This is a genomic window from Spirosoma gilvum (genome assembly GCF_054776815.1).
Genome location: NZ_BAAHBH010000008.1, coordinates 57,672 through 115,342 on the forward strand (window position 1 = coordinate 57,672; position 57,671 = coordinate 115,342).

Below are 57,671 nucleotides of genomic sequence, written 5' to 3' on the forward strand. Positions count from 1 at the left end.
CTCAAACAACGCCGGATTGTATTGCGCCGGATTGACTAGTGTAGCTACTTGTGGTGTCAGTTCAGCCACATCGAAAGGCCGCGGGGAGCCGCCATCGACTTTGTATTCGACGTGGGTATTGGTGGTCCCGAAATCGACCGAGAATTCGAACTGTTTACTGCCGCCACTGTACTGCTGCCAGCGCGGAATCAGAATGCCGTTCATTTCCTTCCCATCACCCCGAATATGCGCCTGCAGGTAGTCAAATTCTTCGCGCAGCACGTAATATACACTTGACCCATCGGTGTTTTGCTGACGAACCGTGCGCTGGTGTTTCGACTCAACCGCTACTTCGGCATTGCTCCGTTCGTTAAAATACGTCAGTTCGTACTGGTTCTGACTGTCGAAACCTGATTCGATCAACTGAACCCGGTAGTCGGCGGGCACGGTGACGGCTCCCGAGCGAACAAACGGATAAATGTTGACTGTGAATGAGTTTTCGATAATGATCCCCTCGTTGGTGGCTTCGTTAGGAGCGCTAACGCCACTGGCAGTGGAATTGTACAGGCGCTCGAAGGTAATGAACTGATTGCCGGGCTGGCTGGGGGCCGTAACCGGAATGTCGAGTGTCACATTGATGCCACCACCCTGAGGGGTCATTTTGATCCTGACGCGGCCGGTCAGCAAATCTTCGACATTGAAGAAATCGAAGAAGTCCTTTTTCAGCGGTAGCAAAAAGCCCTTGTCGGTGGCAGGTGTTTGCAGGTTTCCATCGAAGAAACGGCCCCGGTCGGTGGGGAAAGGCAGGCGGATCAGGTAAGGTTCCAGCAGATCGCTGACGGTAAGCCAGGGGTAATTGCCTGGTTGTCCAGGTAGGGGCCGCTGGTTCTCGCGCCAGGATTCTCGCGCATAGTAGGGCACTACCGTATTCGAGTTCCACAGCGTTTGCGGTACATACGTAAACTGCCGGAAAAAGCGGTTCTGCAGCGCCATTGGTCGCGGCAGGTTCGGATTCAGCCGGGCGTATTTATCCGACCGGATAATGAAATCGCTAACCTGACTAATGGCCCTTGAATCGGATTTTTTCTTGCGAAGTGCAAATCCGAGTACTTCGACAATATCGCCCGGCCCGGTGGTCAGTTCATCAAAATCCTGCTCAAATTTCTCCCGCGTCAGCAACGGCTGCCCATTGTGCGATTCGATGTGTTCGTAGAATAAACCGGGATTATGTTGCTGCAACAGCGCCCGGCTCCGGTTGAGGTAGTCATCCACCTCGCGGAAACGATCGCGGAAGTTGGGCATGAACTGCTTGATGGCGTACCAGAACTTCTGATACTCAATGTCGCGCTGGTACAACGGACAAACCGAGGCATCGAACAGTCGATCATTGCCCATCGATACATCCACCCAACTCAAATCGTTTCCCGAGCTGAAAAATAGGGTTTTGGGTGAGGTTCCCCCAACAACCCGACCCCGGTAACTCAGGATAAACAGCCGGTGGATGTCGCCAAAATTATATTCGGCTGCATCCTGGTCCAGAAACAGCTTCAGCGCATCGCCCAGTCGCTTGTGTCCCTGGTTGATGGATTGCCGAAGTCGTTCCAGATCAGTACGAATATCGAAGGGCGTAATGGTAATGTAGGTTTTGAGTTTGTCGTAATTGAAGAACAACTCACCCACATCGAGGGCATCCGATACGATACGCTGATCGTTGACCGTACCGATCAGGTCAGGCCGGAGGGCCAGGTTCAGGAAGGCCGACCGAACCAGGTCCATGCGGGCGAAAGGACTCGGAATAGACGTCGGTTGTTTTATGGTCTGCCCGCCCTGTGGGTCACGAATGGCCGCAATCTGGTCGGTGCCGAAGGGCTTGCTCACGTACCAATGCAGACCCGGTACGGGGTTATGTAAGCTGAATGTGGTTGGCATAATTTTTTCTGTTTTCCGTTTACTGTCTTCTGTTCACAGTTGGCTGACGCATGAGATTATTAACGCGTCAGCCAACTGTGAACAGAAGACAGTAAACGGAAAACTATTAATAGTCCATTACTTTCGGAAGTTTTTCGCGGACGAACTGGTCGGTCGCTTCCGAAAACAACTGTATGAATTTATCGGCTTCGCTGCCATAGGCTTTCCCTTCGGCGGTTTTGTTGAGCGCCTGGTCGAAGTCGTCGACAATGTCCAGTTTCACGTCGGATTCCCCGCCGAATAGTCCCCGCTTCTTTGGCTCAAAGCCGCGTACGGTATGGCCGAGGTTTGCCGCATCGAGCAAAAACGGCTCAAACGACCGTTTGTTCTCGCGCATCTCGGAAAGCCATTGCCGGAAAGCCGCGTCGAAATTTTTGACACTGTTAAAAAACGACGAGTTCAGGAACGACGACGAAATGGTTGGATTGGCTTTCGACCACTGTACTGTACCGGCTGCCTGCCGAAGCCGCTGGCTCAGGTAGGTGCTGAACAAAGCCATTTTCGACAAGGGCAAATTAATCTGTTGTTTGGTCGGTGCTGCCAGATGCCCCAACTGAATGCTAATGCTATCCTGTTCAATACCAAATTCTTTGAAAACCGGATTCACAGGTCGACCGTTGCTGACGGCCAGGCTACTATCATCGGTGTTCATGAAATCGACAATGGCCAGTGCCGACGCCATTTCAACAAAATGGGCTTCGTTTTTCTGCCCGCCCGCACCCGGATCATAAGTGTAGGCTTTCGTCTGGTCATCGCCAATGTAGTAGAGCGTATTGACCGACGGGTTCACGCCCTTCTGGTAGTAGTTCAGAGCCGCTTTGGTTTTAGCAATGAACGAGGCCGGGTCAATCAGTTTGTTCTCATTGGTAGTCAGGCTGAAATACGGCATCACCGTAACGGCGCCGATTTTGGCATCGCGCAGGAAGGCTGGATTTGGAATCTGCCCAATAGCCTGCGCTCCCCGGATGTTTTTCAGCAGGATTGGAAAACCGGCCGCGCCCGTTCCACCAAAGATGGAACTGACGATAAAGATCCGGTCGTTGGCGCCAAAGTTTTCAGCAAAAGCCTGGAACACATCTGAGTAGCGAAACTGGTTCAGAACCGTACTGCCGATGTTGGGATTGCCAACGAAACCAATGTCCATTTTGGTTTCCAGATTTTCTTCTGAAAACAGCAGACTGGCAAAAGCTTTGGCGGGCGCATCGAGCCCTTCGTAATTGATGTAGTCCCGGAATTTTTCCTGCTGAACGCCCTGAAGTTCAAAAACATAGGTGTCGGCAATGGTCGCGTTGCCACCGATGGAGCGATTCAGTGTTTTAATTTCGGTACTGAAAAAGCCCGATGTTGGCTTGGTTTGCAGGTTCGCCCGGATGTTGCCGTACTCGCGCAGCAGGTCTTTGGTCCGCAGCAGGTCGTCGTTGGTAGCGTGGGGGTCCAGCACAATCGGAATGACCTCGTCGGTATTGTTGAGCTTCACGCCAGAGGCCAGCAGAAACGTAAGCGCTTTAAGCACCCGCGAACCCGTTCCGCCAATAGCAAAGACAAATAGTTTAGCCATATTTTTAATGTTAGGCTCCTTTTTGTCATTCCGACGTCAGGAGGAATCTCAAAGTTGTGTAATAGTCAAGCTTGAGATTCCTCCTGACGTCGGAATGACAAAAAAAGAGCTATTTAGAAGGCCACAACATGGGCCGGTGTTTGGCATTTTTACTGAAATTTTTCATCACCATCGAAATGATGAAGAAGATAACGGCCGTCAGCAGGGCCATTTCGAAGGCGTAACTTAGGAAGACACTGATGCCCTGATCGAAGAGGGTACCCTGGTTAGGATCGGCTTCGTCGCGGGGTATTTCCTGTCCTTCTTTCTGATAGCAGGTAACCAGCGAAATAATGAATAGCAGCAGTGAGCTGACACCCATCATCAATAGCCAGTTGCCCATGCCACTGAAACTTACTCTGTTGAATGGCCAGATGTAGAAGGCGAAGGCGACCACAAAGGCAATGCCGATGGCCGTCAAGGTGAGGGGCGATAGCAGTTCTTCCTGATACAGGTCTTCCAGCAACGCACTGTTGACAAACAGATTGTAAAAGTTATAGAGGGATTCTTCCATAAGTTTAATGATTGAGTGATTGAGCGAATGAGTGATTGAGTGAATAAAACGTGCGTCAGCTATTCACTCAATCACTCATTCGCTCAATCACTCAAGGTTAATTGTTAACGTAAAATAGTCGGTTTGGTTATTTGGGTTGTAGGCGCGTTCGACACCTTGTAATAGGTTTTGGATGCCAAAGGTCGAACTGGCGTCGGGCGAGGCATCGTTGGTTGTGTTGGTGTTTTCGATCCAGCGGGGAGGGAATTCCCGGCGCAGGCGAATGGTAACGGTTCGTTTGCCACGGGCTGGTTTATCGGTCGTTAGGAGCAATTTGTGGGTAGTGCCATTGGCTCCGGCGTAGGTTTGTACCGACGTGACCCGGAAGTTGTCTTTGCCTGATACGTCATATTGGCTGGCATTGGTTAGCAATGAAGTGGGTACACGCAAGGCTGATAAATCGACCGCTACCGGGATCGTTAAACTTTTGTCGGCTACGTCGGGCTGAATATCGGTGAGGGCATGAACAGCTTTGTCATGATTGCGCACTTCTTCGTTCGACCGTTTGAAGCGACCTTTCCGGGCAGGATCATTGACCAGAACGCTGTAGAAGGGCGTAACAGCCTTTGTATCACGGCCAAAGAACCACGATTCCTGATAACCGGGCAATTCGTTGAACTGGCGAATAGTCTGGTAGGTTTGATCCTGATACAGCCGTTGCATGGCCTCGTTGCGACCGATCAGGCAGAGGTAATAGGGCCGTTCGCCCGTGTACTTTTTCTTGGCGTTGTTCCAGCTATAATATGTGCCATCGAAGTCGGCTTTGAGTTTGATCACCAGCATCGAATGCGTATTGGCGTACGGGTTGAATACCGTAGTCAGCAGCGAACTGGCGGCATCGAGGGTTTTCTGGGCGCTCATGCCCGTCAGACTGGGGTCGGAGTAGATCAGGTCGGAAACCAGGATGCTCAGGTCGTCGCCAGAGGTGTTCTGGAGAATGTCGCTGAAAATCTTTTCGAAGTCCGTACTGGTTGTTTTGCCCTTCGTTTTGGCAACGGTAAAAATGTCTCTCTCCTTAAAAAACTGCGACAGCGACAGGCCCAGGTCGTTAACTTCGGTATTGACCACGAATAGTTTCCCCTGATTGGGGTTGACCGCATCGAACTCTGTTAGTACATCGTTGAGCGTGCGTTTGAACATCCCGTTACCACCTGGCGCATCGTAGGGAAACATGCTGCCGCTGGCTTCCAGATAAAGCTTGAGCCGTAGTGGTTTGCCGGCTACCGTACCACCTGATAGGTTCAGGGTAGGGGTTTTACCATCTTTCGCCAGTTTACGGTACGCGCGATTTCGTTTGATATACGCCACCAGTGCCGACTCATCCAGTTTCCCGTCGGGCGTAATCAGGATACTGGTTTTTTTATCTTTACTCAACGCTTTACTCTCCTGGCCAATGTAGACCCGTAGGGCATCAGCTTCTTCAACATCGACGGTATTATCTTCCAGCGCATCGCTGATCTGGCTATCGAGTTGATCGGCCGAGCTGGAGCAACCTGCCAATCCACCAAGCGAAGCAACAGCAAACAGCAATGCGCAAAAACGGGTGTAAATCATGAACAGTTGTTTAATGGTTAGCTACGAATAGGGGAGCCGCTATTTGCCCAAAGTTCACCCACATTCTCTTTCCCTGAGCGAGCTACCTTTAAAATTTCTTAAAATTCTATACAACGTAACGAAGAGACCATCCATTTTATGTCAATCGGTACAGTTAAACGATGAACGGACGTTTACCTTTGTGGCTGCTGTAGCGTGGACGGATAGTCCGCGTAGCCGAAGGCTAAGTTGTAGAGACCATGTTTAGCCTTCGGCTACGCGGACTATCCGTCCACGCTACAACAAGCTATGAATTAACTCTTGTCATGACGTTTCGCCATTTTGTTTTTGCCCTTTTGCTGGCTCTCCCGTTTTTTCTGCAAAACTGTGCGCAGGTTGCCCAACCGCCTGGTGGTAAGAAAGATACGCTGGCGCCTAAGCTGGTGAGTAGTATTCCGTCGGCCCGACAATTGAATTACGATGGCAAGACGGTGGAACTTGAATTTGATGAGTACGTCAACAGCGAGAATCTTCAGCAAAAAATTACGATTACCCCGCAGGATAGCAATACCTACGTCGTAAAATCACTGCCCAAAGGCATACGACTCAATTTTAACAAACCCTTTCTAAAGAACACAACCTACACCATCGACTTCGCTGATGGGATCAAAGACATTACCGAACGGAACATAGCGAAGGATACCAAAGTGGTATTTAGCACCGGCTCCGTGATCGATTCGCTGTATCTGAGGGGGAATGTGGTTGATGATGAGAGCCGCCAGCCCTTGTTGAGTTTTGTTGTTGGCTTGTTTGCGTCAACCGATACCCTGCCCATCAACCGGAAGCGCCCTCAATATTTTGCCCGGACCGACAGCAATGGCAACTACCGCATCGAAAACGTAAAGTCGGGACTCTATAAAGTGTATGGGTTCGATGATAAGGATTTGAATCTGGTCAACAACACGCCGGGGGAGCGGGTCGCTTTTCGGGATAGCGTATTGAACCTGAACCGAAACTATACGGACGTCAATCTGGTGGCGTTTCGGGGCTATGGCAAACCGCGTATCAGCCGACGCGAGCGCACCGACGAAACCCTTGGCCTGGAACTGAGTAGCGGTATTGCCAGCTACAAACTACGCTTTGGTCGGCCTGTATCCACATCGGCCGTATCCACGTCGGCCATTTCTACGACCGCTACTTCGACATCAGCCACTTCAACTACGGCTACATCTACCACAGTGGCTAGTTCATCATCAAGCGACTCGTTGGTCTCGTTTCTGGAAAGCCCAAAGATGATTCGGTTGTTTAGGCCGGCCAACCGGGCTGCCGACGATACCATTCACGTAACGATCATGGCTGAAGACTCGGTCGGTAATGTGACAGAACTGCGCGAGCGCATCTATTTTTCTCCCCTGAAAACCAGGGCTAAAAATCGGGCTGGTCTGGCTGTGCAGGTGTCGCCACCATCGGGCGAACCGATCGACAATAATCTGGAGTTTACGCTGACCTTCAATAAGCCGATTCTACGCTTTACTACGAATCAAATTATCATTGGTCCCGATAGCACTAAACCGTTTCAACTGACTCCGGCTGATTTAGTCTGGAGCAATAATTTTTCGCGGCTGGTCATCGCCCGAAAAACGAACCTGCGCGATAGTGTGCTGTTCAGGCTGCAAAAAGGCGCGTTTATCAGTGTACAGGGTGATACACTGGCCCGATATTCGGCCCGGTACACCATTGCTGAAGAGGATAGTTATGGACTCATTGCTGGGCGTGTCAGTCCCGCAACGGTAGGGTCGGCTGGTACTAATATCATTATTGAACTCCTGGACGACAAGTACAAAGTGATTCGATCGGTTTATGGAACACCTGCTTACAGCTTTGGACGACTAAAACCGGGTTTATATCGTGTCCGGCTGATTATTGACAGCAATGGCAACCGAAAGCGCGACATCGGCAATGTGCAAAAAAGCATCCAGCCCGAACGCATTGTCTACGCACCCGGCACTGAAGAAAATGGAACCATCCGCGTCAAACAGAACTTCGAACTAACCGATATTGATTTTTGACCGGCTTATTTATTGCTTTTTCAAACTTTGTTATGACCGATATTGAAAAGCGTAAGATAGAGCTATCAGAAAACGGTTTTTCGGTCGTTGATAGCATCTATTCAGAAGATGAAGTACAAACTATTTTGACGGCTATCAACAGTATTGACACGTCAAGAGATAATTTTAGGAAATCGAACGACTTATTTGCTATCCGACAGTTTTTAAAAGAAATACCTACAGTTTTTGATTTAATTTTTACGGATAGACTAAAATCTATTATTCGACAAGTTATTGGTGATGATTTTTTTGTAGTTAAAAGTATTTATTTCGATAAGCCTGAAACGTCAAATTGGTATGTGCCCTATCACCAGGATTTGACCATATCGGTCGACAAAAGGGTTGAACAGATAGGCTACGGACCCTGGACAATCAAACAAAACCAATTTGCTGTACAGCCCCCACTAGACATTCTAAAAAATATTACAACAATCAGAATTCACCTTGATGATACAGATGAAAATAATGGAGCGTTAAGAGTTGTACCGAAATCACATTTAAAGGGAATTTATAGACCAACAACTATAGATTGGACAGAAGAGACTGAAAGGACTTGTTGTGTACGACAAGGTGGAATTATGTTAATGAAGCCGTTGATTTTACACAGTTCTAGCAGAACATTCAACAATAAGAGAAGGCGGGTAATCCACATCGAATTTTCGAATGAAGAGCTACCTGCTGTTATTCAATGGGCAGAGCGAATAAACTTAAACTAACTCGTCGCTCGATTGTTCGTTCTGCCAACTTCCGGCTAAAGAGAAAAAGCTGTCTTCTGCCTTTGCCAATTCTTCCAGACTTTGCGATTCTTCCCGATAAGTGACCTGAAGACGTTTGGCCAGTTCAACGAAAAGTTGGTAATCGGCTTGACTTTTGGGCTCCAGAATGAGTGTCATAATACAATTGACGAGTGGTTTATAGCTAAACTTAACAAATTTATTTTCCTGCTGAGTTCTTCATTCTCGACTTTATCTTGGGAATAACCGTAAAATGGGACAGGCGCTGAACCTATCCCATCTACTCATGTATACACGCATGACGGTTATCCTTTCTTAACGGCATCAAATTTACCTTCGCCATTGAAGAAAACGTAGTAAAGCGTTTCGCCCGCTTTAATCACGACGGTATAACTGGTCGGCTTGCCATCTAACAACACCACAACGCCTTTCATAAATGTCCAATTTGGATACGTTTTAGTTAGATAGTCAGTGATGGCAGCGGGCAAATCCTTATCGGTGGAGATGGCCTTTTCTTCTACTTTTGGGGTAGACTTATTGCTTAGTACTTTTCCATCGGCGTCGAACGTAATTTCGTAACGTTTTCCTTCTTTGCTGACCACAACCACATAGGTTTTCTGGCCATTCACAGTGATCATTACCCCTTTCTCGAAAGTGTAACCTGTCAGAAAGGTAATGGCAGCCGGTGGTAATTCATTAATCGATTTTAGTTCGGTGGTAGTGGGCGGAGTCGTGGAACTGGATCGGATGAGCTTGCCATCGTTGTCGAAAAGCAATTCATAGATGGTCGATCCTTTTGTAGCGATCACCAGATACGTTTTTTTATTGTCTTTATCCACCGAGGCTACGCCTTTTGCAAAGGTCAATTCATTGTCACGTAGGTATTGAGCGGCAGCCGCTGGCAAGTCCTCCGCTTTGGTGATGGGGAAGGTCTTTGTCGTTTCTGAAGCTCCGGTTGAGGAGGTTACGGGTTGTTTAAACTCCAGAAACAAGGTGCCATTGGCGTCGAAAATGAGCGTCACTTCTTCTTTTTCGCCCCGTAATAGTACTTTGTAGGCTTTCTGATTATTGTACTCCCCTTCGCCGACGGCCACAATCTTATACGTTGGGTAGGTCTTTTCGATATAGGTTTTGGCAGCAGCCGGTAGTGTTGCTGAGGAAACGCCTGTCGTATTATTCGTACTACCGACAGCGTAAGACTCCAGAATGGCACCGGTTATCTTGACTTTTACCTGATGCTGTATTGTCTGAATAGTAAAATCAGACTCCCAGATATTTCCTTTGTCGATTTCGGTAAACTGTATGTTGCTGGCTGTTGGATAGGTGCTCTTCACTGCCTGAACAACGACAGCCGGAACACCCGAAAACTCGCTGGAAGCATTGGACTGAACCTCCTGATGCTGACAGGCTTCTAACCCGAATAAGCTCAGTAAAAGCAGAAAGAAGCTAATCTTTTTCATCGAATGGTAGGTTATAGTTGGTTTATAAATTATCTGGAGATGATCCAGGCTACTCGCTTTCAGGTAGTTAAGCTATGTTGAAAATAGAATAAACGCAAGAGATAATTTGATTTTTGTCGGTCAGGCTCCTTACAGACGAATGATTCATGTACAGCTGTACAAGTATTTTATTAACACGACTTCATTTCCATAATCACCGATAATTTGCCGGATGCCCCGTACCTTTGCACCCAGAATAAGCGTACTGTAGAAACCTGCCCATACTATGTCAGTAAAGCCCAAAAAAGAACTTGGTCAGCACTTTTTGAAAGACCTTAGCATTGCGCAACGCATTGCCGAACTACTAACCGGGCATGGTGGCTACCAGAAAGTGCTTGAAATTGGGCCGGGGATGGGCGTACTGACGCAGTTTTTGGTGAACGATACTCGTTTTGAAACCTACGTTATCGAGATTGATCGCGAATCGGTCGATTATTTGAAACAGCATTTCCCTGCTCTGGAAGGCCGGATTCTCCCGTCCGATTTTCTGACGATTCGACCCGATTTACTCCCTACAAAACAACCGGACAGTACGGAGCCTTTTGCCGTAATTGGTAACTTTCCGTACAATATTTCGACCCAGATTCTCTTTAAAGTACTGGACATGCGCGATCGTGTGCCTGAAGTAGTGGGTATGTTTCAGCGGGAAGTAGCGCAGCGGGTAGCGTCGGGGCCGGGCAACAAAGATTACGGTATTTTGAGTGTGTTGCTTCAGGCCTGGTACGACATTAAATATGAATTTACCGTTGATCCAGAGGTATTTAATCCGCCCCCCAGAGTGTATTCAGGCGTTATTTCGCTCCGTCGGAATGATAAAACCGAATTGGGTTGTGATGAAAAGAAATTTGTACAGGTGGTCAAACACGGGTTCAATCAACGCCGGAAAACCCTCCGAAATGCGCTAAAACCTCTGGGCCTGACCGAAGCCGCCCTGTCCAGCCCTTACCTCGAAAAACGTGCCGAGCAACTCAGCGTGGCACAGTTTGTGGAACTAACGAATTTAATGAGCGAAAGAGCGAAAGAGTGAAAGGCCGGGCTGGCGCTCCAGCGAAAAGCTTTCCTTGTAATATCACTCTTTCGCTCTTTCACTCTTTCGCTCTTTTAAGTCGTGACTTTCGAACTCACCAAAGAATACCTGGAACGAATTCAGTCGGCCATCGATGCCGGGGATGATACCCTGTTGCGGGCGGAGATGGAAGAGCTGTTTCCGGCTGATATTTCGGGGATTCTGGATGAGTTGGAACCTGGATCAGCGCATTACCTGCTGAGTTTGCTAGATAAATCGGTTGGGGCCGAAATCCTGGCTAATCTTGATCCAACGGAACGTACCAATCTGCTAAAGCTATTTACCTCCGAGGAACTGGCACCGTTTATTAACCAGATGGATTCGGACGATGCCGTTGACTTGCTCAATGAACAACCGATTCAGGTGCGGGAGGAAGTCATGGGGTTGCTGGAAGACCGCGAACAGGCTCGGTTCATCCTGGACCTGCTGCACTACGAAGATGGCGTGGCAGGCAGTCTGATGCAGAAGGAGCTGATCAAGATCAACGTTAATCTGACGGTGAATGCCTGCATCGAGGAAATTCGCAAACAAGCCGAAGACGTCGAAAACGTGTATGCCGTTTATGTGGTCGACGATGTAGGCAAGCTGCTTGGTTTGGTATCACTGAAGAAGATTGTGCTGGCCCGTAAGAATGCAAAAATTGCCGACATCTACGATGAAGATGTGGTGTTTGTCGAAACCTACCGGCCCGTTGATGAAGTGGCCGAAGTAATGCAGAAATATGACCTGGATGCGGTGCCGGTCGTCAATGTACAGCAACGGCTACTTGGCCGGATTACAATCGATGACGTCGTGGACGTGATTACCGAACAGGCCGAAGAGGATATTCAGGTGATTTCGGGTTTGTCGGGTGAGGTTGAAGAGGACGACAACGTCTGGCAACGGTCGAAAGTACAATTACCCTGGCTGGTGGCTGGGGCTGTGGGGAGTTTGCTGGCGGCAACGGTCATTAACGGATTTCAAAGCGAACTTGGCAAAGTAGCTGCTTTAGCTGCGTTTATCCCAATTATTGGATCGACCGGTGGAAATGTAGGTATTCAAACATCCTCGCTCATTCTGCAAAGTCTGACGGATTCAACGGGTTTGAGTATGACCATGGCCAAGCGATTGTTGCGTACACTGCTGGTCGCGATCATCAATGGATTGGTGGTTGGCCTGATCGCCGGGACGTATACATTCATTATTGGCGAACCCCGGCTGTTTTTTGTGGTCGCCACATCGTTGCTGGCGGTGGTTCTGCTGGCATCGTTTATGGGTACCGTTACTCCTTTGTTACTCAATCGAATAGGCGTTAATCCGGCGGTAGCGTCCGGGCCGTTCATCACCACGGCCAACGACCTGATTGGTATCGGTGTCTATTTCCTCATCGCCCAGTGGTTATTGGCTGAAGTCTAATGGTGGCTAATTGAAATCTGCCTCAGTTAAGCCAGACTGTCGGACAATTGATCGGAATGTACCGTTTGGCATTTCTTTTCTTCCTGTCGGTACAATAACTGTACGCGTAGGATTGCCCAATTTTCGATACTTTGCGTGACTACCCTTTCTGCGAAACAAATAAAAAACCATTCCGAACCAGAATGGCTACAATATGAGCTGACGAATACAACTTAGGCATACCTAATGTGGGCGTCAACGATCTCAGGGTCAATTACTGAAGGCAGTTCGCCAAAAGGTTGATCCTCAAAATATAAGGACAAAGCTTCGTCTAAATTGTGTAAGGCTTCTTCCCGTGTCTCGCCGAAACTTGATACGTCTACCACCAGGCACTGAGCAACGAAATAGCTTCCTTCTTGCCAGACAATACTTTTTAATGTAGTTTCCTGCATTTAATTAAGATTCGTTTCTGTAAAGATACAAAAAACCTTTATAGGATATATTTAACGTGCAGGGGCTAATATTATGACAATTCGATTTGCGACTCCGGTAGATGCGCCTGCTATTCTGGCCATCTATGCGCCGTATATTACCGATACAACCATTACGTTTGAATACGATGTGCCGTCGATCGATGAGTTTGCCGGCCGTATTCGAACTATCCAGCAACAACTGCCGTATCTGATAGCGGAGGTCGATGGGCGAGTGCTGGGGTATGCCTATGCCTCAAAACATCGCGACCGAACGGCCTATCAATGGTCGGTCGAGACGTCGGTATATATACATCCTGATGGGCACCGGCAAGGCATTGCCCGCCAGTTATATACTAAGCTATTTGATTATTTGCGCCAGCAAGGGTATTACAACGCCTATGCGGGGATAACCTTACCGAATCCGAAGAGTGAAGCATTCCACCAGTCGTTGGGGTTCGAGCCGGTTGGGGTTTATCGAAATATTGGGTACAAAATGGAGGCCTGGCATAGTGTTGCCTGGTTTCAGCTAACCTTACAACCCTATCAAGTAAACCCGCCTGTTCCGGTAGCGATAGGAGATATAGAACGCTGATTCTTATGATCGTTATGATTTACACGGATCTTAACAAATCATAAGAATCATAATTATCTGCCGGTCCGCCGGTATGGTTCTATCAGTTATTGCCTGATGCCTTTCAGGTATTTGTCCAGGAACTCTTTTACTGCCTTATAAGCCGTGATTTCGTTTTCCTTTTTCACAAAACCATGCCCTTCGTTGGGGAACGTGACGTACTCAACAGGAACGCCATTTTTCTTAACATTGGCGACAATTTCGTCCGATTCAATTTTCAGGACACGAGGGTCATTGGCTCCCTGAATCACGAGCAGCGGTTTTTTGATTCGCTCGGTGTGGAATAACGGCGATTTGTTGTACAGGGCAACCGAATCCGTTTTGGGGTGCCCAATTTCTTTAAACATCGCGTCGCGCTGAGGTCCCCACCATTCGGGCATGCTGTTCAACGTCCGAATCCAGTTGGCCACACCAAAAATATCGACCCCCACGGCAAATTCATCGGGAGTGAAAGTAAGCCCGGCTAGGGTCATATACCCGCCGTACGAACCACCCATGATGCCGATTTTAGCGGAGTCAACATAGCCGGTTGATGTCAGAAATTTCTTCGATTCCACGCAGTCTTTCAGGTCTGCATCGCCATGTTTTCGATCATCAGCCGCGTAGAACGTTTTGCCGTAGCCCGAACTGCCCCGATTGTTGACCGCCAGCACCACGTACCCATTGTTGACCAGGTACTGTATCAGCGGTGAATAGGTCAGCCGTGTTTGACCGCCCGGTCCGCCGTGAATCGATAGGATGGCTGGAAGTTTATTACCTGATTGCACCTCTTTGGGTTTGTACAACAAGGCTGGAATTTCCATCCCATCGAACGATTTGTAGCGAATTACTTCTCCCGAAACCAAATCATCCGCATTGATTTCAGGATTGAGCCCTTTGACCAGAGGGGTAGCCTTGCCCGACTTTAAATCGTAGGAATAGAGCGTTGCTGGTGAATTAGAGCTGTTGACAAAGAAAATCATTCGATCTTCGCTATCCGTAATGCTTACTCCTGTAATGTCGCCACTGGGTAAGGCAGCTAATTTAACCGGCTGGTTCGTACGGTTATCGATGATTTTGAGTTCGGTTCGGGCGTCATTGTTGACAGACAAAACCCGGTAGCGACCCCGATACGAGAGATAATCGCTCGAAATATCCCAGTTGGCTTTGTCCAATACCGTTTTTTGTCCCGTTGCCAGATCGTAGGCATTCACATACGAGAACTCAGCATTTTCGTTGGTCGAAATCAGCAGCTTTTTACCGTCGGGTGTAAAGCCAGCAGCACCATTGCTTACGTCGCCGGTATGTTTGGTAAGAAGTTTGGTTTCTTTGGTTTGCGAGTCGTACAAATAGGCGTCGCTATTCGTTGTAGTGATGGTTTTGGTAAGGGACAGGTAGCGTTTGTCAGGCGATACGTCGCCGGGGAAGAAGCCCCCCGGATTTTCGAAGAGGAGTTTAGGGGTTAGTGTCGCAATATCCATTTCGTACACGTCGAACGCAGCCGCATTTCGCTGATTCGATTCGTAGAAGAAACTCTTGCGGTCGTGGCTGAGGCCGTTAAATTGAAATTTGGCTTTTTCGGCTGGGGTAAGATCTTTTATCGTGCCATCCTTTTCGCGTAAGTAGATGTGCGTTAGTTCGTTTCCGCCCTGGTCACTGCTGTACAGGATTCTGCCGTCGGGTAAGTAGCCGATGGCAAAAATGGCGTTCGTTTTTGAGAAGGTTAGTTGTTTAGGCTGATCACCGCCATTAAATGGCATTTCGTAGAGATTGAACACGCCATCCTGATTGCTGCTGTACAATACCCGTTGTTCGTCGGGCGAAATATCCGACCCACCGAAGCGAATCGTTTTCATGAACTGCTCAATTGTGTATTTACGAACGGCGGTAGGTTTAGGAGCCGGAGTTGCTCGTAGCTCAGGCAGACCTACACAAAGGCTGATTAGCAAAAAGAGGTGCCTGTAAGATAGTGTTTTCATGGGAAAAATGGTTGATGAGAAATGAATGGGCAGGTTCGCCAGGTACGTGACATATATCCTCAAATTTGGCAATAATAGTCTAACGAAAGTAATTGAAAGAGAAGTTTTTAGGAATTGGATGCTTTCCAGAATTCTGTCCGAGGAGTATCTCAATGTTAAGCATTTGTTAACATTGAGATACGTGATATAATATGATTGTAACGTTGCCTACTTTTGTGCGTAATTCTACTTAGAGAATTACCGTAACAAGTCATAGTTGTGAATCGAGTAAAACTTAGTACTGCACTGACGGTCAGCCTGTTCTTGGCTTTCGCCGGACGCACGCTGGCGCAAACGTCACTTACTCCATCGACTCCAACCGGAACCTGGCTGATTGGCACCTTAGTGCTGCCGGGTGGCGAAAAAAAATGGGGTGGTTTTGCCGAAGTACAGGCCCGGAGCAATGGCGTTTTTCAGCAATTCTTCTACAATGAACTGAAAGGAGGCATCAGTTACGATGTAGATAAAAATTTCTCGCTGATGGTAGCAGGAGGACGATATGCCACCTACGATTATCAGGATTTATCGGCTGGTCCGCTCAATACCGAGAAACGTTTATGGCAGCAATTGACCGTCAATCAGTACCTGTCGAGGTTGAAATTTGAGCATCGGTACCGCATAGAACAGCGCTGGTTTACCTACCGTGATGGTAGTACACCCTTTCGAAATCGAATCCGATACCGATTCAATACGTTCATTCCGATCAATAAGCACACCATTACGGATAAAACGCTCTTCCTGTCGATCTACGACGAGATATTCCTGAACCCGGTTGGGCCTGTATTTGAGCGGAACCGATTTTATGTAGGCGCAGGCTATCAGTTCGATTCGCACTGGATTGTGCAGGTTGGGGCTGTCAACCAAACCAATTATAACCCGGCTACCTTCGAAAGCGGTGTGTTTTCTCCACAAACAGCTACGGGTAAAAACAATCTCGTTATTGGGCTGATCTATCGACTAAAACGCCATAGCAATTCAGAAAAACTGCCTACCCAGCCTGATTAGGCGCTATTCGTAGGTTGATTGTTGCGCCCGAGTGATACAAAACTCGTGAATACCGTCCGTTGCCTGATAAGCAATCCGTAGTCCGTAGCTGTCGCAGATTTGCCGGACAATGGACAGACCCAGCCCTACCGAATCGGAGCCGGTACTTTCTTTTTTGAATCGTTCGAAAAGCCGTTTGGGATCGGTAACCAAGGCTCCACCCGTATTGCGCAGACATAGCTGATCGGTGCTGGAAAGTAACTCAATTCGACCGTCGGGCTGGTTATGTTTGATGGCGTTGTTGACCAGATTCGTTACCAGACTATCGGCCAGTGCGGTCGGTAAATTGACGTCGAACGGCGCTACGGGGCCAATCTGTATCGATAACCGTTTGAACGACAGTACTTCCTCCATGTCGGTCAGTTTTTCGATCAGTAAGCTGGCTATATCAATTACCTGACTGTCGTTGAACTGCCGATTTTCGATTTTCGCCAGGAGCAGTAACCCCTGATTCAGTCGGGAAATCCGACGGGACGCCTGGTAAATGGTTTCGATCCAGTGCGTTTGCACTTCAGAAAGTTGCTCTGTTTGAATCAACTGCTCGACTTTGGCATTGATCAGGGCGAGAGGTGTCTGAATTTCGTGCGATGCATTTTCGGTGAATTCCTTTAGACTGCGATAGTCCTGTTGCATTTTGGCCGCCATTTTCTGGAGCACGTCGTTCAGTTCCGTAAACTCCGTAATTTCGGTTTGGCCTAATTCCAGCGTTGGATTATTCGTAAGATCGAAGCGTTTGATCCGGGACAGGCTATCGTAAAAAGGGTGCCAGAGCTGCCCCGACAATCGTCGCTGGAACCAGAACATGCCCAACAACAGTAAGCCCAGAAAAACGACCATCGTGGCCGTAATGACCTCGATAAGTCGATAGGTCTGAATCAGCGACTTACGGATCGAAACCCGGTGCATAACCCCATGAATTGGTTCATAAAACGTCAGCTGGCGAAACGGTGTCAGTTCATGATCGTACCGGTTAAGAATCAGTGTATCCCTGAAGGACTCGCCAACCGATTGACGTTTGCTGACGGGTACTACTTCGATCTTATTCTCCACAAAATAGGGGCTGCTCGACCAGTTGTTATGCGCCCGCACATAGGTCTCAAAGTCGCGCCGTTCGACTCGCAACCGGCTTTCTACTTCGTCGTAAATCAACAACCGGATAATCTGATAAAAAGCCAGGGCCGTCAGCAGGTAAATGACCAGCGAGAAAGTTAGATAGATCCGGTTGGTTTTGGCGAGCAGTTTCAAGGCTGACTGAATTTATAGCCGATACCGTAGATTGACTGAACATAGTCGGCAGCGCCTTTTTCCAGCAGTTTCCGGCGCAGGTTTTTGATGTGCGAATACACCATATCGAACGAATCGGCTGAGTCGATGTTGTCGCCCCAAAGGTGTTCAGCAATGGAAGCTTTGGTCAGTGCCACATCGACGTTCGAGAGAAAATACAGCAATAAGTCATACTCTTTTCGTGACAGTGTCGTGAGTTGGCCGTTTACAAACACTTTCCGCGTTTGGGGCACAACGACAAGCTCCTGAAACCGAATTTCGGTATGCCCGCCAAACTGCCGTCGGCGCATCAACGATTTTACACGGGCGTTGAGTTCAGACAGATGGAAGGGCTTGGTCAGGTAGTCGTCGGAGCCAATTTCGAGCCCTTTGAGCTTATCTTCTAGCGTATTACGAGCCGATATGATGATGACGCCCGTAGTAGCCATAAGCCGTTTCAGCATTTCGATTAGCTGAAAGCCATTGCCATCGGGGAGGGTCAGGTCAACAATCACACAGTCGTAGGTGTAAAGATGGATCTTTTCTTCGGCGTCGTGGAATGTGGCTACGGTTTCGCAGATATACCCATCTTTTACCATGTAATCGGTAATACTCTCAGCCAGCCCCTGTTCATCTTCAATCACCAGTACTTTCATCCCATTGTCGACTCGTTGCTGATACGAAAGTACATGGCAATGTTGGAAAGATTCTGGAAGATTGGTTTAAACAGGAGACGCAGCGTATACAGAGTATATTGTAACGCGGGTGGAAACCCGCGATTATCAACCGGATAGCGCGGGTGGAAACCCGCGTTACAATATACTCTGTGTTTCATTCTAAATCTGCGTATCGGCGAAGCACACCATCGCTTTGTGCAGGAAGGCAGCGTATTCGGGATTTTCCTTACCGTTCTGGCTGGTAAATCGTGGATCGTCGATGTACAGTTGCGCGAGCCCTTTATAGGCTTTAGCCATATCTTTCGACTGGCAGGCTTCTTCACCCCAAAAGCCACGGATGTTGGCGTAATGCCGGGCTATCTGTTGCTGTACTGCTGGGCTGGTCGGGTCCTGATTGACCATGCTGGCCAGTTTCTGCGCAATATTTTGCTGGTCGGCTTTTAACTGCTCAAACCCTGCTTTACCCATTCCCTGTAATTTGGCCTCACTGTCTTCAACGGCTTTGGCGCCGTACTTCTCAATGGCTTCCTGTCGGTATTCCTTACCTTTCGGGAAGCCTTCGTATAACTCTTCGTTGGTTAGCATGACTCGTTCTCCTTTTAAGGTTGAAATTGTTTTATCAATCGTCACCAATAGCTTTGATAGTCGATATTGCCGGGCCTGCAGAGCCAGCTTATGACTTTCGAGTGCTTTCAGCGTGTCAAATTCGGGGTCTTCCAGAATATGGAGAATCTCCTCGAGTGAGAAATCCAGTTCCTTGTAAAAGAGAATCTGCTGCAGTCGGACCAACTCCTTGTCGCCATACAGCCGGTACTTAGCCTCGGTACGTACTGATGGTTTTAACAGACCCAGCCGGTCGTAATGATGAAGTGTGCGCACACTCACGCCCGCCAGTTTTGCCAGCTTATTGACCGAATACTGTCGCATAAAAACACCTGCTTTGATTGACGCAGGCAAATGTAGACTATGACGTAAGGGGAGAGTCAAGGAAAATTTTGACTTTTTTTACAATTACACTTGTCAGGTCTCTTTAGCGTCTTACCTGATCGTATTTATCGTTGTGAGCAAGCGAAGGGCTGCTGGGATTTATCGCTGTTTTCGGGCGTTTTATCCCTCAAATTCGACGGTTAATCAATTTATGGTAGGAGTAGATGGACCGATCAATCATTTTTGTACCCTCCCTTCCAACAGTAAACAACAACTACCATGAAATTCAAACACTGCTTACTACTCAGTCTGATTCTGTCGTCATTAATGATTGGCTCCCTCATGGCTCGTAGCATCAAAGCCCAGCATAAAGCGACCGCAGCCCTGCATCAATCGCATAAATAAGCCTGTATTGACAAAGAACCAATAGTAATAGTACGACCCCGACAGGATCGAATGTTTATAGCCAGGCGGTTTTTCTATAGACATTCGACCCGTCGGGCCGTACTGGTTATGGTCAATGCTCTACTTAGCCAAAGCGGGTCGGGGAAGACGGTTAACGAGCCAAAGGCAGAATAGTGCGTTGAAGATCAAGGTGAATGGGATCACCGAAATATTCTTGAAGAACAGAATGATCGCCCATTCCGACGATTGATCGGAAATAAGCTGACGAGCTTTTAGGGTGATGTACAGACAGGTTTCGTAGGCAATGTGGTCGATCAGCTTGTTGAACAGAAAGGCAATGACCGAAAACACGACCAGATTAACCAGTAAGGCGCCCCATTTCGTTCGAAGTTTTTGAAGAGCCAACCGCCAATTCTGCTTCCGGCCCTGTTTGTTGGTGATGATCTGGACTAGCCGCGTTGCCCCAGCCCGGATATTGGTAAGCCCCAATGCGTACAGAAAAATCAGAATTCGGGCCGACTCCACAACAACTTCCAGTAAGCCATGCGACAAGGGGCTAATAGGTCCAAACGCTTTCAACTGAATGGCTCGTCCAACAGCCGCAATCAGCCCCAGGCTAAATATAAATCCAAAGTTTTTTTTACAGAACTGAATTGTTTCGATGGTCCAGTCGAGAGCTTTGAGGAGGTTTGGAGGAATAGTCATCAGGCAAATCGGTTATGGACGTTGTTCTCGCCCTGTTCATTATTATTTACCTATAAAAGAATTGATGGTCAGTAAATTACTGATGGATAAGGATGAATGGCACTGGGCTTCTCATTAAATAAACTGCGAGGACGCGATGGCGCAAAAAAGTAGTCGATTTATACTTTTTTGCGCCATCGCGCCCTCGCAGTTTACTAGCAAAAAATTAGGCTAGCGTAGCGTCGACGCTGATGGTGGTGTTGAACAGCTTCGAGATGGGGCAGTTATGCTCAGCATGATCAACCAATTCGTCGAACTTTGCTTTGTCCAGACCCGGTACTGCGGCCGTAAGTGTCAGTTTTGAGCTGGAAATACCACTGTCTTCGAGCGTGATGGCACATTTAACATCCAGCGAATCGGCGGCAAAACCGGCCTGCTGAATATTGAAGGCCAGTTGCATGGCGAAACAACCTGCATGGGCAGCCGCTACCAGTTCTTCGGGGTTGGTGCCGACTCCATCGGCAAACCGGGTGTTGAACGAATATTGAGTTTTGTTCAGAACGGTACTAGCGGTGGTTAGGTCTCCTTTTCCGTCTTTTCCGGTTCCAGTCCAGTGAGCAGAGGCATTGCGTACGATTTTCATGAGCGTAAGTTTTAGATTGTTTCGTGATTTGTTTTTTGATGCCTCAAAGGTAGCCGGGCACTTTTTGTCAATTTTTCACCTATGTTAAAAAGAGAAGAGAATACAGAACACGGATTTTTATGATGATTATGAAAGCTGTATAAACTTTTCAAATTTCGTTAAAGCTGGGTCGCTTTTTTGTCATGCTTCGTTCCTCAGCATGACAAAAGCACACACTTTCGATTTTTCTTTAAAAGTTTAAACAGGTTCATGATTTATTAAGATCCGCGTACATCATAAGAGTCATAATAATCGGCGTTCTATTGAAACTAGCTAATGGCCCATGTCTGTCACGAAACACACTTCCTTACACCAGCATTTACAGCAATTCGCCAAACTCTCCGAAGACGATCTGCAGCTAGGCGATCCGTTCTGGACTGTCAGAACCATAGCCAGACACGAGTATTTTAATTTTCAGAACTCGGTATGTCGGCAGGTAGGGTTTATTCTGAAAGGAATTTTTCGGGTCTACTACATCGATCCTCGAACGGAACAGGAACATAACCTCTATTTTATTCCCGAGTACGCCTTTCTGACTTCGCTAAAAAGCCTGCTGACAAAAACGACCTGCCCATATCTGATTGAAGCGCTGGAAGATGCCGAGTTGCTGGTGATCGACTATGACCATCTGCAGCAGTTGTATGCACAATCGCACGGATGGGAGCGTTTCGGGCGTTTGCTGGCCGAGCAGTATTTTATGTTCAACCAGGCCCGTTCGGAAAGTTTGCTGACCCAATCGGCCGAAGAACGATATATGGATTTATTGACGAATTACCCAAGTATTCTGAATCGGGTATCGCTGGGGCATATTTCTTCCTATCTGGGTATTAAAGGCCCGTCACTCAGCCGCATCCGGGCTCAGGTAGCGCATAAATAGAATGCTGACAAATTGTGCTTTTTCGGTTAAGAAATGAGAAAAGTCTAAAAATAAATCGGCCTGGATCTGCCGTAGCAAACCAGGCCGTATTTCTATATACAGAACTAAACTTGTGCCAATGGCTTTTTGCCGAAATTCACTGGCTTATTCCTCGTCTTTGTCGGCTTCGGCATGACCATGAATATAGCCACCGGGCAATTCTTCCTGATCTTCTAAAGGCGTATTTCCGGGTTCGTGCTGCCCTTCCTGACGCTGGCCAGACTCGTTATTATCGTTCATGTTTCCTCCCTGTTCTGCTTCGCCCCCTGGCGAATACCATCTAACCGTTTTCATATTTGTTTGATTTGTTTAGGACTATATCCTGTAAACCGTTTAAAGCGGATGAAGTTTGTAACTGATAGAATTTAGTCGATTCGCAAACGCAACATTGACAACCTGAACCAAGCTACGACGGCTTAATTGTTAAAATTCAATATAGTAACTGTTTAATTTATAATGAATTGATATGGATCCTGTTTAAACTTTTGTTCTAATCGCTTTTTTGTCATCTCGAGGAACGAGGGATCTTCGGACGAAGATTATTCAATCGGCTCACCCGGAGATCCCTCGTTCCTCGGGATGACAAAGCACGAGCAATTAGTGCTCAATTATAGAAAGTTTAAACAGGTTCGAATAATTGGTTATCAGTAGTTGAGTTGAACGGGTTATTTTCCAAACGATAAGAGAATGCCAATATCCAGCGAAAAGTATTTATTGTCAGGTTGAGGAATGGTTTGGTTGGTAACAGAAAGATTATCTAAAAAAGGTGGGTGTATGTGCTGAATATTATAACTCAACCCTGCATTAAGTCCAATGTGTCTGGTTACGAAATAGGCTAAACCAAGCGTAGGCGCTAAGACCGTTGAATAGCCTGTCGCTTTTGATTCGCCATTAAGGAATAATCTGGAATAGCTATCCGTATGATTATAGCTGTAAGCTACGCCTAGGTAGGGTTTTAAGGGCGCTTTGCCAAAATAGTAATTGATGAAAGGTGAAAGGCCATAGCTCAATTGATACATTTTAAAGTCGGGTGATTTCAGGTATGTCGTATAGTAACTAACCGGCACCCCCGTGCCAACCACCAGATTGTCAATTGGGAAATAACCAGCGGTTGGGGTAATACTGCCCGAAAATACTTTTTGAGAATATTGCCCTTCATTCTGGTACTTAAAATTACCGGCCTGCGTACCGATTAGCCAGCTTCCTTTCGAAGTCTGGGCCTCAGCCAAGGAGCAAATAGCAAGTAGGATGAACGTAAAGTGGATCGTTTTCATAAGAGTAATCTAGTTGTCTTCGGTAAATTTGAACAATTAGTTTGCCACTTCTTGTATTGTTTGTTTAGTCAAAATAGAATGGGTTTTCATTTGATGGTTTGTCCATTTTTGGACAACTCCCGTACGCAATTGGACAGATTTAACCACCCTAAATTGACTTCCAATTCGCGATAGACAAAGTATTACTTACCTTAGTTAATCTAAGTTGTATGTCACAAGTTTGTTTCGAGGGCATAAGCCAGCAAAAACAACACGATTTTAATTAGAAACCCCGCTTCGGTAATGGCATGAATCTTCTTGGGAAATCGCATCGTAATCTGGCTAAATGCCTGCTCAATTCGCTGACGAAGTTGCTTTTTGTAAGCAGCTTCCCAAGCTTGATCGGGGCGTTGGCTATTACGCTTTCGTTGTATTTTCAAATTAATCCCCTCACTGTCAGCATACAAATCCTCCTGCTCGTAATCGGTGTAGCCCGAGTCCCCATAGACTTCGCTGCCCGCTGGCAACCTCAAATGCATCATCTGAAGCGCCGTCACATCCACATACGAACCCGGCAGAATAAAAAACTGAACCGGTTGCTTGTCACGGGTGGTGATGAGTTGAACACGAAAGCCAAAAAAGAATCGACGCTTCGACGCAATCTTTCCTCGATACTCCTCGCCTTTAACCAACCGCGAGCGGCCAATGCGGATGTTGTCACAAACAGCAACAGGAAACGAATCAATCAGATATTCTCCGCTCAAATTGAGTGTTTTGAAAAACTCAGCCAGATAGTAGAACAAGGCACTCAGAGTGGTCGCCAGGCGATGAAGGCGACGATTAAATGCCGACTTTTCAAGCATAACAACACCCTGTTTATCAGCCATGTATAGCATAGCCGAAGCTTGATTTCCACCAAAGAAACGGGCCGATATGAGGGCGGTTGTCAACACAATACTGTCGCTAACTTTAGGGGTTGTCTGGGGTTTTACACTCCCCTGATTTTTGCCCACTTCGATGAAATAATCATCCGCACCGGCGGCCCGGCAAAAAGCAATAAATTGCCACTACTTTCTCAGACATAGCTGGTTAGATTTACCTCTGTTTTCGCACTTCAAAGGTAATCTGGCTTATGCTATGTCTGTTTGTTTTTAGGGGTTCGCCTATCAAATCAATCCCCTTTCATGCAACTTAGATTAGTTACGTTTAGAAACTGATTGTGGCCTTAAGATTTTATTTTCATATAATACGCTTTAAAATGGGCCATTTGTAAAACAGAATTTAACTCGAATTTTAGTACTTTAACGTGAACTATGAGATTTAGGCGTTGATTATTAGCTAATTAAAGTGCCATAGGCACGAAATGTTGGTAGAAAAATTGGCCTTCAGAGCTAACTGGCGTGCCGTAGGTACGCAAAATTGGTTCAGGTCGCATACCTACGGCACGCCAGTTGCTCTGAAGGCCAATTTTTCTACCAACATCCGACGGCAGCGGCCGACCGTCGCTACGCGGTCAAAAATCCCATAGTTTGCGTTACTTTAGCTAAACTACAAGAGGTTATACACCAAAAGATGGATAGAATACAGCTAAGACTATTTGCCTCTAGAGCATTACTCTTTAATGTCCTTAGCTGTACTCGGTTTATTTTTGTTGAGTTTAAATCAGGTCATTTGTTGCTACGAATCTATAATGATCGAGAACTCACTGACGATGAGAAAGATATATACTATGCAGTCTATGGAGAGTTAGAAGGCGACTTTACCGGGTCGATATGTGGTGAGGTTGATTTACAGGTAACTCGAGCACCTTTCGAGCAAATTGACCAGACTGGTGAACTAGTTTATGCTAGATATGAAGCGACTTAGATTGACCTCATCAATAAGTCGATTGAAATAAAAATCAGTACTAACTAGACAGAGTGTTTGCCAGTGTACTAATCTGGTTTTCTCAGCCCTAACAAAGCTATTATGGCTATTCTTTACCCCCAATCTGATAAGTTATACCTGCCTGGGCCTGATAACTACCGTAGCCAAATCGTACATTGGGCGTATCCACCATATCCTGCCAATGAAGAGCGGCATCGACTCGAAATCTAGAAACTGCGCTTATACTCAAGCCTGCTCCAAAGGAACGGGTGTAAGTCGGAAAGCCAGTGGTATAAGTTGGGGTTATTTTGGTACCATTCGGTCCATCAACCTGGAGTATACCCGAAGTATATCCCCTTCCGATTTGAAACGAAGCCGTCAAATACGGAGAAACCCTAGTCTGGGTAAATTGATACCGCACTATTGGGCCCAAGGTAGGCGTGATTATTTGGAAGCTTAGCGGCTGTTGTTGCTGCATATAGGTTCCACTCAAGCCAATCAACAGTTTATCCACAACAAAGTAACCGCCAAAGGCCTGGAAAATTAGATCGTTCTTTGTCGTGTTCCTCGTATTAAGATTTCCTTTGGCAAAAGCGGTTTGTAAACCAACCAACCAAGTTCTTTTTTGGAACAACCGATTGACTCCTTGAGTGTTTTGTGCAAAAGCCTGGATAGAGAGGGTCATTAAGCCCACAAGTAACAGTTTTTTCATAAACAGATTGAGTGTACGTATATGACAAAAATAGTAACAATTGATTAGACCAAATAGGATGACTAATGGTTGGAAATAATGCGGCTAAATTTGTTGAATAATTTGGCTTATGTAAGTCAAAGTACCAAACGTCAGGCAAAAACTTATGTCTTACCCATCTCACTTTGCTGGTGGTGGAAGCGTTTATCCGGGCAGGTCCATTGCGTAATTGTTCAATACCCTTCATCCAGAACGAGATAGTAATTCCTAAACGCAGTTGATTGGTCAGATTGTTGAAGCGTTACGGCCAATAATTCGACATGGGTATATGCATCAAATTTGACAATCCGGCTATCGGTAACCTGTTGTTGCTGGCTTGCAGCCTGATCATTCACAAAGGCCAGTGCTTCTTCCCGTGTGTCGAAACTGCCGAGCAGATTTCCTAATTCAAGAACGGGTTCCTGATCGGGAAGTTCGCCGTTGATGTTGGAGATAGGGGAATCGATGGGTTCTGAAGAATCAGTGAGGGAGGTGTTATAGAGTTCGATAGTCATCCGTGCGAAAAGTAGGTATGAACGGATAACTATTTTCAAGCCATTTTGATAGACATGCTTTAAAAAAGGAGCGAGTTCGGGTACGATTTGCTTCTCAATTTAAGACTTTCCTTTGTCATGCTGAGGAACGAAGCTACAACCTGAGCGTTCTTTATCTTTGAGATGCTTCGTTCCTCAGCATGACAAAATTGGTGTTCGATGATAGGTTTAATTCTACCAAAAGGCTTGGTAAGCGGAGACCGTAACCATTATTTAGCTACCCGTTCGTACTTTAACAGCTTACTGGCCCATGGAATAAAATACTGGAAATTTGGCGCGTCGGTATGGCCACCGTTATGCTGTCGCCAGGAGAGTTCGCCGTTCATTAGGCCGGTCAATACGGGGGGCATTATGTCTTTGTTATACTCACTATTGGCGCTTAGGTCTTTAGCACCCAACAACTGAAAAACCGGTCCGGCCGCTACGGTTGCTTTGTAACTACCCAGTTGATCGAGCCATTTGGCATCGCCTTTTTCGGGGATACCGTAGCTGACGTAGGTAGGTCTTGGTGCACAAAGAGCCAGTAGCTCGTGTGAGTCGACGGGAAGGTCGCAGCCGGTTTTAGGCCCCAGCGATGATTCCGAAGCCGCATATTTCAGGTAATTACCGGCCATCCAGTGATATCCTCCGCTTCCAGCCAGGTTTTCGACGGCCTCCCCAAAAATACGCCGTTGCAACGTGGCACCGCCTTTTCCTGAAGATCCGATCAACACGACGGCAAATCGCTGGTCGAAAGCCATCGTTACCAGGGCTGCTTTACCATAGCGCGAAACGCCCTCAATGGCTACCTGTTTGGCGTTTACCTGTGGGTCGGTTTCCAGGTAGTCCAGCACCCGCGAGGCTCCCCAGGCCCAGGCTCGTAAGGCACCCCAATCCTCTGGCTTTCGCGGTTGCCCTTTGTTGGCCAGCCCAATAATACCTCGGGTAAGGCCAGCGCCGTTGTCGGCCTGAATGCTACCCGGTTCCAGTGTGCAATACCCCCAGCCAGCCGCTAACAGTTGCTCGGTCGGTGGTGAGTCGCCGTTGGGTGCGGGGGCAAAGAAATTGGGTCCGGGCAGCCGGGTGATGGGTGAATAAGCCGGGTATTTATCGAAGATGGCTTTTAGCTCCGGGTTGCTCCTGATCATCATCTCCTTAAACGCCGTATTGATCTTTTCCATCTCGGGCAGAGAAGGCTGAGCCGGTGCCGGTAGGGTTGGGAAACCCAGCATAATCATGACGGGTACTGGGCCCTTTACATGCTGCGGCAACACCAGTACCATGTTGATGTTCACATTGATCAACGGGTATTCGCTGTTATCGACCCGGCCAGTCATGTGCCGGGCAATCACCGGAATACGGCTTACAAATTCGTTATCGGTAACTTTCGCTGTCCAGGTAACTTTCGGAACATTAGCCGGGACTCGACCATATATTTCCCGCTCAAAATCGTCAATGATTTCAGGGCGACGAACGCTCCACCATTGCTCCGGTGTCGTTACTTTCTTCCCTTTTTTAGTGGTTAGTACATCGGGTAGCTGCGGGCAGGGATTGGCCTGCGACTCATCATAATTGGCATGATTAGGATCTGATTCATTGCCACTTGGCCCCGGCCTTAATTTTTTGATGCCCAGTTGCTGCATCATGTTGCCCTGATCCTGCTGAGCCGTCATTGTTTTCAGCGGAGGGTACTTGCTGCTGTCAATAGCAGCTTGTTGGGCAATGGCCGAGCCGGGAAGGCCCATCAACAAAAAAAGAGTCAGATGTTTCGGCATATACGTAGCGGTTTAGGAAGATTAATTATCGGTTCGGAACGGCGAAGCGGGCAGCCCTTCTTTGTTATATAGGTTCGGATTTACGGGATTGTCAGCCCAGGCGTATCGCACGTATTGGGGAGAAGGTACTTCGTCGCTCCACACGACCACTTTATCGCCTTCGATTTTGGCCTTTGCCCACACGAATTTTTTGTCGCTGCCCGCAATGGCAAACTCGCCCAGGTCTTCGCCATCATTGGTGATCAACCCACCGCCAACATTCGTAAAGCGGATGGTTATCGTATTGCCGTCGACTGTCGAAGCTTGATACAAGGGACCTGAGGAAACCAGATTTTCGTGGTAAGCCGTTTTCAGGGCAGCTAAAGCCAGCCGTTCGCCTACCGACTTCTTTTTGTCAGGGTGAATATCGTTCCATTCGCCCAGATCGATGGCCACGACCATTGCCGTGTTGGGTACCGACAAGGCCTTGAGTTGCCCTTCCCGCAGGATGGCCCAGTTACTTTCCGACGGGAGGTAGTTGTAGTCCATAAAGCCCGGAAGCTGGATGAACAGAAAGGGTAGCTCTCCCTGTTGCCACTGATTTCGCCAGTTTCTGATCAAGGCTGGCAACAACGTGAGGTATTGCTCTGGTTGCCCAGCGTTACTTTCGCCCTGGTACCAGCAGAATCCCTTGATGGCGTACTTGATTTCGGGCGCTACCATCGCATTGTACAAGGCTGCTGGCTGGTTCTGAGCGGCAATGCCACCACCAAACGGCCCTTCAATAGGTCGGTAAACGGTGCCGACTTTATACTGCCAGGTCCCTTTTAGGTCAACCGTATCGGCTCCCGCGAAAACACAGTACGGCTTGTCAGGTACAAAGCCCCCTTTGCCGGTCGTATTCGTCACCCGCACCACAAACACGTTCTTTCCGGCTTTCAGCAGATCGGCCGGAACAGTATACCGACGTTGTGGGTACTGATAGGTGGTTCGGCCCACCGATTTGCCGTTAATGTATAGCTCATCCGCATCGACGATTCGGCCCAGAAAGACTTTGCCCGATTTGCCAATCATGGATGCCGGGATGTCAACTTCCCGACGGTACCAGACCACACCGTTCAGGTCTTTTAGTCCCTGGTCTTCCCAGAAACCCGGAATATTGATGGGCCGCCAGCCTTTTGGCGTGTAAGCCGGGTCATACCATTTTGTGGCTCCGGTCAATCCTAAATCGATAGGAGGGGCAGGGCGGTTGGTTGGTTGTCGGCGGGTAAGGCTATTTATATAGGTGGTGTCTTTATTCCTCTCAACAGCGGCTTTGAGGGTAGAGAAATCCGTCAGGCCGTCTTCGCTCATCCAGGCTTCGATGGGTGTACCGCCCACACTGGCGTTTATAATGCCGATGGGTATGCCGTATTTTTCGTGAATTTTTTTGGCGAAGAAATAAGCCACAGCCGAGAAAGGCCGAACATCTTCGCCTACAGCAGCTTTCCACTGGCCATTAGGCAGATCGCTCTGGGGAGCTTGTAGATTGGTAAGCGTTGGTATCCAGAACTGACGAATTTGCGGGTAGTTGGCCTTCGCAATTTCGCTGGCATAGGTTACGTCATGGATGTTGAGCTGGTGTACCATGTTGCTCTGCCCGCTACAAAACCAGACATCGCCGATCAGAATATCCTTTACAGTTAGTTGGGTACTGCCCACAATGTCCATAGTGTAGGGTCCACCTACTGCTATGGGTACTAGTTTGACCTGCCATTTTCCGGCGGCATCGGTGACGGTTTTATAGGTTTTACGGTTAAAACGCACCGTGATTTTTTCACCCGCCTTGGCCCAGCCCCAAATGGTCAAGGGCGTGTCGCGTTGTAAGACCATTCCATCGCTGATCAATCGCGGTAAACGAAGCTGAGCCTGTACAGGTATTGTCAGAAGATACAGCAGACAAACGGTTACTAATTGTTTCATTATAAGTATATTACCTGATTAGGTAGTTTCTGCAATCGGTTGCAGAGATTGCGTGAAAAATAGAACCAAACTAAAGCGGATGTATGGTTTGGTTCTATCGGTATTCGAGTTCAAAAAGCATTGTTGGCCTGTTTACTAACTATTCATTTTTCTCTAAATTCTATGAACGACGAATAACAGGTAATGACAGAATGTGTTAGTGCCAGAAAGTTCATGCAGTTGATAACAGTAGAATCTAATGTTTTCTGGTCGCTAATAGCAATAAACACCTAACCAGACGTCTGTTTTCCCAAATGTTTCCAAAATTGATGTTGTGTTTTGCATACACCTGGCCGTCGGTTAAAGACTGTTGGGTAGTAGGAGCATGACGAACTTCCTTTTCGATTACGTTCGGCGACGATTTTCAACAAACGGACGCTGTTATTGGCAAACCGGGTATCTATTAATCGGGCTGAGCTTGTCTGGGTTACCCTCCTGGAGTCAATCCCTGACGCTGAATCAGGTGGTGGAGCAGAGCATTCGGCAATACCCGTTCCTGAAAGCGAAGCAGGCCGAAATCAGTAGTGTCGAGCGTCGGGTACAGGCCAGTCGGACCGAGTTGATGCCGATTATGCTGCTCCAGCATCAGTATAACTACGCCACTAGCAACAGCCTGAATGGTTCGTTCTTTCCCAATGAAAGCGTCAATATCTCGACATCAGGTGGGGTGCGGCCTGTGGCGGTTTCGCAGGCCAGTTTTGGTAGTTTTTCTACAGCTTCCATCGAATGGCGGGCTATTACGTTTGGGCGAGTTAAGGCGAATATTGGCGTTGCCGAAGCTGACCTGCAACGGAGTCAGGTCGATTACGAAAATGAAATCTTCCAGCATCAGGTGCGAACCATCGATGCCTATTTGCTGCTGCTAATCAACCAGAAATTAGTCCAGATTCAGCGGAGTAATCTGGATCGGGCCGAAACCTTCAAACGAGTAGTCGATTCGGGGGTGCGGTCGGGCATGCGAGCGGGTGTCGATAGTTCACTGGCAACCGCAGAGGCCGTTCGGGCGCGATTGCTCCTGCTCGAAAGTCAACAGCGTGAGCAGGTACAACGGCTACGGCTTTCTGAGCTGACCGGTTTACTTCAGGCCAATCTCCGGGTCGATAGTATGCGTTTCTACGCCGATCTGCCTAACGATTCTTTTCTGTCTGATTCGATTTCTCCCAAAAATCCAACCCTTCGGCTATTTGAGTCGCAGATCAATCTGTCGGCAGCCCGAAGTCTGGCTACGCAGCGGTCGGGTATGCCTATGATATCGCTCGTAGGGGTAGGGAATGCGCGAGGTTCGGGCTTTTCCAATCAGGGAGATATTTTTCTGAGTGATCAGATTAATGGTCTGGGCTACCAGGTGGGTAATTACCTCGTTGGAATCGTGGCACGCTGGAACTTAACCAATATGATACGCACCAGACGCGATTATCAGGCCGATCAATTTCTGGTGGAACGTTCCCGACAGTTATTGAATACGCAACGCTTACAGATTACCCGCCAATATCAGGAGGCCGATACGCAATATGAAGTGGCTTTAGAGCAGGCTCGTCAGGCTCCCATTCAGTTACGTGCTGCCCGACAGGCGTATAATCAGGCCAAATCCCGTTACGAAAGCGGCCTGACAGATTTGCCAACGCTTCTACAAAGTGTTGTGACGCTCAACCGGGCTGAAGTTGACGGTTATGTAGCCATTAGCAATGTCTGGCGTTTCCTGCTCCTGAAATCAGCCGCTGAGGGTGATTTGTCCTTGTTTATGAATCAGGTAAAATAATGTCTATATGTGTTTAGTGAGGTCAGGTTCTTAAACCTGACGAGGGCGGTTTCTCAAAACCGTATGAGTAACATATATAAACGGTTTCTCAAAACCTCATCATGTCGGGTTTAAGAACCCGACACCACAATATGAAACACTAAAAAATTATGTATAACATCATTCGTTCGGCGCTACGAAAACCTATTTCGGTGGTGGTAGCGGTTATGGGGCTTCTGTTTTTCTCAATCATGTCGCTGTTTACCATTCCGGTCGACATTTTCCCGAACCTGGATTTACCAACGATTTACGTTGTGCAGTCGTATGGTGGTATGTCTCCAGACCAGATGGATGGGTTCATGGCGACGCGTTACCAGGATCACTTCCTGTATGTGTCGGGTATCCGCGACGTCGATGTAAAAACGATTCAGGGTCTATCGTTGATCAAACTTTCGTTTTATCCTGGAACGGATATGGCGCAGGCTGCGGCTGAGGTGGCCAACAACGTGTCGAGGGCTAAGGCGTACATGCCGGAAGGTACCGTGCCGCCCCAGGTTGTCCGATTTGATGCCAGTTCGGTGCCGGTGGGGCAGCTGGTTTTTGAAAGTCCGAGTCGCTCCCTCAATGAAATTCAGGATTATGCCTCGTCGCGGGTGCGGCCCATGTTCTCCCGGATTCCAGGCGTATCCAGTCCACCACCATTTGGCGGAAACCAGCGATCCGTCGTTATCAAAGTTAATCCGCAACTGGTCCGTAGTTATCAGCTAACACCTGAGGAGGTGATTAAAGCCATCGTAACGAACAACCAGCCGTCGCCTGCCGGTAATATTCGGGTTGGCGATAAAACCCTGATGACACCTGTTAACTCGCTGGTTAAACGGCCGGAAGATTTTCTGAACATACCTATTCGCGTTGGCTCAGGACCAACGGTGTTTGTGCGGGATATTGGTACTGTAGAAGATGCTGCCGATATCACCGTTAGTTATGCACTCGTCAATGGCCGGCGGGCGGTTTATATTCCCGTTGTCAAAAAGTCGGACGCATCAACGCTTGATGTCGTCAACAACCTTCGCAAGGCCATGCCCGAATTGCAGGCAGCGGTGCCCGAAGATGTGAAAATTTCGTACGAGTTCGACCAATCGGTTTACGTAACCAATGCACTGAAAAGCCTGGTATCCGAGGGAATTCTTGGCGCTGTGCTGACCGGGTTGATGGTACTGCTCTTCCTGCGCGACTGGCGTAGCGTAATCATCGTGGTTATGACCATTCCGATCTCGATTCTATCGGCAGTTATTATGCTGAATCTGTTTGGCCAGACGATCAACATCATGACGCTGTCGGGCCTGGCACTGGCTATCGGGATTCTGGTCGATCAGGCCACCGTGACGATCGAAAATATTCACCAGCATCTGGAGATGGGCAAGCCTAAGGCTGTAGCGATCTGGGACGCTTGCAAAGAGATCGTATTTCCCGAATTCCTGATTCTGATGGCTATTCTGGCCGTATTTGCCCCGGCTTTTGTCATGAGTGGGATACCGCGCTCCATGTTCCTGCCACTATCGCTCTCAGTAGGATTTGCTATGATTGCGTCGTTCCTGCTTTCGCAAACGTTCGTGCCCGTTATGGCCAACTGGTTGTTGAAAAGCCATCCCAAGCACGAAGCCCCTACACTGGCACTCGATGCACAGGAACGGCATATGATTGAGGAAGAAGGTGAGCACCCTGCCGCTAATGCGAAAGGGTTTGAGAAATTCAAACAGCGGTATTCAGCAGCGCTGGATCGAATTCTGAATCGACGTGGTCTGGTCGTTGGCGGGTATCTGATTGGTAGTCTGGCGGTTATTGTTGCCTGTTTCATGGTTATTGGAACCGATATTCTGCCACACGGCAATAGTCACCAGTTTCAAATGCGTCTACGTATTCCCGACGGTACGCGGGTAGAGCGCACTGAAGTTGCTATGTTGAAAGTGCTTGGGATTATCAAGGAAGCGGTAGGCGGTGAAAACCTTGACATTTCATCGGCTTATGTCGGTACGGTCCCATCCAGCTATGGTACATCCAATATCTTCGTCTTTAACAGTGGTCCGCACGAAGCGGTATTGCAGGTATCGCTGAAAGAGGATTATCATGTTAAGATGGATAATCTGAAGGAAGAACTGCGGAGACGAATTGCCAAGGCTTTACCGACGGCTGCTATTTCGTTCGAGCCGATTGAGCTGACCGAAAAGATTATGAGCCAGGGTGCCAATACGCCTATCGAAGTGAAGGTAGCGGCCAAGAACCTGAAGGAAGCGGGGCGGTTTGCCAATAAGATTCGGGAACGAATGGCAAAAATCAACTTCCTGCGCGATGTACAGATCGCTCAACCGCTGAATTATCCTATTCTAAACGTGACTATGAATCGCGAACGGGCTGGCCAATTGGGCGTTACATCCACGCAGGTAGCCCGTTCCATGGTGGCAGCTACCTCGTCGAGTCGGTTTACGGACAAAAATCTATGGCTTGACGAATCGAAAGGGCTGGCCTATCAGGTTCAGGTGCAAATTCCTGAGTATCAGATGGGCAGCGCCAGCGACATTGGCAACATTCCGCTACGTAGTGGTGAAATGCGCCCGGTATTGTCGGATGTCGCTACTTTTTCGGAAGGAACCGCACCAGGCGAATACGACCGCGCTGGCCCAAATAACCTGGTAACCGTTACGGCTAATTTACAGGAAAAGGATTTGGGTTCGGCTCGTAAAGCCGTTGAACAGGCTATTAAGGAAGCAGGCGAACCACCTCGTGGCGTAATCGTGGAAATGGGTGGTCAAACCAATTTGCTGACGGATACCCTAAGTAGTCTGCAAACGGGCCTGCTCGTGGCCATCGTGATTATCTTCCTGTTGTTAGCGGCTAATTACCAGTCGTTTAAATTGTCGCTGGTGATTCTGGCTGCTATTCCAGCCGTGGTTGCCGGATCGCTGCTCATGTTGCTGGCCTGTGGCGCTACGCTGAATCTGCAATCCTATATGGGCCTGATTATGTCGGTGGGCGTATCGGTCGCCAACGCCATCCTGATGGTGACGAATGCCGAGAATTTACGGCTCGAAATAGGCCATACGCGCAAAGCTGCTGTTCTGGCGGCTAATAGCCGGATTCGCCCGATTCTGATGACCAGTATTGCGATGATTGCCGGGATGATCCCAATGGCATCGGGACTGGGCGAAGGTGGCGATCAGATCGCTCCATTAGGTCAGGCCGTAATCGGGGGGCTCATCACCTCTACACTGGCCTCTCTGCTGATTCTACCCTGTGTATTTACGCAACTTCAAGGGAAAGCGACCACGCAGTCCGTATCACTCGATCCTGAAGATCCCGAGAGCAAATATTATCATCAGGAGCAACAGGAATTGAGTCACATAGCCTAACCGTCATCCATCAATCGTCTTTAGTCAAAGGAAACCGACATGAATCCGTCAATCATAAATCGTTCACAAATTAACCCGCGACGCAATTATTCGCTCTTTCAACATCCATTGCGGCACTCTTTCAACATCCGTTGCGGCACCCTCTCGCTCTTTGTTCTTGCCGGAATGACCGCCTGCTCAACGGCTAGTAGTGATAACAAGACATCTGGAAAGACTGAAAAAGCGCCTGAAATACAACAGGTGGGAGTGACAACTGTACAGTCGTTACAACCTAGCAAACGCGTCATGCTGCCGGGTGAACTCAAACCCTGGAATCGGGTTAGTGTTTACGCAAAAGTGAAAGGCTTTGTACGGGACATCCCAGTCGATCGGGGAACGATTGTTCGGAAAGGGCAGCTCCTGGCACGACTCGATGCCCCTGAAGTAATTTCGGAGCTGAGTCAGGCACAGGCGCAACTACAGGCGCAGGAGGCCACGTTGGTCGAACAGACAACCCGCGCTCGGGCAAGCCGACAAATCTATAACCGACTGCTACAGACCGCCAAAATGGAAGGAGCCGTATCGGCCAACGAACTTGAACAGGCACAGGCTAAAATGCAGGCCGATAGCGCCATGGTAGCCGTCGTTCGGGGGACGGTACAGGCTTCGCGCTCGAATTATCAGGCGAAGACCGAACTTCGGCAATACCTGACCATTACCGCTCCGTTCGATGGCATCGTGATCGAACGGAATATCAGTCCTGGTGCGTTGGTCGGTGCGGGCGATAACGGCAAACCGCTGTTTGTTCTGGAAGATAGTCGTACGCTACGCCTTACAGTGGCCATTCCTGAAACATTTGCCAATCAATTACCTAAGAATAGCTCGGTTTCGTTTACGGTCAACGCCATGCCGGATCGTCGGTTCAATGCGAAACTGGCCCGTTCAGCCCAGAGTTTGGTCGAGGCTAATCGGTCGATGATGGCGGAGTTTGATGTGCCTAATGCGTCGCACGAACTGAAAGCGGGTATGTATGCCGAAGTTCAAATGCCTATCGAGCGTACTTCTAAAACCCTATTTGTGCCGACAACCTCGGTAGTTAGCTCCAGCGAAAAGATGTTTTTGATCAAGGTTCAGGACAATCGGGTGCAGTGGGTATCGGTACAGAAAGGCAATGTGATCGATAGCCTCGTTGAAGTGTTTGGCGACGTTCAAGCGGGGATGACCATTGTGAAAAAAGCATCCGAAGAAATCCGGGATGGCCAGGAAGTGAAAGCCGTTCAAAAGTGATTTCAGCTATATACACAACTCTTGATGAAGTACGTAAATACAGTGTAATTTAAGTTTTCTGTCATTCCGACGAAGGAGGAATCTTCGGGTAAGGGAGAAAAACTATACTCATCCGAAGATTCCTCCTTCGTCGGAATGACAGAAAACAATCAAAGACTTAAATTACGGTGTAGTAAATGCTAGTATACAGGGTATTCAATACAACAGAAATGGCTTCATTATCTTTTCCCACATCGCGCAAGTAGTTAACGTTTGAGCGGTTTCTCGAAAGGAAGCTAATGGTTGCTTAAACAAGGCTTCTGAGTTTGGCAATCCCAGAAGTTTGTCCAGATGATGCTTTCCTGTTGGATTCACGTAAGTAGGGTAGGGAGCCCAGTTGAATTCGACCGGATGACGGTCGTAAACGAGCTTAATAAAGAGCATTCCAGATAAAACGGCATGAAAGACAGCCGCATCTGTAACGTGGAACATCACTCCCTGACATAACTCACCAGCGTATTTGCCACTTTGGGGCGTAAACGTCAGGGCACGAGCTATAACGCCCGGAATCACCAGCTGATTAAATCGATCAGTCAGCGTATAGGCATCCAGCCAGGGAGCGCCAGCTAGTTGAAACGGTGTAGCGGTTCCGCGACCTTCACTCAGATTGGTAGCTTCCAGCAAACCTAATCCCGGATAGAGTAACGCTGCTTCAGGATTGACCATGGCTGGAGAAGTTGGCACAAACGAGGATTGCCAGTCACGACTAAACGCCGTTCGTTGCCAACCTTCGACGTTAACAACAGTGAGCGATAAGTTGGGAAAACGTTGGTGTTGCCAGTACTGGGCCAATTCGCCAAACGTGCAGGAATGCCGCAACGGAATAGCCCATCGGCCAATGAATGATGAACTGGTGGCTTCGTCGAGCATAGGGCCTTCAACCAGATCCATACGCCCGGAAAGAGGATTTGGACGGTCGAGTAGAATCAACGGTTTATGGTATTGGCAACAGGCTTCCATGACGTATGTAAGCGTCCACAGGTAGGTGTAAAACCGGCAGCCGATGTCGGGCAAATCCACGATGACAACATCAATATCGGCCAGGTCTTCTTCTGATGGCTGGAGTTTTGTGCCATATAAGCTGACAATAGGTAGGCGAGTCAGCGGGTCGGTTCCGTTTGGCATAAGCTGACCATCGTCGCCAATCGCATCCAGACCATGTTCGGGTGAGAATAGTTTTCTAATTGGAAAACCCGCCGAAATCAGGGCTTGCCGGGAGGGGCTATACGATGCCGTAGTGGCAGCCTGATTAGTTACAAGAGCCAGCCGTTTAGACTGAAAATCAGTTGCCTGCTGTAGAAAAACATCGATGCCAAAGCGAACCATATCGCCAGAATTAAAAGGGAATTTCCGAAAGGTCTGAACTGCTCGGGAAGTTTACAAGGCTTTGGTCTGAATATGCTCAGGCCGTGGGCCCACCCCCACCATATAGGCCGGGAATCGCCGGAAAAAAGGCACATGCCGAAGCAGCCAGAAAAAAATGGAAGGAATAATGGTTGATCGGGTTGTAGACGCATTGATCAGTCGACGGTGAATAGCAAGTTGCCCGGACTGAATCACCCGAACCGGCCACAATCGTCGTCGCTGAATTCGATCCATGTCAGCCAAACTAACAGGACCGTTAAGCAATGATGCCGTTAATTGATTCGCCGTAGCGACAGCATCCTGAATGGCCAGATTAACCCCGACACCACCCGCTGGCGACATGGCATGAGCGGCATCGCCAATGCAGAGTAATCCTGGTTTGTACCATTTTCGAAGCCGATCAATTTTGACCGTCAGCAAACTGATTTGATCCCATGATTTTAGCTCGTGTACATAGTCGCCTACAAATGGAGCGAGGGAGCGTATACTATTCTGCAACGCAATCAGCCCATGTTGTTTAACCATGTCGAGTTGCCCTTTGCGAATCAGGAAGCCACATTGAAAATAGTCGTGTCGGTCGATAAGTACCATAAACTTATCGCCTTTTACGTATCCTAACGACTGCTCGCTCAAAGCCGGATCTTTAGGGATTCGCATCCAGAGCACATCGATCGGAACGCCAAAATCCTGAACCGGCAAGCCTGCTCGTTCCCGAATGGTGGAATGACGGCCATCTGTACCAACCACTAAATCGGCCTGTATGTCTAATTTACCCTCTGGTGATGTAGCACGGACACCCGTAACCGTTCCGGCCGTATCAATCAGGTCAGTAGCTTCCGTTTCCATGTAGAGGTGAAACGTTGGATACTGTCGGGCTTTTTCGGCCAGAAAGTTGAGGAAATCCCACTGGGGCATGAACGCAATGAACTTACACTGCGTAGGCAGATGGGCGAAGTCGGCAATGGGAATGGTCTGGCCTTCGAAGGTGACCTGAACGGCCCGAAGTTCCTGGTGAGACAATTTTAGAAATTCGTCCAGTAAGCCCAGCTCTACCAGTAGCTCCAGCGTGGAAGGATGGATTGTATCGCCCCGAAAGTCGCGCAGAAAATCCTTGTGTTTTTCCAGAACAACGACCTCGACGCCAGACCGGGCCAGCAGAAAACCCAGCATCATACCAGCCGGACCACCACCTACAATGCAGCAGCGTGTTTGTATGATTTGTGGTGTTTGCTGAGTTTTCGTCATAATTTTCAGAACAAATAATTCATAGTCAATTATTTACTTCATGGCCTGCATTGATTGAACGTTCGTATAAAGTCATGTTGTTGGACTGATATAACCTCTGACGGTGTTCAATTATAATCAAAAACCTTATTCACGTATGTCTGTTAATTCTGCTCGACCTGAAGATTTGCTGTTCGATGCCGCTCGCAACGGCGATGTTCGTTACCTGAATCAACTCATTGATAATGGCGTAGAAGTAAACATCCAGAACGAGCAGGGGTTTACTCCGTTGATCCTGGCTACGTATAGTGGTCACCTGGACGCCATACGGGTTTTGCTGGATGCTAACGCTGATGTGAATATGCAGGACGTAAGCGGCAATACAGCGCTGATGGGCGTATCCTTTAAAGGTTATTCTGAGGTTGCCCGTACATTACTTGAGAGTGGTGCCGATTTGAATCTGCAAAATGTAAATGGCAGTACGGCCTTAATGTTCGCTGTCCTTTTTGGCCGTAATGAGCTCGTTAAACTCTTACTGGATCACGGTGCCGATGCATCTATTCAGGATGGTCGGGGATTAACTGCCCGTGAACAGGCGATTCAGAAGGGCAATGAGGAAGCCTTGCAATGGTTATAAGGAGTAATCAAGTTTGCTAAGCAAGGAGTTAAGGTTTTTTGTAACTTCGAGGATTAACCTATCCTTGCCAGCTTATTTATGCCGGTTTCTACCGCTACTCTTCCTCAACTTGTCCATCAGATTCGTGAAAAATTCGAAGGCGCTAATGTAGCGCGCTGTTGTATTCTTATTGGAGCCGGTTGCTCTTATAATTCCAAAATTCCTCTTGGTAGTGGAATCGTAGAGTTGCTCCGAATGGAAGCCTTTCGACAGCAACATATATTCGAATCGACAAATTGGCCTTTAGAAAACGCGTCTGAATACCAGAAGCAGTTTGAGGCATATCTCGACGCGAAGAGTATCCGACAGGATTTCGATACGTTTTGTACGACTGGGCAAGAAGAACTTCAACAACAAATCGATAATCTGTCTGCCGATATAAAAAAGAGTAAACTGCCACTGGAAGTCCAGAAAGTTGTTCCTGAGCAACAAAATGCCTATTTTGAGGAGAAGAAAGCCGAATTTTATCAGGATGCTCAGTATGAATACTGGTTTAATCGATATAGTGAAAATGCCAGTGACCGTCAACGTTTCGTCGAGCGTGTTATTGATGGTAAGGATACAGGCTATGGATACGTGACACTGGCTAGTCTGATGGCGGAAGGGTATGTACGCAACGTATTTACAACCAACTTTGATGATTTGTTGCATGATGCCCTGATGCTGTTCTTCAACGAACGGGCGAAGGTATATGCACACTCGGATTTGAGTGATTTTCTGAATCTTCGTGATAAGAAGCCGAATATTATCAAGCTACATGGTGATTTTCGTTATCAGGATATTCGGAATACTACCTTCGAAATTGATGAAACCCGGAATCGCCTTTCCGAGAAATTGTGCGATGCCTTATCCGAAACGCCTTGTTTCAATCTGGTTGTTATTGGCTACGGTGGTGCTGACGTGTCTATTCTGAATCAATTGCAGAAAGCGAAACTGCAAAACCCACTGAGTCCATTTCGGCTTATCTGGACCGACCGCAAGCCGCTCGACCAACTGCATTGGCGTGTAAGACATCTATTAGAAACAACGCGCAACAACTTCTTCCTTCAAATTGAGAGCTTTGATTTGTTAATGCTTCAGTTGCATCAGGCATTACAACTCAGGCCCGTCAATATTGAAGAAAAAGCCAAAGAACGCCAGCGAGAAATCGACTCCTATTATGGGCAGATGCGTACGGAAGTGGCTAATGCCAATTTATCATCAGAGGACAAAGAGTCGTTGCAGGACTTTTTACAGGCCAACAAATTATTTAACCAGGCTTTGGAAAGTGAGGATTTAAATGAACAATGCCTGCTCTATGAGCAAGCCTTACAGTTCCGTCCAGATTACCCTGATGCACTCTACAACTGGGGTGTTACTTTAGATCAACTCAGTCGGTTTGGCGAATCAATAAGTAAATATGAACAGGTTTTACAACTCAAGCCTGACTATTTTAATGCGCTTATTAATTGGGGCATCGCTCTAGGTAAGCTCGATCGGTTCGAGGAAGCTATAGGCAAATTCAAGCAGGCCTTTCATCTAAAACCTGACAGGCCTGATGTATTTATCAACTGGGGTGCAGCATTATACAAACGAGGACGGCTTGAAGAGGCTATTGATAAATATCAACAGGCATTACAACTTAAGTTAAACGATTTACCGACTGCCGCTAAGGTAATAGAAAATTGGGGAGTTGCCTTGGACGAACTTGGAAGGTTTGACGAGGCAATTAGTAAATTCAAGCAGGCTTTACAATTAAAGCCTAACTATCCTGACGCGTTCAACCATTGGGGCGTTACTCTAGGTAAGCTTGAGCAGTTTGACGAGGCAATTGGTAAGTTCAGGCAAGCTTTACGGCTTAAGCCTGACTATCCTGACCCATTTGTCAATTGGGGAACTGCTTTATACCACCTTGGAAGATTTGAGGAAACTATCGATAAATATGAACAGGCATTGCAGCTCAAGTCTAACGATCCAAAGTTATTTTGTAATTGGGGTATTGCTCTGAATAATCTCGGACGGTTTGAGGAATCTATTGTTAAATACGAGCAGGCTTTACACATCAAACCTAGTTATCCCGATGCAATCAATAATTGGGGTATTACTCTAAGCAAATTAGGGCGATTTGAGGAAGCCATTGATAAATACGAACAAGTTTTGAGACTCGAATCTACCTATACTGATGCTCATTTTAATATGGCTTGTGCATATGGTATGATGACAAATATTTCGGAAACCATTCGTTGTCTTAATAAATGGCGTGAAGTAGATAAGACTGCCTCAGTTGAAAAAATAAACAGTGATTCCGATTTAGATAGGATTCGTAAAGACCCAGTCTTTCAACGTTATCTTCAAAGTTGGAAATAGAATCAGTTACTTTTATTCTTTCAGTTCATTAAGCACAAAGGTTGCCATTTTTGGGAGTATATAATGTTGAAGAATAATTTGCGAAACTATTAGCCCACCGCTTTAGCTGTGGGCTAGAAAAAGGTAGGTATTACCTTAACCGTTTTAACAGTTTGTCTGGCTTGAAACCGTTAAAACGGTTATATTTTGGTGAAATTAATTTTTGATAAACCACAACTAAAGTAGTGGGCTAATACAGTTATTTTTCGGTAATTTATTTCCCTCCCGGCCGGGTTGGACGCACTTCGATTTTGCTGGGGAGGGTTCGGGCGGGCATTTTGATCAGGTCCGAAACGATCTGGCCAATGTCTTCCGGCTGGATTTTCCAGGCATCTTTCTCGTTGGGCTGATGATCGTTGAAATACGTGGCAACCGAGCCCGGCATGATAGTCGATACTTTGATACCTTCGTTTCGTAGGTCGAGCATGACGGCCTGCGTAAAACCCACCAGACCGAATTTGCTGGCATTATAAGCGGCTCCTTTCTCGAAGAAATTGGTACCGGCCAGACTGGCAATCGTAATGAAATACCCTTCGGATTTCTTCAGCGCGTCGATAGCCGCTTTGGCGGTATAAAATACACCGGTCAGGTTGATGTCAATGGTTTCCTGCCATTGTTCGGGAGTCAGGTCCTGAATGGAAGCAAAATGCCCTACACCTGCATTGGCGATTACATAATCCAGTCGCTCCCATTTTTGTAAAATACTGTCGACAACTCGTTGCTGTGAGGCCAAATCCCGTACGTCGGCACCGATGCCTAAGGCGTAGCCGGGTTTAATTTCATTCAGTCTGGTGGCTGCCAATTCGGCGGCTACTGATGAGCGGCTGGTAATGGCTACCCGAATACCTTCGTTGATGAGCACTTCGGCAATGCCGTAGCCAATGCCTTTGGAACCGCCCGTAATGAGCGCGGTTTTGATACTTTCTGCCATGAGAACTAGGAACGAAATGGTTTCTGTTTCGCCCATAACCCCGAAGCTAACGGAAAGGTTTTTGACGAAAAGCCTTTCTTTGACATGTTCAGCGTAAGCTTTAGAAGAAAATCAGAAACGGTTTAGAGCCGATTCAGACGATAATTGAGCGTAACAATTCCCTGGATACCCGGCCAGAATTTATCCCAGTTTGTCAGGCCAATACCGGGTTGATAGGTCATATAATTGGCGAATAGGAGGTAATCCGTGCGTTTGCTGAGACCGATAAATTTCTGTAGGCCAAGGTCCAGATTCCAGCGTTGCGAAAAGCGAATGTTCATGGCTGCCGTTACGCCCAGGCCCATTACGAAACCCGTTGCCGATTGGGTGGAATACATATCCTGACCACTCGGAAATGAACGAATCGTAGCATTCTGGTCGTACTGAGAGCCAATCAACAGCAAGCCGATGGGTAGCCCAATTTTTGTTGTGGGTTTAACCATCCGAATGGCGTCGATGCGGGCACCAACTTTGGCCGAAGCCCCCGACGTATTGATGGCGCTAAAACCGCAATCGCAGACGTAACCGGAAGGAATTCGACTGGCATGATTCTGATAGGTGTACCCGGCGCTGGCCACCAGCGCCCAGCGATTCAGGTCTGGGCTCCAGGCGGTGGTGAACTCGATAGACCGGCTTGGGAGGGTAGCCAGATTGGTGCCGATTTGCCCTTGCCAGGATTGAGCTGTTACCGAATATGTGATCAGAAGTAGCAGGTAGAGTAGAAGGTGTTTCATTGGCAGGTTGAGTGGTTAATGGAAAATTGGTCTGATGATAAGGCTGTTTTCAGCCCCCCGCTTTTTTCGCTTTATACCCCTTGTTAGTCAGCCAGGCCAGTACTTTGTCGCGATGGTCGCCCTGGATCAGAATTTCATCGTCTTTGGTCGATCCCCCCGATCCACAGGCCGTTTTCAGTTGTTTACCCAAATCCGCCAAATCGGCATTCGTACCAACAAATCCCCGTACAGCCGTAACGACTTTATTACCGCCTAATTTCACCAGCCAGATTTTTAGATTTTGCTGAGCAGGCGGCAAGGTTTCGGCTTCCGATGGCTCGTCTGACTCATACTGAAAATCCGGATTGGTCGAAAATACAACACCCGATCTGTTTTTCTTGCTCATGCGAAATACCAGTTTGAGCGCAAAATTACGGCTTTATGTCGAACTCTCGCTCTCAATACAAATGGACCCAAAACAGAAGTGTAAGGTTGGAAATGAAATTTTGCGGGTATGATGGACCTGTAGGGAAATCCCCCGTTCGTCCGCGATTATATCGCGGATGCGCGAGATTCGCGTCTGTGACGCGTATTTAAATGGATTCTCAATCTCGTAGCTAAAAAAGCTGTCATTAGCGTCACAGACGCGGACCTCGCATATCCACGATGCAATCGCGGACGAGCCACAGAGTTTACAGTTCCAATAACTGCCGGACGGCATCGCTATACGTACTGCCGCTGGTGAGTTTTGTACCCTTTTTGTCGTTCAGGGCCAGCACGAATTTACCATCGAAATGCCGGTGGATTTCACCAATCCTGTGCCGATTTACCATGACCGACCGACTAATGCGAACGAAGGTATCGGGTAGTTTTTCGTTTAAGGTGGTCAGGGTATAGTTGGTCAGGTATTTCTGTCCGTCGAGGGTGGATAGGAAAACGTATTTGTCTTCGGCTTCAAAGTAGGCGATGTCCGAAAGAGGAATCAGAATAATTTTTTCGCCCGTTTTTACCGAGATCGAATAAATTTCCTTCTTTGGCTGCATCTGGGCCAGCAACCGCATCAAACTATTGGTCATAGGATTGTTGATGGGTTGGCTGGCTTCGTTCCGCTCGACCAGGTTACGGATTTTTTGTGCCGTACGAGTTAATCGGTCGGCTTCAATTGGCTTGAGCAGGTAATCGACTGAATTTTCTTCAAAGGCTCGGATGGCATATTGATTGAATGCCGTTGCAAACACAACCATCGGAACGGCGGTCACTTTCGACAGCATTTCGAACCCGTTCAGCAGCGGCATTTCGATGTCCAGGAAAATGATGTCCGGGCGCTCAGCTTCGATCAGGGTAAGGCCCTCTGCACCGTTGGCTGCTTCGCCAATTATCTCGAAGGTTTCACGATGTTTGTCGAGTAATCGGCGTAATCGACTGATGGCCAAAGCTTCGTCGTCGATCAGAATGGTTCTTAATGGGAAAGTCATAAACGTGTTGAGGTTAAGCGTCGGGCGTTACGGTGGTATCGGTACTACGAATTTTGTCCATACTGATGGATAACAACACTTGCTTGAGCGGCCAGTTCTGCAGTTCGACGCGGGCATCGTTGCCGTAGAGCAGCTTCAGTTTATCCTGAATACTGCGTAGGCCGTAGCCACCATCCATATTGTCGGGGAAAGCAGGGCCATTGTCGTGTACACATAGGCATAACTCCCCAGCTTTTTCATAGATCCTGACATCGATCCGGCCCGAATCAGCCCGTTTGGCAATGCCGTGTTTGATGGCATTTTCGACAATGGGTTGTAACAGAAACTGCGGTAATTTGAGGTCATTAAGCGCTGGGTCAGACACTTCTACACTGAATGTGAGTCGGTTGCCGAATCGAACCTGCTCTACTTGCAGATAGGTGCGAACCATCTCCAGTTCATCAGCCAGGGTTGCATACAATTCGCCAGTCCGCCCGGTCGAATACCGGAACAGTTTGGACAACAGCAGGGTCATTTCTTCAGCCTTGTCGGGGTCTTCATGCACCAGACTGGCAATGCTGTTGAGCGAATTATAGAGAAAATGCGGATTGATTTTAGCCTGTAGGGCGTCCAGTTCGGCACGGGTCTTCAGCTTTTCCAGGTTCAGCAATTGAAATTCCTGTTCAGAAAGCTTGCGCGTGAGTTGCCGACCCTGTTGCAGAACGTATAAAAACATATTGGCAATCAGCAGGTCGCCCAGGATGTAGAAGTACCAGGGTGCTGTTTTTTCGATGCCCTCCGGACGCTTCAACAGTGCTTCGATATGCGGTCGGCCCAGAAGTTCGTAGAGCCCTATATTGACGACGGTAAAGCTGCATACGATAACCACGCTCATGAACAGGTGCCGTACCCAGATGGCTGGAAACTGACTAATAAGCCAGCCTGAGAGTGCCCAGGTCAATAAAAACGTAACGGCACCATCCGACATATTCTGAATTACCAGAAACCGGTAAAGACCGACCATGTTGGGGTCCTGAGTGGTTATGATCAGATTGGTGAAGTAGATGATGGCGTTTGACCCGTAAATCAGCAGCGCTCCCAAGATCATCCCGATCAGCGTGCCCCAGCCCGCTTTTTGCAGAATAGTGGTTAAGGTGATCGACTCAGATCGCAGCTCGGACTTAGGGCGGTATTTGCTACGGCCCGAAAAGTTGAATGTAGCTCCTTCGACATTGGCGCCGGTCAGGTTTACATCTTCGAGCGAACTGAAATTCAGATTGGCTTCGTATAGATCAGCGTCGGTGAAGTCGGCACCTTCCAGATTAGAGAAACTCAGATTTGCCTGTCGGAGAATCGCCCCCCGAAAATTGGCTTTGCCGAGGTTCGAAAAACTAAAGTCGGCCTGGGTCAGATCGAGACCACTGAAGTCAAAACTGCCCAGGTCCGAGCCCATCATATTGAGTCGCCGGCCATTTTTGCCAATCGTACCAATGAGTTGTTCGCGAGTCATTTTCTTAGGTTACGGTTTACGGTCTCAGTTGTCGGTTTATGCCTGGCCGTCGTTAGGGCTGACTGACACTCCTATAACGCTTGCGTCAGCCGTTCATAAACCGAAAATCGTAAACTTATTTATAGCGGTTCGATCTACTTTTGGCCAAGGTTGGCGATAGAGCGTTGGCAGATTTAAATGTACTAAATTTTTCGGCGGCCTGATTCATAGCCTGCTTGTTCAAAACTAGCATCTCGTCGGGCACTTTGCCGTATTTTTCTGACGAATCCCGCAAGGAGTGGAGTGAAATAGGGTAGGGGGGAGATGAAGCCGGTTTAGCCTGATAGCCAGTCAGATCTGAAATTTGCCCTGATAAAAGTCAGTTTTAGGCGGTAAACATTTGGTAATATGCGTAGTTAGTGACGTAATTTACCTTTACACCTGTGATTCTTCCGACTACTACTTTGATTTGCTTCCCCCTTTCTATCGGTCAGCTACGTCCCTGGCGTGAGGGCGATGAAGATTCCTTGATTCACCACGCCAGCAATCGACATATATGGAACAACGTACGCGACTTTTTTCCATACCCCTATACACCACGGGATGCGCATTCCTGGGTACGCTCCAACAAGTCATACCAGCAGCCCAGCAATCTGGCTATTGAAATTAATGGGCAGGCTGTAGGCAATATCGGATTTACGGTAAAAGATGATATCTATCGTTACAATGCCGAGATTGGCTATTGGATCAGCGAAGATTATTGGGGGCGTGGTGTAATGTCGGAAGCGGTGCCTATCGTGACGAATTACATCTTTCAGAACTTTCAGGTAAACCGCATTTTTGCCTGTGTACTGGAAGGGAATATTGGCTCCATGCGGGTGCTCGAACATGCAGGGTATCGGCACGAAGCTATTCATCGAAAAGCGGCCGTTAAGAACAATCAATACCTGGACGAACACATTTTTGCCATTCTGCGGTCAGAGCATAAACAGTTGAATTCCCCGGAGGGCGCTAATTAACTTGTAATTCATCAATATTTCATTGGATTATAGTATCTATTGCTAAAAACTTGCTTAACTATACGCCAATTTTGTGGTTAATTTGTAAGACTATTGCCGCTTCGGCGGACAAGCATTCATGCCGAAGATCGTTATTGCCATTGATGGATATTCGAGCTGCGGGAAAAGTACAACCGCTAAAGCTGTAGCGGCCCGTATGGGTTACGGATATATTGATACCGGCGCCATGTATCGCGCTGTGAGTCTGTATTTTATCCAGGAGAAGGTGTCCTTTTCCAGCCATCGGGATGTACTGCTGGCACTGGAAAATATCCATATTGCGTTCAAGTTTAATTCGCGTACGGGTAAGAACGAAACCTGCCTCAACGGATTGAATGTGGAAGATGAAATCCGAAAGATGTACATCTCCAACATCGTTAGCGAAGTCAGTGCCATACCCGAGGTGCGTTGGGCTATGGTGGCTCAGCAGCAGCAAATGGGACGCCGGCGGGGCGTTGTGATGGACGGACGCGATATAGGCACCAAAGTTTTTCCCGATGCAGAAGTAAAAGTGTTTATGACGGCCGATACCTATACGCGGGCCAGACGTCGTCAGCAGGAATTACTGGCGAAGGGTGAACTGGTGAATCTGGATGAGATTATCCGTAATATCGAGAAACGCGATCACATCGACACCACCCGCGCCGAAAGTCCACTTGTACAAGCGCCCGATGCCATTTTGCTGGATACGTCCTATATGACTATCGAAGAACAGGTCGACTGGGTGATCGAACTGGCCGACCGGCGTTTATCCGAACTCCACCGCGAACGGGAGAAAAAGCTATTGGTGAAGTAGTTAATTGGTGAAGAGGTTGATGGGTTAACTAGGCTTATTACACCTGTTAACCCATCAACCTCTTCACCAATTAACTGACCAACTAATCTATGAATATTGATTTCTTAATCGTTGGGCAAGGTGTAGCCGGATCAACGTTGGCCTGGACACTCGACCGGCGAGGTTGCTCGGTTGTACTGGCCGACGACCCAGCCTTACCGACGGCTTCTACCGTAGCGGCTGGTATTGTTAACCCGCTGACTGGCCGTAAGCTGGTTCGTACCTGGAAAGCCGACGAATTATTTCCGTTTTTACATAGATTTTATAGGCAGATTGAAGCTGATCTGGGAGTTCGGTTCTTTCAGGACAAAAATATTTATCGGCCTTTTCGATCGTCGGACGAAAAAACGGCTTATTTGGCCTATGTCAGTGATCCAGATATTCAGCCGTATGTCGAGAAAGTTGTTGATGATCAGCTATATAGTCCATTCATTCATAATCCGTTTGGCGGTATTGAAGTGACGCAGGGGGGATGGCTGGATTTAACCGAGTTCATCAGAATTATAAAAGGGTATTTTATAAAAAAAAATCAATATTACGAAGGACGTATCTTGCCCGCTGATCTGACAATCAGCGACAATAAAATTGAGTGGCAGGGACTAACTATTAACAAAGTTATATTTTGCGACGGGGTTCAGGCGCGCGAGAATCCGTTATTTGACTGGCTTCCGTATAATCCCGTGAAAGGGCAAGTTCTGACGGCGGTTGCTGAAGGATACTCTATTAAGAATATAGTCAATCAGGGAGTATTTATATTGCCGGTTCGGGAGGGGCTGCTAAAAATTGGGGCTACCTATAGCTGGCATGATCTGGATTGGCAAACAACCGACGGCGGTCGTGAGTTTTTAGAATCGAAAGTTCGGCAGATTTTAAAAGTACCTTATACTATAGTAGCACAGCAGGCAGGTATTCGACCGTCCACTAAAGATCGACGGCCCTTTATCGGATTACACCCAAGGCATCCGTCGGTTGGAATTTTTGGTGGGATGGGAACCAAGGGTGTATCGCTTGCCTCGTATCTGGCTGAGCAATTTGCCCGACATTTGTTAGACGGCGAAGATTTAGAGCCCGAAACGAATATTAGTCGTTGTGTTTCGTTATTATCGAGTAGTGAATAACTTAGTAGTTAGGAGTGAGGAGTGAGGAGCGAGGAGTGAGAATGCTGACGCAAGCTAATAGTTGCCGAATGGATTCTCGCTCCTCACTCCTCACTCCTCGCTCCTCGCTCCTGATTGCTAAACACGTATGCGAAATCAGTACATTTTGTTGTTAGGTCTATGGCTGGGTGGATTGAGCGTGGCAACGGCGCAAAACTACCCATCGCTCGAACGGTTTGGGAAAAACCGGATTCAGTATCGGGACTTCGAGTGGAAAATTATCCGAACCTCCAATTTCGAGATTTATCATTATCAGGATGGTACTCAGATTGCCAATCTGACAGCGCAGTATGCCGAGTCGGAATTCGACCGAATTACTGAACTGCTGGGTTATACACCCTATAATCGGGTCAAGATATTCCTCTTTAATTCGCCTGCTGAGCTTACCCAAAGCAATATTGGACTGAATGCCCAGAGCGGACTTAATAGCCGGGAGCAAAACCTGTCGAAATCGCGGATTGAGCTGGCATTCACCGGTGACCAGATCAGCTTTCGGAAGCAGATCATTCACGATGTGGCCATGCTGTTCGTGTACGACATGTTGTATGGGGGGAGCCTGAAAGATGCCCTCCAAAGCTCATTATTACTGACGCTACCTGATTGGTTCATGCCCGGTATTGCTTCTTACATTGCCGAAGGAAATAGCCTGGAACTGGACGACTATATGCGCGATGTGTCGCTTACGCGTCCCGTTCGGAAGCCATCGTTATTGTCAGGTGTTGATGCTGAACGGGTTGGTCATTCGATCTGGAATTACATCGTACAGCGGTATGGTCGTGATAATGTCTCGAACATCCTGAACCTGACCCGCATTATTCGGAATGAACAAAACAGTATTTCCAGCACATTAGGTATTCCTTATAGCCGGTTTCTGCGCGAATGGCGCGAGTATTATGCGGGTATGGCGAACGGATTTGCCCAGTCGAATACGCTGACGACAGATGGCTTTGAGTTTAATGTTGGGTCGACTGATGATAAAACGTCATTGGTAAGTCTGAAATTAAGCCCTGATAAACAGTTTATTGCCTATTCAATTCTGCGTGATGGTAAGTTTCATGTTGAGGTGGTCAACACAGCCAATCGGAAACGAACGACGGTATTATCGGGAGGGTATCGACTCGATGGTGAGCTGATTCGCGCCAACACGCCCCTGGTGGCCTGGCAACGGGATAATAACCTGCTGATCATTACGGATGAGTTGGGCGAAACGAATCTGTATCAGTACAGTGGTTTTGAGAAACATCCTAAGCGTCAGTTCAAGCGGAAAGTGAATGGATTGTCGCAGGTCGTCTGGATGGATGCATCGGAAGATGGTGGCAGCCTGATTCTGAGCGCTGATCGGAAAGGGCAGAATGATATTTTCCTGTACAGTATCAACCGGGGTTCGTACCAACAACTGACCAACGACCTATACGATGATATGTATCCGGCTTTTATCGGTCGTACAGCGCGGCAGGTGGTGTTCAGTTCAAACCGTCGGGACGATACATTAGGCGTTGATAAAGGGTCCTACAGAACGATTCGTGATCAGATGGTACTTTTCTCGCATGAGGGAAGCGCCCGCGACCTGTCGGTATCGCGACTGACCGATTCGCTGTATCATGCTACGCAACCGATTCCGGCCAGTGAATCAACGATCTATTTTCTGAATGATGTCAACGGCATTCGGAACCTTTATAAGTTGCAAACGGAAGGCGGTTCGGTAGCGCAACTAACGGCTTTTCCACAAAGTATCCGGCTGTATGATCTGATTCCGTCGAACGGTGGATTTGTGTATAGCAGTCTTAAAAATGGTCGTGAGTTTATAGGATTCCGTTCGCAAATCAGCCTGACTCAATCGGTTTCGTCGACACCTACGCAACGGAGCCAAAGTATTGCCCGAACCATGGGGCCTCGGGTTAGCCAGTCAAAAACCGATACAACCGCAAGGCCAACGTCTATTGCTGCTGATTCGAGCAAAACCAATCCGGCTCAGCCAACGACTACCCAGCCCAATACGGGTTCAAAACTAGCCCTGGAGCCCGGTGAAGTCGATACGGATAATTACCAGTTTGATCCCGAAATCTTAAAAGCTGCTGAGTATCGGCAGCGTCGTTCGATCACCGGAGCATCGCCAAGTATAGCAACTACCTTACCCCGTAATCGTCGTCGGGAAAATATCACAATTCGCGGGCCGTTCGAGTATAAAGGAACGTTTGGCATCAATGAAGCTCCTTCGAGCTGGCGTGTTGACCCGATCAAAGGGTTTGGGTATGCACAGGATGTAACACTGACCGATTTGCTGGAGAATCATGTAGTACGTGCAGGAGGGTTTATTAGTCTTACTAACACCTTGCGTAACAGTGAGTTGTTTGCCGAATACACCAATCTAACGCATCGGATCGACTATGGGGCGCGGATTGATCGGCAAACCCTGTTTGTTGATGGGGCTGGACTGCTGCAGAAGTATCGGTATAATCGCTTTGCGGTATCGGCTTCCTATCCGATTTCGGTAAATAGCCGCTTTACGGTATCACCCTTTTATGCGCTGACCCGACTAATTGATCTGTCATCGTTTGCCGAACCCGATCACGTGTCGGATTATGCTGGTCTGCGGGGTGAGTTTGTCTTCGACAATTCTAAGGTAAACGGTATGAATATGGTCGAAGGAACACGCATGAAGCTACGGTATGAAGAGTATGCGGGTTTGCGATCTTCGTCGGAAGGCTTCCGGAGATTGTCGTTCGATTTAAGACATTATCAGAAAATTCACCGCGATCTGATTCTGGCTGCCCGTTTTGCCTTTAGTCAGTCGGGTGGTGCAGCGCCCAAGAAAGCCACATTGGGCGGTATGGAAAACTGGATTGGCCCGAATCCAAAGGAACCAAGCTCGACCAACCCGTTAGTTATTCCGAGTCCAGAGGCAAATGCTATCCTATACGACTACCGTGATGTGTTTTTCCTGGATTTTGCCGCTCCGCTTCGAGGGTTCCGTCAGGGTAAGCTTACCGGAAATAGTTATATGCTTTTCAACGCTGAGCTTCGGCTACCGCTGGTTCGGTATCTGTACCGTGGCAACATTACGTCAAATTTCCTGCGTAATCTGCAATTGGTTGCTTTCACCGATATCGGCACCGCCTGGACGGGTGCAGGGCCATTTAGTCAGCAGAATAGCCTGAATACAGAAGTGGTTGGTGGTAACAAAATACCATTCCGGGCAATTGTTACGAACTTTAAAAACCCATTCCTGATTGGCTACGGTGCTGGGGTCAGGACCATGATATTTGGGTATTTTGTGAAGTTCGATTACGCCTGGGGGCTTGAAGATAAGACAGTTGGTAAACCAATTGCTTACCTCTCACTCGGGTACGACTTTTAGATAAGTTGATTTTTTTAGCGAAAGGGCTTCCCGTTTATGTAATGGGGAGCCTTTTTGCGTAATAAGCAGACGGAATTGAAGTTTATAACCAATTAATAGATAAAAAATAACGAATACTTATTTAGGCACATAGTTTGATATGACTTGAAATTCTATTATTAAAGTTTACATAAACTGCCTTCTAGGGTATTAACTATCTTAAAGGAGTTTAAATGATAATTGTTGTTACTGAGTGGATGCATACAAATGAATAAAGAAAGTATAGATGTATACAATACAGTTGGCATCATTTTCGCTTAGCGCTTATTTACCCGCCGGACATCCCCTACCTACAAGGAAAGTAGCTTGTTTTAGCCACTTGCCAATCACTACAGTGTAGGTATTTTCTAAAAAGTCTCTAAAAGATCATGTTTTGGTGCTTATTGCTCATATGGGCCAGAAAGAAACTGTGGTTTGGCATAGTTTTAGTTAAATTCTAAGAAGCTACAGAACCTGATATTCCCGACTAATTATTCGTGACTTATTTACGTATGATTAGTCTGAGTATTTGCCATACTATTAGGTGCGTCTGGGCTCGCTGAGATCATTCCAAATTAAGTTGCAGATGGAAGAAATGTCTACGCTACACAACGAATATAGAGTACGCCTTGACCCTGCGATTGACAGCAGAACGCTAAAAAAGCAGCAGGAATCAGTTGGCATCTCACGCCAAACAACTGGCGTTATTGGAACATTGCTACGGTATATCTGGCAATTGTATGGCCAGGTTAAGCTTCTGTTCCAGCCAGTGCTTTCTGCATCTGGAATGCATACTACATCTACCATATCAGACTCTGTATTCAGGAAAACTGGTAATCGGCAGGGGTGGGTAGAAGTTGATCGGGAGCCGCCAAATCCTATCGGTTCCGGACCGCCTGGCTACCTCGTCCACACTAGTACAAACGCTTTTAATTTCCTTGCACGCCGACCAATGGAGCAATTTTTACTAAACAGATCACCTCATAAAACGATGACCTTACCGGCTAAAGGTGGTGATTCGGAGATTGTGAGACGGATACCCTGGCGAAGAAGTAGCTATAATCAAAAGCTTTCTTCGCTTATTGACTATACTCAGCATGGAACAATGTCTGGAGTATTATCGATACTGACATGTCTGCTGCTTGCATTTTTGGCTTTACCAGCCCGAGCTCAGACTCAGCAAATCAATCTGAGCCTTCATAAATCGATTAGCACCCAATCTCCAGCCATTGGGGATGTGGTTACCTATACGGTTGTAGTAGCCAACGCATCAGGCTTTGCAGCAGCAACCAATGTGTCGGTTAAAGATGACCTGCCTGTTGGCGGGGTATCTTATATTCCGGGTTCTGCCAGTGTTACACACGGTACAGGAACGTTTACCCCTACTGGTTCAGTAACAGCAACGACCGGGATATGGTCGATTCCGTCAATTGCCTCCGGCGATTCGGCGGTTTTGGTGTTAAAAGCTACAGTACTGGATCGTGGGGTTTGGTTTAATACCGCAGAAGTAACGGCGGCTGATCAAACTGATGCGAACTCAGTTCCGAATAACCAGAGTTTGGTTGAGGACGATTATGATGCCGTCTGTTTTTCGGTACCTATATTATGGTACGTTGGCGACGAATATACGGTAACTATACCGTCGGGCTATGATCAGATTGTCTGGTACCGGGACAATGTACCCATTAGCGCATCTACAGTATCAGCATCTCTGGCTGTGGTCAACAGTGATTCATCACTGACGATCAAGAGTCCAGGGATATACCGTTTTGTAACGTATAGAAAAGGATGCCCTTCGGCAAACTGTTGTGATATACAAGTCATCCAGGGACCTTACGGAAGTCTGGGCGATTATGTATGGGCTGATGTCAATAAGGACGGTAAGCAAGACAATACTGAAACAGGTATTGATGGCGTACGAGTTTATTTATATGATAAGACAGGAGCATTCAAACTAGATTCAACCATTACCGCTGGTGGTGGTAAATATTTGTTTGATAGTCTAACTGACGGAGGTTATATCGTACGATTCATTGCTCCTACAGGTTATCAATCCACATCGGCTAATGTAGCAGGTGTTACTGATGATCTGGACAGCGATGCCGGAGCCAATGGTTTTACGGGAGTTTATACGATTGATACCAGTCAGCCTGAGTCAAGTACCGCTCGCAATAATCCAACGGTAGATGCAGGCTTTTACCTCCCAAGTGCTAGCCTGGGTGACTTTGTGTGGAATGACATTAATAAAGATGGCATTCAGGATTCGGGTGAGCCCGGCATTGCTGGGGTAACGGCTGTCCTCTATATTAATGGAGTGGCTTCGGCAACCACAGTAACCAATGCCACCGGTTTCTACTCCTTCACTGGACTGACTCCCGGTAGCAGCACCTCTTATGTGGTGGGCTTCACATCTCCATCGGGTTACACCGCTACCACACCATACAGTGGTACCGACCGAACCATCGATTCGAATGCTGACCTGATCACCGGTAAGACCGAGTCGGTCACTCTGGCACCGGGTGAGTTCAATCCAACATTGGATGCGGGCTATTATATCCCAAGTGCTGGTCTGGGTGACTTTGTCTGGAATGACATCAACCATAATGGTATTCAGGATGGTGGCGAGCCTCCAATTCAGGGTGTAACAGTTGTCCTTTACACCAACGGGGTGGCTTCGGCGACTACAGTGACCAATGCCAGTGGCTTCTACAGCTTCACGGGCTTGACTCCGGGTAGTAGTACTTCTTATGTGGTAGGCTTCACGGCTCCATCAGGTTACACCGCTTCAGTACCCTACAGTGGCACTGACCGGACCGTAGACTCCAACGCCGATCTGATCACTGGCAAGACTGAGTCAGTGACGCTGGCACCGGGTGAGTTCAATCCGACTTTGGATGCTGGTTTCTACATTCCAAGTGCCGGTCTGGGCGACTTCGTCTGGGTTGATTTGGATAAGGATGGTATCCAGGATGACATTGAACCGGGTATTCAGGGAGTAAGTGTGGTTCTCTATATCAACGGCGTGGCATCAGCAACGACGGTGACCAATGCCAGCGGCTTCTATAGCTTCACCGGTTTAACTCCCGGCAGCAGCCTGAGCTATTCCGTCGGTTTCACAACTCCATCGGGGTATACAGCAACGACTCCGCTGAGTGGTGGAGATCGATCACTAGACAGCGATGCCGATCCAATTACGGGTTTAACAGCATCTGTAACCTTAGCACCGGGCGAGTTCAATCCAACTCTGGATGCAGGCTATCAGGTGCCTGAGCAGCCCGTCGTTTTGGCAAGTTTAGGTGACTTTGTGTGGAATGACATTAATAAAGATGGCATTCAGGATTCGGGTGAGCCCGGTATTGCTGGGGTAACGGCTGTCCTCTATATTAATGGAGTAGCCTCGGCAACCACAGTAACCAATGCGAGCGGCTTCTACTCCTTCACCGGTTTAACACCTGGTAGCAGCCTGAGCTACTCGGTAGGCTTCACCGCACCAGCGGGCTACACGGCAACCCTGGCTCAACAGGGCGGTAACGATGCCAAGGATAGCGATGCTGACCTGATTACGGGTAAAACCCGCTCAGTGACATTGGCTCCTGGTGAAAATAATCTAAATCTGGACGCTGGGTTCTATATCCCAAGTGCCGGTCTGGGCGACTTTGTCTGGCTTGACCTCGACAAGGATGGTATCCAGGATTTGGGTGAGCCAGGCATTGCTGGGGTAACGGCTGTCCTCTATATTAATGGAGTGGCTTCGGCAACCACAGTAACCAATGCCACCGGTTTCTACTCCTTCACTGGACTGACTCCCGGTAGCAGTACCTCTTATGTGGTGGGCTTCACATCTCCATCGGGTTACACCGCTACCACACCGTACAGTGGTACCGACCGAACCATCGATTCGAATGCTGACCTGATCACTGGTAAGACCGAGTCGGTCACCCTGGCACCGGGTGAATTCAATCCAACATTGGATGCGGGCTATTATATCCCAAGTGCTGGTCTGGGTGACTTTGTCTGGAATGACATCAACCATAATGGCATTCAGGATGGTGGCGAACCCGGTATTGCCGGTGTGACTGTCGTTCTGTACACCAATGGAGTGGCTTCGGCAACAACGGTAACCAATGCGAGTGGTTTCTACAGCTTCACGGGCTTGACTCCGGGTAGCAGCACCTCTTATGTGGTAGGCTTCACGGCCCCATCGGGTTACACCGCTTCAGTACCCTACAGTGGCACTGACCGGACCGTAGACTCCAACGCCGATCTGATTAC

The 57,671-nt window shown here is 47.8% G+C and carries 46 protein-coding genes and 1 pseudogene (2 of these 47 cut by a window edge); 18 read left to right on the plus strand and 29 right to left on the minus strand.

What is annotated here, in order from left to right; translation table 11 throughout:
- The 4 genes from ACYVFD_RS20790 to ACYVFD_RS20805 all read right to left on the minus strand — a co-directional run.
- A protein-coding gene (locus ACYVFD_RS20790; protein ID WP_461092423.1) for a hypothetical protein crosses the window boundary here: on the minus strand, positions 1–1,908 show its 5' portion. The gene continues 1,527 nt to the left of window position 1, outside the view; the window shows 1,908 of its 3,435 coding nt (coding positions 1–1,908); the start codon lies at positions 1,906–1,908; the stop codon falls past the left edge of the window.
- A gap of 106 nt (positions 1,909–2,014) precedes the next feature.
- Positions 2,015–3,505 carry a hypothetical protein gene (locus tag ACYVFD_RS20795; protein ID WP_461092424.1) on the minus strand — a complete coding sequence of 497 codons (1,491 nt, stop codon included), beginning with the start codon at positions 3,503–3,505 and terminating at the stop codon, positions 2,015–2,017.
- 109 nt (positions 3,506–3,614) lie between these two features.
- The gene (locus tag ACYVFD_RS20800) at positions 3,615–4,058 is read right to left on the minus strand and encodes a hypothetical protein (RefSeq protein ID WP_461092425.1); all 444 of its coding nucleotides are present in this window, start codon (positions 4,056–4,058) and stop codon (positions 3,615–3,617) included.
- A gap of 87 nt (positions 4,059–4,145) precedes the next feature.
- Positions 4,146–5,651 carry a hypothetical protein gene (locus tag ACYVFD_RS20805; RefSeq protein ID WP_461092426.1) on the minus strand — a complete coding sequence of 502 codons (1,506 nt, stop codon included), beginning with the start codon at positions 5,649–5,651 and terminating at the stop codon, positions 4,146–4,148.
- 305 nt (positions 5,652–5,956) lie between these two features.
- On the opposite strand from ACYVFD_RS20805, the gene ACYVFD_RS20810 reads away from it, so the two are divergent.
- Together ACYVFD_RS20810 and ACYVFD_RS20815 are read left to right on the plus strand one after the other, a co-directional pair.
- Positions 5,957–7,699: an Ig-like domain-containing domain gene (locus ACYVFD_RS20810; RefSeq protein ID WP_461092427.1), complete on the plus strand. Its 1,743-nt coding sequence runs from the start codon at positions 5,957–5,959 to the stop codon at positions 7,697–7,699.
- On the plus strand, positions 7,696–8,454 hold the full coding sequence (locus ACYVFD_RS20815) for a phytanoyl-CoA dioxygenase family protein (RefSeq protein WP_461092428.1): 759 nt from the start codon (positions 7,696–7,698) through the stop codon (positions 8,452–8,454). Before ACYVFD_RS20810 ends, ACYVFD_RS20815 begins: the two co-directional genes overlap by 4 nt.
- On the opposite strand, the gene ACYVFD_RS20820 is transcribed toward ACYVFD_RS20815, so the two are convergent.
- Entirely contained in the window at positions 8,446–8,631 is a 186-nt protein-coding gene (locus ACYVFD_RS20820) for a hypothetical protein (protein WP_461092429.1), read from the minus strand. The genes ACYVFD_RS20815 and ACYVFD_RS20820 overlap by 9 nt on opposite strands.
- Before the next feature lie 146 nt (positions 8,632–8,777).
- On the minus strand, positions 8,778–9,932 hold the full coding sequence (locus ACYVFD_RS20825) for a PepSY-like domain-containing protein (protein ID WP_461092430.1): 1,155 nt from the start codon (positions 9,930–9,932) through the stop codon (positions 8,778–8,780).
- 265 nt (positions 9,933–10,197) lie between these two features.
- Here ACYVFD_RS20825 and rsmA point away from each other — a divergent pair, with 265 nt between their 5' ends.
- Both rsmA and mgtE read left to right on the plus strand, forming a co-directional pair.
- The gene (rsmA, locus tag ACYVFD_RS20830; RefSeq protein ID WP_461092431.1) at positions 10,198–10,998 is read left to right on the plus strand and encodes a 16S rRNA (adenine(1518)-N(6)/adenine(1519)-N(6))-dimethyltransferase RsmA; all 801 of its coding nucleotides are present in this window, start codon (positions 10,198–10,200) and stop codon (positions 10,996–10,998) included.
- A gap of 81 nt (positions 10,999–11,079) precedes the next feature.
- Complete coding sequence (mgtE, locus tag ACYVFD_RS20835) at positions 11,080–12,432, plus strand: magnesium transporter (RefSeq protein WP_461092432.1); 1,353 nt, start codon at positions 11,080–11,082, stop codon at positions 12,430–12,432.
- Between the two features lie 6 nt (positions 12,433–12,438).
- Here the strand turns inward: mgtE and ACYVFD_RS20840 are convergent, their stop codons facing one another.
- Together ACYVFD_RS20840 and ACYVFD_RS20845 are read right to left on the minus strand one after the other, a co-directional pair.
- Positions 12,439–12,603, minus strand: coding sequence for a type II toxin-antitoxin system HicA family toxin (locus ACYVFD_RS20840; RefSeq protein ID WP_461092433.1), 165 nt, complete (start codon positions 12,601–12,603; stop codon positions 12,439–12,441).
- 41 nt (positions 12,604–12,644) lie between these two features.
- A complete protein-coding gene (locus tag ACYVFD_RS20845) occupies positions 12,645–12,863 on the minus strand; it encodes a type II toxin-antitoxin system HicB family antitoxin (protein WP_461092434.1) in 219 nt (72 codons plus the stop codon).
- A gap of 73 nt (positions 12,864–12,936) precedes the next feature.
- On the opposite strand from ACYVFD_RS20845, the gene ACYVFD_RS20850 reads away from it, so the two are divergent.
- Positions 12,937–13,476, plus strand: a complete 540-nt coding sequence (locus ACYVFD_RS20850) for an arsinothricin resistance N-acetyltransferase ArsN1 family B (RefSeq protein ID WP_461092435.1) — start codon at positions 12,937–12,939, stop codon at positions 13,474–13,476.
- Positions 13,477–13,562: 86 nt separating this feature from the next.
- Here ACYVFD_RS20850 and ACYVFD_RS20855 read toward each other — a convergent pair whose 3' ends face one another.
- Positions 13,563–15,473, minus strand: coding sequence for a S9 family peptidase (locus ACYVFD_RS20855; protein WP_461092436.1), 1,911 nt, complete (start codon positions 15,471–15,473; stop codon positions 13,563–13,565).
- 258 nt (positions 15,474–15,731) lie between these two features.
- Here ACYVFD_RS20855 and ACYVFD_RS20860 point away from each other — a divergent pair, with 258 nt between their 5' ends.
- Positions 15,732–16,517: a DUF2490 domain-containing protein gene (locus ACYVFD_RS20860; RefSeq protein ID WP_461092437.1), complete on the plus strand. Its 786-nt coding sequence runs from the start codon at positions 15,732–15,734 to the stop codon at positions 16,515–16,517.
- Between the two features lie 3 nt (positions 16,518–16,520).
- Here the strand turns inward: ACYVFD_RS20860 and ACYVFD_RS20865 are convergent, their stop codons facing one another.
- The 4 genes from ACYVFD_RS20865 to ACYVFD_RS20880 are packed head-to-tail and all read right to left on the minus strand — an operon-like array spanning position 16,521 to position 19,423.
- Entirely contained in the window at positions 16,521–17,801 is a 1,281-nt protein-coding gene (locus tag ACYVFD_RS20865; protein ID WP_461092438.1) for a sensor histidine kinase, read from the minus strand.
- Positions 17,798–18,475: a response regulator transcription factor gene (locus ACYVFD_RS20870; RefSeq protein ID WP_461092439.1), complete on the minus strand. Its 678-nt coding sequence runs from the start codon at positions 18,473–18,475 to the stop codon at positions 17,798–17,800. Before ACYVFD_RS20870 ends, ACYVFD_RS20865 begins: the two co-directional genes overlap by 4 nt.
- Positions 18,472–18,654 carry a hypothetical protein gene (locus tag ACYVFD_RS20875; RefSeq protein WP_461092440.1) on the minus strand — a complete coding sequence of 61 codons (183 nt, stop codon included), beginning with the start codon at positions 18,652–18,654 and terminating at the stop codon, positions 18,472–18,474. The genes ACYVFD_RS20870 and ACYVFD_RS20875 overlap by 4 nt, the downstream gene beginning before the upstream one ends.
- A 1-nt stretch (position 18,655) precedes the next feature.
- Positions 18,656–19,423 carry a MerR family transcriptional regulator gene (locus ACYVFD_RS20880; protein WP_461092441.1) on the minus strand — a complete coding sequence of 256 codons (768 nt, stop codon included), beginning with the start codon at positions 19,421–19,423 and terminating at the stop codon, positions 18,656–18,658.
- A gap of 279 nt (positions 19,424–19,702) precedes the next feature.
- On the opposite strand from ACYVFD_RS20880, the gene ACYVFD_RS20885 reads away from it, so the two are divergent.
- Entirely contained in the window at positions 19,703–19,828 is a 126-nt protein-coding gene (locus ACYVFD_RS20885; protein WP_461092442.1) for a hypothetical protein, read from the plus strand.
- A gap of 120 nt (positions 19,829–19,948) precedes the next feature.
- On the opposite strand, the gene ACYVFD_RS20890 is transcribed toward ACYVFD_RS20885, so the two are convergent.
- Complete coding sequence (locus tag ACYVFD_RS20890) at positions 19,949–20,533, minus strand: hypothetical protein (RefSeq protein ID WP_461092443.1); 585 nt, start codon at positions 20,531–20,533, stop codon at positions 19,949–19,951.
- 205 nt (positions 20,534–20,738) lie between these two features.
- Positions 20,739–21,155: an OsmC family peroxiredoxin gene (locus tag ACYVFD_RS20895; protein ID WP_461092444.1), complete on the minus strand. Its 417-nt coding sequence runs from the start codon at positions 21,153–21,155 to the stop codon at positions 20,739–20,741.
- Between the two features lie 322 nt (positions 21,156–21,477).
- On the opposite strand from ACYVFD_RS20895, the gene ACYVFD_RS20900 reads away from it, so the two are divergent.
- Positions 21,478–22,071, plus strand: a complete 594-nt coding sequence (locus ACYVFD_RS20900; RefSeq protein ID WP_461092445.1) for a Crp/Fnr family transcriptional regulator — start codon at positions 21,478–21,480, stop codon at positions 22,069–22,071.
- A 144-nt stretch (positions 22,072–22,215) separates the two neighbouring features.
- Here the strand turns inward: ACYVFD_RS20900 and ACYVFD_RS20905 are convergent, their stop codons facing one another.
- The 7 genes and pseudogenes from ACYVFD_RS20905 to ACYVFD_RS20935 form a co-directional block, all read right to left on the minus strand.
- Positions 22,216–22,404: a hypothetical protein gene (locus ACYVFD_RS20905; protein ID WP_461092446.1), complete on the minus strand. Its 189-nt coding sequence runs from the start codon at positions 22,402–22,404 to the stop codon at positions 22,216–22,218.
- A 371-nt stretch (positions 22,405–22,775) separates the two neighbouring features.
- Positions 22,776–23,384, minus strand: coding sequence for an outer membrane beta-barrel protein (locus tag ACYVFD_RS20910; RefSeq protein ID WP_461092447.1), 609 nt, complete (start codon positions 23,382–23,384; stop codon positions 22,776–22,778).
- 212 nt (positions 23,385–23,596) lie between these two features.
- Positions 23,597–24,446: pseudogene (locus ACYVFD_RS20915) on the minus strand (IS982 family transposase).
- 889 nt (positions 24,447–25,335) lie between these two features.
- Positions 25,336–25,941: a hypothetical protein gene (locus ACYVFD_RS20920; protein WP_461092448.1), complete on the minus strand. Its 606-nt coding sequence runs from the start codon at positions 25,939–25,941 to the stop codon at positions 25,336–25,338.
- Between the two features lie 212 nt (positions 25,942–26,153).
- Entirely contained in the window at positions 26,154–26,474 is a 321-nt protein-coding gene (locus ACYVFD_RS20925) for a hypothetical protein (protein ID WP_461092449.1), read from the minus strand.
- Between the two features lie 248 nt (positions 26,475–26,722).
- Entirely contained in the window at positions 26,723–28,267 is a 1,545-nt protein-coding gene (locus tag ACYVFD_RS20930) for a glucuronyl esterase domain-containing protein (protein ID WP_461092450.1), read from the minus strand.
- Positions 28,268–28,288: 21 nt separating this feature from the next.
- Positions 28,289–30,208, minus strand: coding sequence for a sialate O-acetylesterase (locus ACYVFD_RS20935; protein ID WP_461092451.1), 1,920 nt, complete (start codon positions 30,206–30,208; stop codon positions 28,289–28,291).
- Between the two features lie 364 nt (positions 30,209–30,572).
- On the opposite strand from ACYVFD_RS20935, the gene ACYVFD_RS20940 reads away from it, so the two are divergent.
- From ACYVFD_RS20940 to ACYVFD_RS20950, 3 genes are all read left to right on the plus strand, one after another.
- Positions 30,573–32,006 (plus strand): TolC family protein, encoded by a 1,434-nt coding sequence (locus ACYVFD_RS20940; RefSeq protein WP_461092452.1) that lies wholly within the window; start codon positions 30,573–30,575, stop codon positions 32,004–32,006.
- 149 nt (positions 32,007–32,155) lie between these two features.
- Complete coding sequence (locus tag ACYVFD_RS20945) at positions 32,156–35,392, plus strand: efflux RND transporter permease subunit (protein ID WP_461092453.1); 3,237 nt, start codon at positions 32,156–32,158, stop codon at positions 35,390–35,392.
- A gap of 108 nt (positions 35,393–35,500) precedes the next feature.
- Positions 35,501–36,658: an efflux RND transporter periplasmic adaptor subunit gene (locus ACYVFD_RS20950; RefSeq protein WP_461092454.1), complete on the plus strand. Its 1,158-nt coding sequence runs from the start codon at positions 35,501–35,503 to the stop codon at positions 36,656–36,658.
- Between the two features lie 195 nt (positions 36,659–36,853).
- On the opposite strand, the gene ACYVFD_RS20955 is transcribed toward ACYVFD_RS20950, so the two are convergent.
- Positions 36,854–38,023, minus strand: a complete 1,170-nt coding sequence (locus tag ACYVFD_RS20955) for an exo-beta-N-acetylmuramidase NamZ family protein (protein ID WP_461092455.1) — start codon at positions 38,021–38,023, stop codon at positions 36,854–36,856.
- Positions 38,024–38,074: 51 nt separating this feature from the next.
- Positions 38,075–39,307 carry an FAD-dependent oxidoreductase gene (locus tag ACYVFD_RS20960; protein ID WP_461092456.1) on the minus strand — a complete coding sequence of 411 codons (1,233 nt, stop codon included), beginning with the start codon at positions 39,305–39,307 and terminating at the stop codon, positions 38,075–38,077.
- Positions 39,308–39,443: 136 nt separating this feature from the next.
- Here ACYVFD_RS20960 and ACYVFD_RS20965 point away from each other — a divergent pair, with 136 nt between their 5' ends.
- The gene (locus ACYVFD_RS20965) at positions 39,444–39,923 is read left to right on the plus strand and encodes an ankyrin repeat domain-containing protein (RefSeq protein ID WP_461092457.1); all 480 of its coding nucleotides are present in this window, start codon (positions 39,444–39,446) and stop codon (positions 39,921–39,923) included.
- Between the two features lie 78 nt (positions 39,924–40,001).
- Entirely contained in the window at positions 40,002–42,308 is a 2,307-nt protein-coding gene (locus tag ACYVFD_RS20970) for a tetratricopeptide repeat protein (protein ID WP_461092458.1), read from the plus strand.
- Between the two features lie 253 nt (positions 42,309–42,561).
- On the opposite strand, the gene ACYVFD_RS20975 is transcribed toward ACYVFD_RS20970, so the two are convergent.
- The 5 genes from ACYVFD_RS20975 to ACYVFD_RS20995 form a co-directional block, all read right to left on the minus strand.
- A complete protein-coding gene (locus ACYVFD_RS20975; RefSeq protein ID WP_461092459.1) occupies positions 42,562–43,278 on the minus strand; it encodes an SDR family oxidoreductase in 717 nt (238 codons plus the stop codon).
- Between the two features lie 122 nt (positions 43,279–43,400).
- The gene (locus tag ACYVFD_RS20980; protein WP_461092460.1) at positions 43,401–44,051 is read right to left on the minus strand and encodes a hypothetical protein; all 651 of its coding nucleotides are present in this window, start codon (positions 44,049–44,051) and stop codon (positions 43,401–43,403) included.
- 49 nt (positions 44,052–44,100) lie between these two features.
- Complete coding sequence (locus tag ACYVFD_RS20985; protein ID WP_461092461.1) at positions 44,101–44,436, minus strand: translation initiation factor; 336 nt, start codon at positions 44,434–44,436, stop codon at positions 44,101–44,103.
- A 286-nt stretch (positions 44,437–44,722) separates the two neighbouring features.
- The gene (locus ACYVFD_RS20990; RefSeq protein WP_461092462.1) at positions 44,723–45,505 is read right to left on the minus strand and encodes a LytR/AlgR family response regulator transcription factor; all 783 of its coding nucleotides are present in this window, start codon (positions 45,503–45,505) and stop codon (positions 44,723–44,725) included.
- Between the two features lie 13 nt (positions 45,506–45,518).
- Positions 45,519–46,994 (minus strand): histidine kinase, encoded by a 1,476-nt coding sequence (locus ACYVFD_RS20995; RefSeq protein ID WP_461092463.1) that lies wholly within the window; start codon positions 46,992–46,994, stop codon positions 45,519–45,521.
- A 443-nt stretch (positions 46,995–47,437) separates the two neighbouring features.
- On the opposite strand from ACYVFD_RS20995, the gene ACYVFD_RS21000 reads away from it, so the two are divergent.
- From ACYVFD_RS21000 to ACYVFD_RS21020, 5 genes are all read left to right on the plus strand, one after another.
- Positions 47,438–47,992, plus strand: a complete 555-nt coding sequence (locus ACYVFD_RS21000; RefSeq protein WP_461092464.1) for a GNAT family N-acetyltransferase — start codon at positions 47,438–47,440, stop codon at positions 47,990–47,992.
- A gap of 118 nt (positions 47,993–48,110) precedes the next feature.
- Positions 48,111–48,827, plus strand: coding sequence for a (d)CMP kinase (gene cmk / locus ACYVFD_RS21005; RefSeq protein ID WP_461092465.1), 717 nt, complete (start codon positions 48,111–48,113; stop codon positions 48,825–48,827).
- An 89-nt stretch (positions 48,828–48,916) separates the two neighbouring features.
- Complete coding sequence (locus tag ACYVFD_RS21010) at positions 48,917–49,984, plus strand: NAD(P)/FAD-dependent oxidoreductase (RefSeq protein WP_461092466.1); 1,068 nt, start codon at positions 48,917–48,919, stop codon at positions 49,982–49,984.
- A 127-nt stretch (positions 49,985–50,111) separates the two neighbouring features.
- A complete protein-coding gene (locus ACYVFD_RS21015; RefSeq protein WP_461092467.1) occupies positions 50,112–53,381 on the plus strand; it encodes a hypothetical protein in 3,270 nt (1,089 codons plus the stop codon).
- Between the two features lie 1,123 nt (positions 53,382–54,504).
- Positions 54,505–57,671, plus strand: the 5' portion of a protein-coding gene (locus ACYVFD_RS21020) for an SdrD B-like domain-containing protein (protein ID WP_461092716.1). 8,473 nt of this gene lie beyond the right edge of the window; only the first 3,167 of its 11,640 coding nucleotides appear in the window; it begins with the start codon at positions 54,505–54,507; its stop codon lies beyond the right edge, outside the window.

Coding starts and splice junctions, on each gene's coding strand:
- ACYVFD_RS20795 (WP_461092424.1), bottom strand. CDS start 3,505: ATGGCTAAACTATTTGTCTTTGCTATTGGCGGAACGGGTTCGCGGGTG.
- ACYVFD_RS20800 (WP_461092425.1), bottom strand. CDS start 4,058: ATGGAAGAATCCCTCTATAACTTTTACAATCTGTTTGTCAACAGTGCG.
- ACYVFD_RS20805 (WP_461092426.1), bottom strand. CDS start 5,651: ATGATTTACACCCGTTTTTGCGCATTGCTGTTTGCTGTTGCTTCGCTT.
- ACYVFD_RS20810 (WP_461092427.1), top strand. CDS start 5,957: ATGACGTTTCGCCATTTTGTTTTTGCCCTTTTGCTGGCTCTCCCGTTT.
- ACYVFD_RS20820 (WP_461092429.1), bottom strand. CDS start 8,631: ATGACACTCATTCTGGAGCCCAAAAGTCAAGCCGATTACCAACTTTTC.
- ACYVFD_RS20825 (WP_461092430.1), bottom strand. CDS start 9,932: ATGAAAAAGATTAGCTTCTTTCTGCTTTTACTGAGCTTATTCGGGTTA.
- rsmA (WP_461092431.1), top strand. CDS start 10,198: ATGTCAGTAAAGCCCAAAAAAGAACTTGGTCAGCACTTTTTGAAAGAC.
- ACYVFD_RS20840 (WP_461092433.1), bottom strand. CDS start 12,603: ATGGTTTTTTATTTGTTTCGCAGAAAGGGTAGTCACGCAAAGTATCGA.
- ACYVFD_RS20845 (WP_461092434.1), bottom strand. CDS start 12,863: ATGCAGGAAACTACATTAAAAAGTATTGTCTGGCAAGAAGGAAGCTAT.
- ACYVFD_RS20850 (WP_461092435.1), top strand. CDS start 12,937: ATGACAATTCGATTTGCGACTCCGGTAGATGCGCCTGCTATTCTGGCC.
- ACYVFD_RS20855 (WP_461092436.1), bottom strand. CDS start 15,473: ATGAAAACACTATCTTACAGGCACCTCTTTTTGCTAATCAGCCTTTGT.
- ACYVFD_RS20870 (WP_461092439.1), bottom strand. CDS start 18,475: ATGAAAGTACTGGTGATTGAAGATGAACAGGGGCTGGCTGAGAGTATT.
- ACYVFD_RS20875 (WP_461092440.1), bottom strand. CDS start 18,654: ATGAAACACAGAGTATATTGTAACGCGGGTTTCCACCCGCGCTATCCG.
- ACYVFD_RS20880 (WP_461092441.1), bottom strand. CDS start 19,423: ATGCGACAGTATTCGGTCAATAAGCTGGCAAAACTGGCGGGCGTGAGT.
- ACYVFD_RS20885 (WP_461092442.1), top strand. CDS start 19,703: ATGAAATTCAAACACTGCTTACTACTCAGTCTGATTCTGTCGTCATTA.
- ACYVFD_RS20890 (WP_461092443.1), bottom strand. CDS start 20,533: ATGACTATTCCTCCAAACCTCCTCAAAGCTCTCGACTGGACCATCGAA.
- ACYVFD_RS20895 (WP_461092444.1), bottom strand. CDS start 21,155: ATGAAAATCGTACGCAATGCCTCTGCTCACTGGACTGGAACCGGAAAA.
- ACYVFD_RS20900 (WP_461092445.1), top strand. CDS start 21,478: ATGTCTGTCACGAAACACACTTCCTTACACCAGCATTTACAGCAATTC.
- ACYVFD_RS20905 (WP_461092446.1), bottom strand. CDS start 22,404: ATGAAAACGGTTAGATGGTATTCGCCAGGGGGCGAAGCAGAACAGGGA.
- ACYVFD_RS20910 (WP_461092447.1), bottom strand. CDS start 23,384: ATGAAAACGATCCACTTTACGTTCATCCTACTTGCTATTTGCTCCTTG.
- ACYVFD_RS20920 (WP_461092448.1), bottom strand. CDS start 25,941: ATGAAAAAACTGTTACTTGTGGGCTTAATGACCCTCTCTATCCAGGCT.
- ACYVFD_RS20925 (WP_461092449.1), bottom strand. CDS start 26,474: ATGACTATCGAACTCTATAACACCTCCCTCACTGATTCTTCAGAACCC.
- ACYVFD_RS20930 (WP_461092450.1), bottom strand. CDS start 28,267: ATGCCGAAACATCTGACTCTTTTTTTGTTGATGGGCCTTCCCGGCTCG.
- ACYVFD_RS20935 (WP_461092451.1), bottom strand. CDS start 30,208: ATGAAACAATTAGTAACCGTTTGTCTGCTGTATCTTCTGACAATACCT.
- ACYVFD_RS20940 (WP_461092452.1), top strand. CDS start 30,573: ATGACGAACTTCCTTTTCGATTACGTTCGGCGACGATTTTCAACAAAC.
- ACYVFD_RS20945 (WP_461092453.1), top strand. CDS start 32,156: ATGTATAACATCATTCGTTCGGCGCTACGAAAACCTATTTCGGTGGTG.
- ACYVFD_RS20955 (WP_461092455.1), bottom strand. CDS start 38,023: ATGGTTCGCTTTGGCATCGATGTTTTTCTACAGCAGGCAACTGATTTT.
- ACYVFD_RS20960 (WP_461092456.1), bottom strand. CDS start 39,307: ATGACGAAAACTCAGCAAACACCACAAATCATACAAACACGCTGCTGC.
- ACYVFD_RS20965 (WP_461092457.1), top strand. CDS start 39,444: ATGTCTGTTAATTCTGCTCGACCTGAAGATTTGCTGTTCGATGCCGCT.
- ACYVFD_RS20970 (WP_461092458.1), top strand. CDS start 40,002: ATGCCGGTTTCTACCGCTACTCTTCCTCAACTTGTCCATCAGATTCGT.
- ACYVFD_RS20975 (WP_461092459.1), bottom strand. CDS start 43,278: ATGGCAGAAAGTATCAAAACCGCGCTCATTACGGGCGGTTCCAAAGGC.
- ACYVFD_RS20980 (WP_461092460.1), bottom strand. CDS start 44,051: ATGAAACACCTTCTACTCTACCTGCTACTTCTGATCACATATTCGGTA.
- ACYVFD_RS20985 (WP_461092461.1), bottom strand. CDS start 44,436: ATGAGCAAGAAAAACAGATCGGGTGTTGTATTTTCGACCAATCCGGAT.
- ACYVFD_RS20990 (WP_461092462.1), bottom strand. CDS start 45,505: ATGACTTTCCCATTAAGAACCATTCTGATCGACGACGAAGCTTTGGCC.
- ACYVFD_RS20995 (WP_461092463.1), bottom strand. CDS start 46,994: ATGACTCGCGAACAACTCATTGGTACGATTGGCAAAAATGGCCGGCGA.
- cmk (WP_461092465.1), top strand. CDS start 48,111: ATGCCGAAGATCGTTATTGCCATTGATGGATATTCGAGCTGCGGGAAA.
- ACYVFD_RS21010 (WP_461092466.1), top strand. CDS start 48,917: ATGAATATTGATTTCTTAATCGTTGGGCAAGGTGTAGCCGGATCAACG.
- ACYVFD_RS21015 (WP_461092467.1), top strand. CDS start 50,112: ATGCGAAATCAGTACATTTTGTTGTTAGGTCTATGGCTGGGTGGATTG.